Consider the following 56,273-nt stretch of genomic DNA (forward strand, 5'->3'; position numbering starts at 1 on the left):
GCACCGCGGCGGCCTGCGCCGCCTCGTCGCGCTGCAACTCAAGGACGCGCTGAAGTACCTCGAGAAGAACATCCCCGACCTGCAGAAGATGGCGGTGGCCTACATGCCGCTGGGCACCGCCGAGGAACTGCGCGCGCAGGTCGTCGACCTGGCGCTGGAGCGTGCCTTCCTGGCCGAGCCGCTGCCGCACGATGCGGCGAGCTTCGCGAAGCGGCTGGAGGAAGGCCGCGGGCGCCTGAACCTGATCGCGCAGGAGATCGCCCGTGCCGCGGGCGTGGTGCTGGCCGAGTGGGCCGCCGCCAGCCGGAAGCTCAAGGACAGCCGGCCGGCGAAGGAGACGGCCGACGACATCGCGGCCCAGCTCGCGCGTCTGGTGCCCAAGCGCTTCGTCGCGAGCACGTCCTGGGCCGCGCTCGGCCACCTGCCGCGCTACCTGAAGGGCGTGCAGATGCGGCTGGACAAGTTCCGCGCCGACCCGGTGCGCGACGCGCAGCGCCTGGCCGAGCTGCGCCCGCTCGAGCAGCGCTTCGCGCGGGCGCTGGCCGAGCGCAAGGGGGTGCCCGACGCCCGGCTGGAGGAGTTCCGCTGGCTGCTGGAGGAACTGCGGGTGAGCCTGTTCGCGCAGGAACTGCGCACGCCCCAGCCGGTCAGTGTCAAGCGGCTCGAAAAAGCGTGGGAGCAGCTCCAGCGCTAGAGTCGCGCCTCAGGAGGCAGTGCATGGCCGAATCCGCGCAAGCGACCGAGTGGGAACTGGTGCCCGACAGCGACAGCCGCATCGAGGACGTGGCACGGGCGTGCCGGCGCCTGGTCACCAAGCGCGCACTGCTCGGGGCCGGCGTCGCGCTTATTCCCGTGCCGGGCGTGGACTGGGTGACCGACGTCGGCATCCTGATGAAGCTGATCCCCGACATCAACCGCGCCTTCGGCCTCACCGAGGAACAGATCGAGCGGCTGGCGCCGGACCGCAAGGTGGTCGTCTACAAGGCCATCTCGGCCGGCGGCAGCATGCTGATCGGCCGGCTGGTGACGCGCGAGCTCGTGATGACCATGCTGCGCCTGGTCGGCGTGCGCCTCACCGCCCAGCAGGCGGCCAAGGTGGTGCCGATCGCCGGCCAGGCCATCTCGGCCGCGCTGACCTACTCGGCGCTGAAGTACGTCTGCGAGCAGCACATCCGCCAGTGCATGGCGGTGGCGCGCCTGATCGCCCTGCCGGCACCCGCCACGGCATAATCAGCGCCCTCGGGGTGTAGCGCAGCCTGGTAGCGCAACTGCTTTGGGAGCAGTGGGTCGGATGTTCGAATCATCTCACCCCGACCAGTATTCACGTGGCTTCCAGTGCGGGCCGGCGGCCGGGCAGCGCGATGTGCTGCAGCCAGGCCGACGTGTTCTCGTCGCGACCCATGGCCGGCGAGTGGGGCAGTTCGAAGAACGCCAGGATGTTGCCGCCGCCGGCGTCGAGGAACAGGGGCATGCACGGGGCCAGCGCCTGCGTGCCGGGCCCCCGCTCCTCGGCAAATCTTCGATGAAGCTCTTCCGATTCGTGCCCGACCTGCGATGGACCTGCAGACCTTCCTGCCCTACCGCCTTGCCGTCCTCAGCGAGCAGGTCAGCCAGTGCATCGCGCTCGTGTACCGGGAGCGCTTCGGGCTGAGCCGTGACGAGTGGCGCGTGCTCGCCGCCCTGGCCGGCCGCGGCACGGTCCGGACGGCCGAGGTGATCGAGGCAACGACGCTCGAGAAGATGCAGGTCAGCCGCGCCGTCTCGAACCTGCAGGAGCGCGGCTGCGTGGAGCGCCTGCCCGACCCGCAGGACGGTCGCGGCTGGCTGATACGGGTGACGCCGGCGGGGCGCTCGCTCTTCCAGAAGATCGCGCCGATGGTTCGCGCCCGCGAGGCGTTCCTGCTCGAGGCCCTGAGCCCGCAGGAGCGCGAGGTGCTGAATGCGGCGATCGATCGCCTCGCCGAGCAGGCGAGGCTGCTCGGCCGCCAGGGCTGAGGGATCTCGGTCTGCGGCTTGGGGACGCTGAGCAGGACCGCGAGACACTCGCCCGACACCGCCCACAACGGCTGCGCACCGCGCTCCGGCGCAGCGTCCATCGCCGGCGCGCGGTTCACCCGGCACCCTAGAATCCGCCCCCTTTCGCCGCTGCCGCACCATGTTCAAGAACGCGCTTGTCTACCACATCGACCAGTGGGAGCCGCCCACGCAGAGCGACATCGAACGCCGCCTCGACGGCGCCCGGTTCACCGCGTGTCGCCCGAGCCAGCCCGAATCGGCCGGATGGGTGGAGCCGCGCGGGCAACGGCATGGCGCGCTGATCGAGAGTGTCGCGGGGCAGCTCGTCCTGAAGCTGTGCAGCGAGACCAAGCCCGTGCCCGGCAGCGTGGTCAAGGAACAGCTCGAAGCGCAGCTCGACAAGATCGAGGCGGAGACCGGCCGCCGGCCCAAGGGCAAGGCGGCCCGCGAGATCCGCGAGCAGATCGTGCACGAGCTGCTGCCGCGCGCGTTTCCCAAGCGATCGACGACGCTGGTCTGGATCGACCTGAAGGCGCGCCGCGTGCTCATCGGCGCGGCCAGCCCGAAGAAGGCCGACGCGGTGGCCACGCAGCTGGTCGACCTGTTCGGCGGTCTGCGCCTGGTGCCGCTGCAGACGCAGCTGTCGCCGGCCACCGCGATGGCGGCCTGGCTCAGCGACAAGCAGGCGCCGGCCGGCTTCAGCATCGATCGCGACTGCGAGCTCAAGCGGCCCGACAGCGAGAAGGCCCTGGTGCGCTACGCACGCCACACGCTGGAGATCGACGAACTCGGGGAGCACATCAGGCAGGGCAAGCTGCCCACGAAGCTGGCGATGACCTGGAACGGCCGCGTCTCGTTCGTTCTCACCGACACGCTGGCGCTGAAGAAGATCGAGCTGCTCGACGCGGTGCTGGACAAGGGCGGTGCGGCCGACCCGGCGGACGACGGCTTCGATGCCGACGTCGCGATCACCACCGGCGAGCTGCAGCGCTTGCTGCCCGATCTGGTCGAGGCCCTCGGCGGGCCGCTGGCCACGGCGGCCGGGGCGCCGCAGCCCGGCGCCTCGTCGAGCGGCGTCGATGTGGCGCCTTGGGATGCGGTCGCCGCCTGAACCGCGAGCCGCCCGGGGGCCTCGCGTACCATTGCCGGCCCAGCCCTGGTGATCGGCGGGCCGCGCCGACCCGCACCACACACTGCCCGTAGCTCAACTGGATAGAGCAGCTGCCTTCTAAGCAGCAGGTCGGGGGTTCGAGTCCCTCCGGGCAGGCCAGCCCTCTTCAGTCGTCGTCGCGGTCGTGCAGCCAGTGGCCGCGTGCCGTGCAGATCCAGCGCGAGGCGCTCTCGACGTCGCCCGTGCCCTTGTAGCGCGCCACCGAGGGGTAGGGGCACAGGGGCCGCGTGCGTGCCGGCGACCAGCTCGCCGGCACCTCGGGGTTGACGCCGCCCGGGTTGCCCGTGCCGCGCGCCGTGGCGGTGATCGCGCCCGGCGCACGGCCGCCCTCGACCCAGGCGAGCAGCGGGGTGATGAAGTCGGCCTGGTCGGTGGCCGGGCCGCCGCTGCAGTGGCCCATGCCGGGCACGCGGTACAGGCGCGCGAACTCGTCGGCGCGGCCGCCGCTGCTGCGGTCGATGCCGCGGTACCAGCGCTCGGTGTCGGCCACCGAGAAGATCGGGTCGCTGACGCCGTGGTAGACCATGATCTTGGCGCCGCGGCGACGCAGGTCGTTCATGTCCAGCGCGTCCGGCGGCGTCATGAACTCCAGCGCCGATTCGGTGTAGGTCGCATCGGTGGCCGACAGCTCGGCGAGCGTGAGGTCGATGTCCAGGCCGAGGCTGAAGGCCGGGCCATTGGTCAGCGCCGCGGTCGAGGGCGGCACCTTGAAGATCGTGCCCACCGCGCCGGAGTCGAGCGCCAGCGGTGCGGTGAATTCCCAGAACGGGATGCCGCCGCCGGCGATGCCGCTGTCGAACGGGAAGGGCACGTAGAAGGGCGTGCCGTTGCGCGTGGTCGCGCCGGCGAAGATCGGCCCGATCGCCAGCTTCTGGGCGGCCGACAGGCAGGTGCCGTCGCGCGCGGCGCTGCAGGTCGGCACATCGCGCCGGAAGTCGAACACGCGCTGGCAGCGCGCGGTGTCCTGCACCAGGCCGTCGGCGGCGCCATCCAGCGCATCGCAGCGCGCCAGCACCGCGTCGGCCACCACGCGGCGCTCGGCGGCCGTGAAGGCGGTCTCCAGGCCCGGGGGCGTGTTCGGGTCGCCGGTGGCCACGCTCGCATAGCGCTGGGCGCCCCAGATGTTGGCCAGCGCCGCCAGCGGCAGCCGGTAGCCGGGGGCGCCGGCGAGGTAGCCGTCGTACTCCTGCGTGTAGCGCGCCGCGGCCACCAGCGTGTGGCGCCCGCCGTTCGAACAGCCGCCGAAGTAGGAACGGTCCGGCCCGCGCCCGTAGGCGGCCGAGACGATCGCCTTGGCGATCGGCGTCAGCGTGCCCACCGCCTGGTAGCCGTAGTCGCGGCGGGCCTGCGGGTCCAGCCCGAAGGCCGGGCCGCCCTGCGCGAGCGTGTGGCCGGCGTCGGAGCTGAGCACGGCAAAGCCCTGGGCCAGCGCGCCGGTCAGCGGCCCGCCGCCGAGCGCGCCGACGGCCGGCACGACGTTGCCGTCGATGCCGCCGTTGCCCTGGTGCCAGAAGCGCCCGTTCCAGGCCAGCGGCAGGCGCATCTCGAAGCCGATCGCGTAGGTCTTGCCGTCGACCGGGCTGACATGCTCGGCGCTGCGCCCGGTCACCCGGCAATGGGCGGCGATCGGCGTGCCGCCCTGCAGCAGCGTGCCTGCGGCCACCGTGCTCGAACCGGTGATGGTGGTGCCCGGCAGGCCGGCCAGGCGTGCCGCGAGTTCCTCGCAGCTGCCCAGCAGGCTGCCCGGGCGGGCCGGGCTCAGGCGCGGCAGGTCGCGGCCGTGCCGATCGTGCCGGTCGTGCGCCGGGGCGGCGCCCGACGCCGCCGCGAGGGCGAGGCCGCAGAGCAGGGCAGGCAGGCGGGGCTGGGGCATGGTGGTTCTCCGGGTCGTTCGTGGCGGCAGATAGTTATGTTACTTATCTACTTTTCGAACCCTGAACCGGGAATTCACGGATGGAAGATCGCCGAATCTAGATAAGGCGCTGATCTTGTTGGGCTGGGTTCAGGTGTCGCGGACGACCAGCTGCACCGGCATGACCGGCGCCTCCAGGCCGTCCAGCGCCACCTGCACGCAGCGCTGTCCCTTGAGGAAATGGTCCTGGCGGATCGTCGTCAGGCCGGCGTCGGCCGCCGCCGGGATGTCGTCGAAGCCGACGATCGCCACCACCTTCACGCCGCGCCAGGACTTGACGGTCTTCCGAGCGGCCAGCGCCAGCCGGTCGCTCATCGCCACGATCGCGAGCCGCGTGCCGCTGGGCAGCCGGCCGCGCAGTTCGGCGATGCGTTCGCCGGCGGTCTCGGGCCATTGGTCGTCGACCTCGACCCACAGGATGTTGTCCAACCCGAAGCCGGCCTCGCGTGCCGCCTGTGCGTAGCCGGCCACGCGCTCGGTGCCGACGAAGCCCGAGCGCGCCGGTCGTCGCTGCGCCAGCACGCGCCGCCGCTCGGCCTCGGTGACCAGGAAACACAGCACCACCACCACGTCGGGCCGTGCCTGCAGCGCGTGCCGCATGGCCAGCGCGGCGCCGACGCGGTCGTCGGTGCACACCGAGGCGATGTCCGGCACGTAGCAGTCGACCAGCACCACCGGCTTGCGCGCGGCGCGCAGCTCGGGCACGAACTCGGGCCCGATCTCGGCGTGCACGATCAGCACGTCGGCGGTGGTCTGGAAGGCCGCTTCGAGCATCAGCTGGCGGCCCATCTTCGGGATCAGCTGCAGCGTCAGGCGACGCTCGTCGAGCTCGCGGGCCACGCCGCGCAGGAACTCGATGCTCGACGGGTCGCTGAGCGCGTAGCCGAGGTCGTGGTGGAACACCACGCCGACCTCGCGCAGTTCGCGCCGGCGCAGCGCGCGCGCCGTGGTGTCGGGGCCGAAGTAGCCGAGCGCGCGGGCCGTCTCGAGCACATGCTCGCGCAGCGCCGCGGAGAGTTGCCCGGGGCGGTTGAAGGCATTGGAGGCCGTGGTGCGGCTGACCCGGGCCGCCTCGGCCACGTCGGCCAGCGTGAGGCGGCGCGGATTGGGCGGCGCGGCGCCGATCGTCGGCGACTTGGGCGGGGCGGAGCTGCGCATCACGGGGCGATCGACGGGTCCGCCAGTCTACGGGCGGCCCTGGCGCGAGCCGCTGCAGCGCCGCCCGGGGCATCCGGCACGAGGGGCATGGCTTGACATCGCCCCCGCGCGACCCAGAATCCAGCACCCGCTTCTGAACCGATTCAGATGCGGGCCCGACGCCGAGAAGGTGTGAGAGAACCCAGCATGCCCGCGTTGCCCCCGAGATCGCGCCCCATCGAGGCGCAAAGCACAGACGTGTCGGGTGACACGTCGAGCATTTGCAACGACGAGGGGGCGCGATCCCGGGGGCAACCCGCAGGGCCGGGGCATCCATGGGCCCTGGGCCGCGTTGCGTCACTGGCCCAGACGGCCAGTCTGGGCGGCGTGCCGCGCCTTGCCCAGGGCCCTTGGCCACCCCGGCGCGGGCATGCTGGGTTCTCTCACACCTTCTGAGGATTTCTGATGCGATTCCCGCGCTCCAGCGGCATCCTGCTGCACCCGACCTCGCTGCCCGGCCCGCACGGCTCGGGCGACTTCGGCCCCGGTGCCTACCACTTCGTCGACTGGCTGGTCGCCGCCGGTCAGCGCCTGTGGCAGATCCTGCCGCTCGCACCGCTGGGCCCGGGCAACTCGCCCTACATGAGCAGCTCGGCCTTTGCCGGCAACGTGCTGCTGATCGATCTGGCCGAGCTGCAGCAGCGCGGCTGGCTCGAGCCGGCCGATCTCGAGCCGGTGGCGGGCCTGGACGACCAGGCCGTGAACTGGGCCGCGGTGTACCCGTTCCGCATGGAGCGCCTGGCGCGCGCGGCGCAGCGCTTCGCCACCGCGGCGAACGACGCCGACCGCGCGGAGCTGGCCGCCTTCTGCGCGGCCCACGCGAGCTGGCTGCCCGACTACGCACTCTTCATGGCGCTGGCCGAGCACCACGACTGGCGCGACTGGTGCGACTGGCCCGACGGCCTGGCCGGGCGCCAGAGCGCCGCGCTGGCGCAGGCGCGCGAGCGGCATGCGCCGCGCATCGCCTTCTGGACCTTCTGCCAGTGGTCCTTCTTCCGCCAGTGGGCTCGGCTGCGCGCGTACGCCAACGAGCGCGGCGTCAAGGTGGTGGGCGACGCGCCGATCTTCATCGCGCACCAGAGCGCCGAGGTGTGGGTGCGGCCGGAGCTGTTCGAGCTCGACGCGCACGGCCGTCCCACCGTGGTGGCCGGCGTGCCGCCGGACCTGTTCAGCGCCACCGGCCAGCGCTGGGGCAATCCGCTGTACCGCTGGGCTGCCCACGCGCAGGAAGGCTACGCCTGGTGGATCGAACGCGTGCGGCGCACGCTGGAGCTGGTCGACATCGTGCGCATCGACCATTTCCGCGGCTTCGCCGGCTACTGGGAGATCCCGGCCAGCGAGCCGACGGCGATGCACGGCCGCTGGGTCGAGGGCCCGGGCCAGGCGCTGTTCGACGCACTCGCGGCCGCGCTCGGTCCGGTGCCCGTGATCGCCGAGGATCTGGGCGTGATCACGCCCGAGGTCGACGCACTGCGCAAGGGCGCCGGGCTGCCGGGCATGCGCATCCTGCAGTTCGCCTGGGGCGAGGGCGAGGGTGCCGAGCGGCGCTTCCTGCCGCACAACCACGAACCCGACTCGGTGGTCTACACCGGGAGCCACGACAACGACACCACGGTGGGCTGGTGGGCCACGGCCGGCGAGGGCGCACGCCACCACCTGCGCGAGTACCTCGCCAGCGACGGGCGCGCGGTGCACTGGGACCTGATCCGCGCCGCCTGCGCGAGCGTGGCCGACAGCGCGGTCTACCCGATGCAGGACGTGCTCGGCCTGGACGGCCGCCACCGCATGAACTTCCCCGGCAAGGGCGAGGGCAACTGGGCCTGGCGATTCGCCTGGGAGCAGGTGCCGGGCGACACGGCGCAGCGCCTGCGCCGCATGGCCCAGCTGTACGAGCGGCTGTGAGTCCGGTTGGCCACCACCGCGACGCGCAGGGCCGCTCGGCCTTCCGCGTGTTCGCACCGACGAAACAGCAGCTCGCGGTGCTGCTGCCGCAGGCCGGCACGCGCCTGGCGATGCAGCGCGACGCGCTCGGCTGGTGGCACGCCACCACCGAGGCCCTGCCGCCGGGCACGCTGTACTGGCTGGAGGTGGACGGGCAGCGCCTGCCCGACCCGGCCTCGCGCTGCCAGCCGCAGGGCGTGCACGGCCCGTCGATGGTGGTCGAGGTCGAGCGCGCGCGCACCCCGGGCTGGACCGGCGTGCGCATGGCCGACGCGATCATCTACGAGCTGCACGTCGGCACCTTCACGCCCGAAGGCACGCTGGCCGCGGCCTGTTCGCGCCTGCCGCACCTGCGCGACCTGGGCGTCAACGTGGTCGAGCTGCTGCCGCTGGCGGCCTTCCCGGGCGAACGCAACTGGGGCTACGACGGCACCTTCCTGTTCGCGCTGCACGCGGCCTACGGGAGTTACGCCGAGCTGCGCGCCTTCATCGAGGCGGCGCATGCCCATGGCATCGCGGTGCTGCTGGACGTGGTCTACAACCACTTCGGCCCGGAGGGCAACTACAGCGGAGCCTTCGCGCCCTACACCAAGGCCGCGGCGACGCCCTGGGGCGCGGCGATCAACTTCGACGGCGAGCACAACCACGGCGTGCGCGCGTTCTTCCTCGAGAACCTGCGCTTCTGGCTGGAGGACGTGGGCTTCGACGGCGTGCGCATGGACGCGGTGTCGCTGATCTTCGACCAGATGCCGGTCCACATCCTGCGCGAGTTCACCGAGCTGGCGCGCACCATCGGCCGGCGCGAGCGGCGCGAGGTGCTGACGATCGCCGAGCACCTGCGCAACAACCGCCACGTCACCGCCGACAGCGGCTTCGGCTACCACTCGCAGTGGAACGACGACCTGAACCACGCCGTGTACGCCTGCCTGACCGGCGAGACCTGGCGCCACTACCTCAACTTCGGTCCCTTCGAGGACGTGGTCAAGGCCCTGCGCGACGGTTTCGTGCTCGACGGCACGCGCCTGGACCGCCACTACCACTACCTGCTGGGCACCGACGGCAGCGGCACGCATGGCAGCGAGCATGTGGTGCACATCCAGAACCACGACCAGGTCGGCAACCGGCCCGCGGGCGACCGCATGATCGCCAGCCACGGTGCGCCGCGTGCGCTGCTGGGCATCACCGCGGTGATGGCCAGCCCGTTCGTGCCGATGCTGTTCATGGGCGAGGAATACGGCGAGACGGCGCCGTTCCTGTTCTTCGAGGACTTCGGCGACCCGGCGCTGGTCGAGGCCGTGCGCCGGGGCCGCCAGGCCGACTACGCCTTCGGCGGCGCCGAGCCGCCCGACCCGCATGCGCGCAGCAGCTTCGAGGCCTCCAAGCTGCGCTGGGAGCGTGCCGGCTCGCCGCAGGGCCGCGCCATCCTCGACTACTACCGGCGCCTGATCGCGCTCAAGCGCAGCGGCGAGCTCGGCCCGCGCGAGCGCCAGCGGGTGCGCGTCGACGGCGATGCCGCCACCCGGGTGATCCGCGTCGAGACGCCGCACACGCTGACCGTGATGAACTTCGCCGACCGCCCGCTGGCCTGGCAGCCGCCCGCCGGTTGGGCGCTGCACGCGCTGTCGGTGCCCGAGGCGCCGGCCGGCACGCTGGCGGCCTACGGCGCGGCGGTGCTGCGGCGCGCCTGACTTCCTGCGAGGAGTGCCCATGACCCTGGCCGTCTGGAACCAGCCGCACCACGACGGCTCGCCGCTCTACGTGCCCGAGCCCACGCCGCGGCTCGGCGGCCGGGTCGCGGTGCGGCTGCGCGTGCCGCGCGGCAGCGACACCACCCGGGCCTGGGTGCGGGTGATCAACGACGGCGAGCCCGAGCTGGTGCGCGCCGAGCTCGAGCGCCAGGACGCGAACGACACCTGGCTGCGCGCCGTGCTGCCGGTGGTCAACCCGGTGGTCAGCTACCGCTGGCTGCTCGACGGCGGCGCGCAGGGCTACCAGTGGCTCAACGGCATGGGCCTGCACGAGCACGACGTGCCCGATGCGGGCGACTTCCGCCTGAGCGTGTTCACGCCGCCGCCGCGCTGGGCCACCGGCACGATGTACCAGATCTTCCCGGACCGCTTCGCGAAGTCGCAGCACCGGCCAGCGCCGCCCTGGGCGCTGCCGGCCGCCTGGGACGACCCGGTCATCGGCGAGGGTCCGGACACGCCGCGCCAGCTCTACGGCGGCGACCTGGACGGCATCGCCGCGCACCTGGACCACATCGCCTCGCTGGGCGTCGGCACGCTCTACCTGACGCCGTTCTTCCCGGCCGACTCCAACCACCGCTACAACGCCTCGACCTTCGATCGGGTCGATCCGCTGCTGGGCGGCGACGCAGCGCTGGCGCGCCTGGCGCAGGCCGCCCATGCACGCGGCATGAAGCTGATGGGCGACCTCACCACCAACCACTGCGGCGACACGCACGAGTGGTTCCGCGCCGCGCTGGCCGACCCGTCCGCGCCGGAAGCCCGGTTCTTCTTCTTCGAGCAGCACCCCGAGCGCTACGCCGGCTGGTGGGGCATGCGCGAGATGCCGATCTTCGACCACCGCAGCGAGGAACTGCGGCGCCGGCTCTACGACGGGCGCGGGTCGGTGGTGGCGAAATGGCTCGGCCCGCACGCACTCGACGCCTGGCGCATCGACGTGGCCAACATGACCGGCATTCGCGGCGACGTCAACCTGAGCCATCTCGTGGCCACCACCATCCGGCGCACCATGGCGCAGGTGACGGACGAGTCGTTCCTGCAGGCCGAGTCGAACCACGACGCCAGCCGCGACCTGCTCGGCGACGGCTACCAGGGCACGATGAACTACGCCGCGTTCACCCGGCCGCTGTGGCAGTGGCTGGTGCCCGCGCCACCTCGGCCCTACGAGCACGGCAAGTACCCGACGCTGCCGCGCCTGCCGGGCCGCGCCGTGGTGGCGGCGATGCGTGCGTTCGCCGGTGTCACGCCCTGGCAGGCCACGCTGCACGCGATGAACCTGATCGGCTCGCACGACACCCACCGGGTGGCCTCGCTGCTGGGCGACCCGCGCCTGGTCGACGTGGCCTTCGGCCTGCTGGCCGCCTACCCCGGCGTGCCGATGATCTACGCCGGCGACGAGATCGGCCTGGCCGCGCTCGGCCCCGAGCAGGCCCGCATCCCCATGCCCTGGGCCCACCCGGAGCGCTGGGATCGGACCCGCCTGGCGCACACACGCGCGCTGTTCGGGGCCCGCGCGGCCAGCCAGGCACTGCAGCGCGGCGGGCTGCGCTGGCTGGCGATCGGCGACGACGCCATCTGCTTCCTGCGCGAGGCGCCGGGCGAGCGCGTGCTGGTGCATGCCGCGCGTGCCGGGCATGCGCCGCTGCGCATCCCCGCGGCGGTGCTCGGGCACGAACTCGCCGGCCTGGCCGGCAGCCCCGACCTGCGCGCCGACGCGGACGGCCTGGTCACGCTGCCGGCGCACGGGCCGGCGTTCGGGATGTGGCGTCTGGCGGAGGGCTGAACCGCACGGGCGCCGGCGGCGCTCTGGCAAGATGCGGCGCCCGGTCACTCCTGCGCCTTCGCGATGTCCGCCGCCTACCGCCTGCTGCAGCCCGGTGACCCCGCCCCCTGGTTCCGCCAGCGCAACACCAGCAACCCCGACTACGCCTTCGATTCGGTGGCCGGGCGCTACATCCTGCTGTGTTTCCTCGGCTCGGCCGGCCAGTCCGGCGGGGCACAGCGCCTGGCCTTCGCCGAGGCGCAGCGCGCGCTGTTCGACGACGACCGGCTCGCCTTCTTCGGCGTCAGCGCCGACCCGCAGGACGAGGCGCAGGGCCGCCTGCAAGAGCGCCTGCCCGGCATGCGCCACTTCTGGGACTTCGACCGTCGTGTCAGCCGGCTCTACGGCGCGCTGCCGTTGCAGCCGCAGCCGGCGGCCGAGGAGGTGTACCGGCCGTTCTGGCTGCTGCTCAACCCGAACCTGCAGGTGCGCGCGCTGCTGCCCTTCGCCAACGACGATTCCGACCTGCCGGCGCTGCTCGAACTGCTCGGCACGCTGCCGCCGGTGGCCGGGTTCGCCGGCACCGACCTGCACGCGCCGGTGATCCAGATCCCGGCCATCTTCGAACCCGCGTTCTGCGAGCAGCTGATCGGCGAGTACCGGCGCCATGGCGGCGAGGTGTCGGGCTTCATGCAGGAGGTGGACGGCCGCACCGTCGGCCGCCACGACCCGCGCCACAAGGTGCGCTCCGACCACCTCGTGGAGGACGAGGCGCTCAAGCGCGAGATCCAGCAGCGCATCCGCCGGCGCGTGGCGAGCGTGATCCGCCAGGTGCATTGCTTCGAGGCCACGCGCATGGAGCGCTACCTGGTGGCCTGCTACGACGCCGCGGACGGCGGCCACTTCCGCGCCCACCGCGACAACACCACGCGCGGCACGGCGCACCGGCGCTTCGCGCTGTCGATCAACCTGAACGACGACTTCGAGGGCGGCGAGCTGCACTTCCCCGAGTACGGCCCGCGCCGCTACAAGCCGCCGGCCGGCAGCGGTGTGGTGTTCTCGTGCTCGCTGCTGCACGCGGTGGATCCGGTGCGGCGCGGCCAGCGCTTCGCCTTCCTGCCCTTCCTCTACGACGATGCGGCGGCCGCGCTGCGCGAGGCCAACCAGGCCTTCCTGGCCGAGAAGGACGCGGGCTACCGCGCGGGCGGCTGAGGGCGCGGTCGGTTCGAGCCGAACGCCTCGCGTGCCTTGCACGCAGTCGGCCGAGACCACGAAAAGCACCGCCTTTGCCCGACTTGTCCGCGCTTCGTTTGACGCAGGTCGACTAATCTCGAATCACATCGAAGAAGGAACTCCAGGGAGCCTGACCGGTCCGGGACCTTGCCCGCTGCACCTGCGTGTGCCCGCGGCTGCGTCACCGGCCTCGTTCGCCCTGGAGACACTCGATGAACTCGCTGAAGATATCCACCCGCATCGCCGTCCTGGTCGGCGTGCTGTCGCTGCTGCTGGTCGGCATCGGAGCCCTCGGGCTGTTCGGCATCGCGCAGTCCAACGCGGCGCTGCTGTCGCTCTACGAGCACCGCACGGTGCCGATGGGGCAGGTGGCGGAGATCGAGGCGCGGCTGCTGCGCAACCGGCTGGCCATCGCCGTCTCGCTCGTCACGCCGACACCCGAGGTGATCGCCGCGAACACCAAGGAGGTCGAGTCCAACATCGCGGAGATCACGCGGGTGTGGGAGAGCTACCGGGCCAGCGCCTTGTCGCCGGACGAGGAAGCGCTGGCGCGCAGCGTTGCCGAGCACCGGCGCAAGTTCGTCGTCGACGCGCTGCAGCCCACCGTGGCGGCCCTGCGTTCCAACCACATCGAGGAGGCGCAACGGCTGGTGCTGGAAAGGGTCCGGCCGCTCTATGAGCCGGTGCACCAGGGCATCGATGCGTTGCAGAAGTACCAGCTCGACGAGGGCCGGCGCTCCTACGAGGAGGCCGTGGCCCGCTACGCCACCATCCGCCTGTCGTCGGTGCTGGCCATCGGGGCCGGTCTGCTGTTCGCCCTGGTGTTCGGCTTCCTGCTGGTGCGCGGCATCTCGCACTCGCTCGAGCATGCCGTCCAGGCCTCCAATGCGGTGGCGCAGGGCGACCTGACCGTGCCCATCCGCATCGAGGGCGAAGACGAGGTCGCGAAGCTGCTGCAGGCCCTGGCGGCGATGAAGGACAACCTGGCGCGTGTCGTCTCCGGCGTGCGCAGCAACTCCGAGGGCGTGGCCACCGCCTCCGTGCAGATCGCCCAGGGCAACAACGACCTCAGCTCGCGCACCGAGGAGCAGGCGAGCGCGCTCGAGCAGACTGCGGCGTCGATGGAGCAGCTCTCGAGCGCCGTCAGGCAGAACGCCGACAACGCGCGGCAGGCGAACCAGCTGGCGCTCAGCGCTTCCACCGTGGCGGCCAGCGGCGGCGACGTGGTGAGCCGCGTCGTGGACACCATGAAGGGCATCAACGACAGCTCCAGGAAGATCGCCGACATCATCGGCGTGATCGACGGCATTGCGTTCCAGACCAACATCCTGGCACTGAACGCGGCGGTGGAGGCCGCGCGGGCAGGCGAGCAGGGGCGCGGCTTCGCCGTCGTCGCCTCCGAGGTGCGCAGCCTGGCGCAGCGCAGCGCGGAAGCGGCCAAGGAGATCAAGGCGCTGATCTCCGACAGCGTCGAGCGTGTCGGCCAGGGCACTTCCCTGGTCGACCAGGCCGGCGCCACCATGCAGGAGGTGGTGACCTCGATCCGGCGCGTCACCGACATCATGGGCGAGATCAGCGCCGCCAGCACGCAGCAGAGCGCGGGGGTGACGCAGGTCGGCGAAGCCGTGGGGCAGATGGACCAGGTGACGCAGCAGAACGCGGCCCTGGTCGAAGAGTCGGCGGCGGCGGCGGAGAGCCTGAAGGCCCAGGCCCAGCAGCTGGTGAATGCGGTGGCGGTGTTCAGGCTCGGGTAAGCGCGGGTGCGCTACGCCCGTGCGCCCGCAGGCCTCGACGACGCTGCCGCGCTCGCACTCGAATCCGGCGGCGCGCCCGGGGTAATGGGCGTGGGCAGCCAGCGCGCCAGTGCAGCCAGCAGCGTGTCGAGCCTGACCGGCTTGGCGATGTGGTCGCTCATGCCTGCCGCGAGCGCCTTGTCGCGGTCTCCCACCATCGCGTTGGCGGTCAGCGCGATGACCGGCAGGTCGCGCAGCTCGGGGCGCTGGCGCAGTGCCCGGGTCGCGGCATAGCCGTCCATCACCGGCATCAGGCAGTCCATCAGCACCGCATCGAAGCGCTGCCGCTCGAGCATCTCGAGGGCCTCGCGGCCGTCGCCGGCGACGCTGACGACGACGCCGGCGGCCTGCAGCAGTTCGACCACCAGTTCCCGGTTGATGGCGTTGTCCTCGACGAGCAGCACGTGTGCGCCGCGCACGACGGTGCGCGGGTCGGGCCGGACCTCGGGGCCCTGCCCGGGCGCGGCGAGATGCGGCACCTCGACGCCGTTGGTCGGGCCGCCGGCCGGCGCACCGGCGGGCCGTGCGCGCGCCGCTGCGGGCGGCGCCGGCGCCTCGATCTCGAATGAGAAGACGCTGCCGCGGCCCTCGCGGCTGCGCGCCTGGATGTCGCCGCCCATCAGGCGCACCAGCTGCCGGCTGATGGACAGCCCGAGCCCGGCGCCGCCTTCGCGTCGTTTCTGCTCGGCCACCTGCGCGAAGGGCTGGAACAGCCGGGCCAGCTGCGCCTCGTTCATGCCGATGCCCTCGTCCTCGACCTCGAAGCGCAGGCCGCCGGCGCTGCGGCCTGCCGCGGGCGCGACCGGCCACGCACGCAGGGTCACCCGTCCGGCGTCGCCGAACTTGATGGCATTGGACAACAGGTTGAGCAGCACCTGGCGCAGCCGCTTGTCGTCGACGACGACCACCGCCGGCAGGTCGGGGGCCGGCTCGTAGACGAAGTCCAGGCGCTTCTCCTGCGCCCGGATGCGGACGATCTCGCACACCGCCTGCAGGAAACCCGGCAGCTCGACGTCGACCGGGTGCAGCTCGAGCCGGCCCTTCTCGATGCGGGCCAGGTCGAGGATGTCGTCGATGAGCATCAGCAGGTGCTGCCCGCATTCCTCGATGATCTTCAGCCCCCTGGCCTGCCGTTCGTTCAGCGACTCGCCGCGTCGCAGCATCTGCGCGAAGCCGAGGATGCCGTTCAGCGGCGTGCGCAGTTCGTGGCTGATGTTCGCCAGGAAGACGGCCTGCGTCTCGCGGGCCGCCTCGGCGGCGTCGCGCGCCGCGATGAGGTGGCGTTCGGCCTGCCGGCGCAGCGTCGCGTCGCGGATCACGAGCACCAGCAGGTGGCCGGCACCCGAGCTCACCGGGTTCAGCGAGACCTCGACCGGGATGGTCGATCCGTCGCGGCAGCGTGCCAGGGCGTCGCGCGCCGTGCCGGGCACGGCGCCGGGTGTCCAGTCGAAGTCGGCCAGCAAGCTGTCGCCGGGCAGCCCGGCGGCCTGCGGGTTGGGCAGGCCGAACATGCGTTCGGCGGCGCGGTTCAGCTGCAGCACCCGCCCGCCCTGCAGCACGACGATGCTGTCCGCGGTGTTGTCGATGATCGCGCTCAGGCGCTGCTGCTCGGCCTCGAGCAGCGTGCGGGTCGTCGCCAGCTGGCGGCGGTCGGACAGGAAACGTTCCACCGCGCGCGCCATGGCGCCGATCTCGTCGTCGCCCTGCACGTCCACCTGCGGCGGGGCATCGCCGGGGGCGTCCGCGGACAGCAGGCTGCGGCTGACCTGCTGCAGCCGCGCGATGATGCGCCGGCCGAGAAAGACCCGCGCGATGAGCCAGGCCATCAGCAGGCTGAAGGCCAGCCAGGCGACCACCCAGTAGGCGCTCGCCTGCGAGGCGTCGACGACACGCAGCACGGCGGCCTGGTGGGCGCGCGCGAGCCGGTCCGACTGCTCGCGCGCGGCCTGCGCCAGGGCCTGCGCATGGGTCTGCATCTCCTCGCGGTAGCTCCTCAGCGCGCCGCTCGTCGACGCACTCGCGGGCCCCGGGCCTTCCGCGGCATCGCGCAGCCGGGCCAGCACATGGGCCGAACTCCGGAACAGCTGGCTGGACTGGTGCAGATCGAGCACCGACATGTCCTCGCTGACCGCCAGCTGGGCGGTCAGTTCGTCGAGCGCGTCGAGTTCGCCCAGGATCCGGGCGTAGGTCTGGTGCGCCTGCTCCCGGGAGTCGGCCGAGATCATGCGTTCGGCCAGCCGTTCGATCTGCAGCGTCTGCTGCTGCAGGGACTGGGTGTGGCGCGCGCGCGCGAGCTGCTCCTCCGAGAACCGGCGCGCCGCGTCGCCGGTGGCGAACAGGGCGAGGAAGGCCGTGGCGCCGCCGGCGACGATCAGGGCGGCCATGGCGGACAGCGCGACCGCGAACTGCGCTCCGAGCGAGCGCGGCCGGAGCCGGTTCAGCCAGGCGGCCCGGTGCTGCGACGAGAAGATCCGCATGGCAAGCAAGCCCCGCCCCGGTCAGCGCTTCTTCCAGATCCGCAGGTACACGTCCCGGTAGCCGTTCTCCGGGTCGTAGACGAACCGGGAGCCGCCATCCGAGGCGACGTTCTGGCCGGACACGAGACGCACGGGCGCGACGAAGCCGCTCACCGGCTGTCCGGCGAAGAGCCGGTTCAGCTCGTCGATCACCTGCCAGCCCTGCATGTTCAGCGGTTCGGCGACCGTGCCGGTCTGGTAGGTCCCGGCGCGGATGCGCATGAACGCCGACGCGCTGCCGTCGCCTGCCGACAGCAGGCTGATCGCGCCGTTGGGCAGCGCCGCCTCGATCAGCACCGGCACCGCATAGTCGAAGTAGATGTCGTTGATCGCCAGCGCGTGCGTCCAGCGCGGACCGTGGGCGGCCAGCAGCTCCCGGGTCACCGCCGGCATGCGCGCCGCGGCGTCCGAGATGGCCACGTCCCGCAGCTCGAGCAGCGTGCAGCCGCCGCACTGGCGGATGACGTCGGCCATGGCCTGCGCCTTGGCGGTCGCGATGGCGAAGCGGGAATCGTTGAACACGACGACCCCGGCCCGGCCGCCCGACTGCGCGACGGCCGCCAGCGCCGTCGTGCGCGCGACCGCGATCGGATCGGTGCTCACGTTCATTGCGACGGAGGTCCCGGCGATGGGCCCGGGGTGGGGGCCCGCGTGCCAGCCGACCACCGGCGGCAGCCGGGGGCCCGCCGCCCGCAGGACGGGTTCGAGTTCGTGTGCGTCCGAGCCGCAGATCACGAGGCCGTCCGGGCGCGCCGCCAGCGCGTCGCTCACGGCCCGGCGGCGACCGGCGGCCGTCCCGCCCGCATCGACGACGCGCACCTTCCAGCCGATCGCGCGCGCCGCCTCGCGGATGCCCTGCGCGACGCCGAGGACGCCGCCGTTGCGCAGGTCCTCGGCCAGCACCACGACGGTCTTGCCGGGTGCGGCCGCCGGCCCGGAGGTCGGCCCGGTCCACGCCGGCACGCGGCCCGACGCGCTGTCGACGGCCTGGCGCGCCGCCTCCACCGGGTCGGCGGCGGCCGGGTCAGGCAGCAGCAGGCACGACGCGAGGGCGCAGAGCGCCAAGCGGATGGCGCGCCCGCGGGCGCTCGCCACGCAACGTTCCATCGGCACGCCGTTGCTCCTTCCGCGACCACAGGCCGGCCGCCTGCGCTGTGCCGGCCGAGGCATCGCCGGCAAGCCCCATTGTGCGCCGCCCTGGCGCTCCGAGGGCGTCAACCGCGCTCCGCCACCGCCGCCTCGCGCAGTCCGGCCAGCGCGGGTGCGAGCTGGCCCCTGACCCGCTCGAGCTGCGCGTCGAGCGCCGGCGCCGGCGCCTGCTCCGCGCAGGCCTGCTCGAGGCCCGCCGCGGCCTCGGCCAGGGCGGTGGCACCGAGCGTCGCAGCCACGCTCTTGAGGTCGTGCGCCAGGCGCAGCATGCCCGCGGTGTCGGCCGCCGCGCGCGCGGCGGCGAAACGCTCGGCGAAGCGCGTCTCGCGCTCGACGAACATGCGCGCGATCCGGTCGTAGAGCCGCGCATCGCCGCCGAGCGTCGCGCGTGCCGCCGGCGCGTCCGGGGCCGCGGCGGCGCTGCGCTCGCGGGGCGGCCGGGCGATCCAGCGCGCCAGCGTGGCAAACAGCTCGTCCACCCGGATCGGCTTGGCGATGTGGTCGTTCATGCCCGCGGCGAGCACCTTCTCGCGGTCGCCGACCATCGCGTTGGCGGTCATCGCGATCACCGGCAGGTCGCGCCACTGCGGCTGCCGGCGCAGCAACTGCGTGGCGGTGTAGCCGTCCATCACCGGCATCTGGCAGTCCATCAGCACCAGGTCGAAGGGCTCGCGCGCGAGGGCGGCCAGGGCCTGCTCGCCGTTGTCGGCCGTGCTCAGCGTCACGCCGGCGCGGCTGAGCAGGTCGCGCGCCAGCTCCTGGTTGATCGGGTTGTCCTCGACGAGCAGGATGCGCGCGCCGGCCAGGCTGGCGCGGTGGGCGCCGAGCGCCTCGTCGCGGCGCTCGGCGCGCCGCGTGTGCTGCCCCGGCAGGTGCAGCACGCCGAGGCAGGTGTCCAGCAGCGTCGACGGCGTCACCGGCTTGCTCAGCGTCGCGGCCGCGGCAATCTGCCCGGCAGACAGGCGGCGCACCACCTCGTCGCGGCTGAACGCGGTCAGCATGAGCACCACGGGCGGCGGGTGGCGCAGGGTCATCTGTGCCAGGCGGGCCATGCACTCCAGGCCGTCCAGCGCGGGCATCTTCCAGTCCAGCAGCATCAGCTGGAAGGGCTGGTCGCGCTCGTCGGCCTGCGCGATCGCCTCCAGGCCGGCCGCGCCGTCGCCCACCGCCGTCGGCTGCATGTCGAAGCCGCGGGTCATCTGCACGAGCAGTTCGCGCGCGATCTCGTGGTCGTCGGCGATCAGCACGCGCAGCCCGCGCAGGCGCGCGACCCGGCCGGCCTCGTCGTCGGCGGGCGGCGGCGTGCGCAGGCCGAAGCGGGCCGTGAAGTGGAAGCGGCTGCCGTGGCCGGGGCGGCTGTCGACACCGATGTCCCCGCCCATCATCTGCACCAGGTGGCGGCTGATCGCCAGGCCCAGTCCGGTGCCGCCGTAGCGGCGGCTGGTCGAGCTGTCGGCCTGCGAGAAGGGCTGGAACAGCCGGCGCTGCTGCTCGGCGTCGATGCCGATGCCGCTGTCGCACACCTCGAAGCGCAGCAGCACCTGCGCGGCATCGCGCTCGAGCTGCTCGACCTTGACGACGATCTCCCCGCGCTCGGTGAACTTGACGGCGTTGTTGCCCAGGTTCAGCAGCACCTGCCCGAGCCGCATCGGGTCGCCCTCGAGGGCCGACGGCAGGCCCGGCGCGAGCTCGAAGACCAGCTCGATGTTCTTCTCGTCGGCCTTCATGCCGACATGGGTGGCCAGGTCGTCGAGCACGTCGCCGAGTTCGAAGGGCACCCGCTCCATGTCGAGGTGGCCGGCCTCGATCTTGGAGAAGTCGAGGATGTCGTTGATGATGCCCAGCAGCGACTCGGCCGCCCGGTGCACCTTGCGCACGTAGTTGGCCTGCTGCGCGTCCAGCCCGCTCTGCAGCGCGAGGTGCGACATGCCCAGGATCGCGTTCATCGGGGTGCGGATCTCGTGGCTCATGTTGGCCAGGAAGTCGCTCTTGGCGCGGTTGGCCACCTCGGCGGCGTCGCGCGCGCGGCGCGCCTCGTCGATCGCCGCCTCGAGGCGCGCGATGGTGTCCGAGAGGCGCTGCGTCATCGTGTCGATGCTGGTGCCCAACACGCCGATCTCGTCCTGCGAGACCGGCTCGGCGCGCGCCGCCAGGTCGCCGCCGGCCACGCGCTCGGCCACGCGCGTGAGCCGGCGCACCGGCGCGACGATGCTGCGGCGCACGCCCCAGGCCAGGGCCACGGCCGCCAGCAGCGCCAGCAGCCCGCCCGCCGCGGCCGCCCAGCGTGCCCGGGTGATGCTGGCGAGGGCGCCGTCGAGCGCGCCGCCGAGCCGGCCCTGCTGCACCTCGGCCAGGCTGGCCAGGTGGTCCAGCATCGCCGCCGCCTGCGGCGCCACCTGGGTGCGGTAGAGGTACAGGTCCTCGAAGGCCCGCTCGCCGTTGATCACGCCGATGATCCGCAGCGCGAGCTGCGCGATCTCGTTGCGCAGGCGGGCGATGTCGTCGAGCAGGGCACGCTGTTCGGCGTCCAGCAGCGCGCGGCGGCCGGACACGGCGGTCCACGCCGCGGCGTTGGTGGACAGCTGCGGCCCGTAGGCCAGCTGGAAGTTCAGCTCGCCCGAGGAGCCGTAGGCGATCAGGTTGGTGACCATGGCGTCGAACGAGGCCTGGAAGTGCAGCAGGTCCGACAGCAGCTCGCGGTGCGGCGCGGCCGCGGTGCGCTCCTTCTGGCGCTCGATCAGGCGGCTGAGCGCGTCCAGCACCTGCACGCGGCGTGGCTGGACCTCCAGGCGCGAGAGCCGCAACGCGAGCCGGTTCTTCAGCGGGTCGTCGTGCAGGTCGAAGAGCTGCTGCGGCAGGCGTGCCCAGCGCTGGTAGTCGCTCGTCAGCTCCTGCACCGCACGGGCCGCATCGCCTTCCGGCCAGCGGGCCGACATGGCCTGCAGGGCGGCGAGGCTGCTCTCGAAGCTGCGGCGTGCCGCGTGGTAGTGCGTCACGTCCTGCGGGTCGCTCAGCACCAGGTAGCCGCGCACGTGCAGCTGCATCTTCAGCAGGCTCGCCTGCGCCTGCGTGGACGCCAGCACCGCGGGCAGGCGCAGGTCTTCGGCGAGCGCGATGTCGTGGGCCAGCCGCTGGCCGCCGGCCAGCGCCAGCGCGACCACCAGCAAGGTGACACCGGCCAGCGCGCCGAAGCCGAGCGTCAGCTTGTCGCCGACGCCCAGCCGCTGGAAGCGCTCGCGCCAGTTCACGGCCTGCTCCTCGGCACCCTAGAACCCGAGCGACGCCCGGTACGACCGCCGCTGCCGCTCGCGCCCGAGGCGGATCGTGATGTCCTCGAAGTCGACTGCCGCGGCCCTCAGCGCCGCTTCGGGGCTGAGTTGCCCGGACGCCGCCTCCACCAGGTGCAGGTCCAGCGCCAGCCAGTAGCTGTACGCACCCGGGATGCGCAGGTAGGGCAGCTGCAGCGGATTGCTGTAGTTGTCGTGATAGGCCTGCAGGAAGTCGGCGATGTCGGCCTTGTCCCATCCCGCGGCCGTGTAGTTCTCGATCCGGCCCGTGCCGCGCGGGGGCAGGAAGTGGTAGCGCCGCCCCGGGTCGATGCCGTCCCAGCCGCGCGCGGCGTAGATCTCCGACTTCGGCTGCGAGGCCATCAGCGCGAGCAGGTAGTAGGTGGCCTCCGGGGCCTTGGAGAAGCGCGAGATCACGCCGGCCCAGGAGCCGCCGGTGGTGTTGCCGACGCGGTTGAGCGGCTGCGCGCGAACCCATCGTTGCTCGCGGATGCTGTAGTACTCGCGCGAGCCCGGCAGCTGCGACGAGCCGACCCGGCCGCGCACCCGGCTGCCCTCCTGCTGGGCCAGGGCGCCCAGGTCGCCCCAGGTGAGCGCCAGTGCCGCGCGGCCGCCGAGGAAGTGGTCCCAGCCCTTGCCGAGGTCCCACTGCAGCATCTCCTTCGGACCGGACTTCACCAGCTCGGTGAGCACGGCCAGCGCGCGCACATGGCCGGGGCTGTCGATCAGCGGTTTCATCGTGCGCGGGTCGAACCAGTACAGGTGCGGGTTGGACGGGCCGATCACGAACGAGGCGGACAGCGACATGAACTGGAACATGCCCTGCGCGCCGGTCAGCAGCGGCAGCACGACGCCGTGGTCCGGCTGGCCGTCGCCGTTCAGGTCCTTGCCGTTGAAATACTCGGCCAGGTCGCGGAACTGCTCCCAGGTGGCCGGCACGCCCAGCGCGTAGCCGTAGGCCTTCTGGAACGCGGCGCGGTGCGCCGGATCGGCCAGCAGGTCGCGCCGGTAGTACATCACCTGGCCGTCGTGGTCGTTGGGCACCATGTACAGGTGCCTGCCGTAGGCGAGCAGGCGGCGCGGTGCCGGCAGCACCTGGTCGAGCGCCAGGGCCGGGAAGCGCGCATCCTTGCGGTACGCGTCGTAGGGCCGCAGGTACTCGCCTTCGACCAGTTCGCCCAGCCACCAGGCACCGGCGATGCAGGCGTCGTAGCGGCCCGTGCCGGCGGTCAGGTCCGCCGTCAGGGTGCTGAAGAGTTCACCGAAGGGACGCCGTACGACCTCCAGCGTCGCGCCGGTGGCGGCCTCGTATTCCGCCTTGAGTTCCTGCAGCGGCGAACTGATCGCCAGGTCGTCGACCGTCAGCACGGTCACGCGCTGGCCCGCGAATGCGCAACGCCCCGGCGCGCACGGCGCCGCCACACGCGGCGGTGCCAGGGCCCCGGGCTTGAGGAGGGTGGAATCGGAGCCCTTGGGCTTCGGGGTGGGCTGCGCACCATGGGCCGCGCATGCAATGCACAGTCCCGCGGCCAGCGACCGCAGGCACCTGGACAACCACGGGCGGTCGAGCACGGGTGACCTCCTGCCCTGGCCGGGCTGCTGTCGCCGGCCGGCCTCGGCGCGCAGCGATCTTGCACCCGCGACCCACAAATGCAAGCCCGGGCTAGCCCGGCGGTGGCCCGCCCTCCATTGCCTCGCGGGCCACCGCCTCGAGTTCGGCGCGCAGCCAGCGGTGCAGCGGGTCGTCCTGGCGGCGTCGGTGCCACACCAGGTACATCGGCATCGGCGGCGTCGCGAAGGGCAGCTCGGTGGCCGCCAGGCCGCGCAGCGCGCCGCGGCCGAGCAGCGAGGGCAGGGTGGCCAGCCAGGGGCCGCCGCGCAGCAGTGCCGCGATGCCGGCGAAGCCCGGCACGGTGGCGACGATCTCGCGCTCGATGCGCTGTTCGGCCAGCCAGGCGTCGATGTCGAGCCCGCGCCGGTCTTCGTGGCGCACGGTGACATGTTCGGCCGCGAGGTAGTCGGCGCGCCTGGCCGGTGCCTTGCGTGCCGCGGCGTCGAACCAGACCACGTAGCGGTCCTCGAACAGCCGCTTCTGCAGCAGGTCGGCGGCCTCTGGCGGGCGCGGCGTGATCACCAGGTCGCAGCCCTGCTCGCGCAGCAGTGCCGGCTGCGGCGCGCCGGACGGGATGACGCACAGCCGCGCGCCGGCGCTGGCGGCACGCAGGCGGCGCAGCAGCGCGGGCAGCAGCAGGTCGCGCTGCAGGTCGTTGGCGGCGATGGTGAGCGTCCCGCGCCAGCGTGCCGGGTCGAAGCCGGCCGCCTGGCCGAAGGCGCGCAGCTCGTCGAGCAGCACGCGGGCGCGCGCGGCCAGCGCCTCGGCCTGCACGGTGGCGACGATGCCGCGGCCCGAACGCACGAACAGGGCATCGCCGGCGATCGCGCGCAGCTTGTCAAGCCCGTGGCTGACGGCCGACTGCGTCACGCCCAGGCGCTGCGCCGCGCGTGTGACCGACCCTTCCTCGTGCACCGCGAGCAGCAGTTCCAGCGCGTGGCCGTCGAGGTCGAGATGATCGAATCGGCTCATGGGTGGAATGAACGACCCCGGCTTTATCTCATGCATGGGTTTGCCGACACTGACCGCCATCAACAACCCCGGCGGGAGACGCGCATGAGCTTCGACATTCCCGGCACCACGCTGTTCGACGGCGCCCAGGCCCGCAAGGGCTACGCGCTGAACAAGATGTGCTTCTCGTTCAACGACGCGGCCAACCGCGCCGCCTTCCTGGCCGACCCGGAGGGCTACTGCACGCGCTACGGCCTGACCGACGAGCAGCGCGCCGCGGTGCGCGCGAAGAACGTGCTGCAGCTGATCGCTGCCGGAGGCAACGTCTACTACCTCGCCAAGTTCGCCGGCATCTACGGGCTGGACGTGCAGGACATCGGCGCGCAGCAGACCGGCATGAGCAAGGACGCGTTCAAGGCCAAGCTGGCCGCCTACGCGCAGCACTGAACAACAGGGAGACGAACACCATGGCCCACCTCGTCGGCGCCGTCACCACCTCGCATGTCCCGGCCATCGGCCGCGCGATCGCGAAGAACCTGCAGGACGATCCCTACTGGAAGCCGTTCTTCGCCGGCTGGCCGCCCGTGCACCGCTGGCTCGAGCGGGCCAGGCCGGATGTCGCGGTCGTGTTCTACAACGACCACGGGCTGAACTTCTTCCTCGACAAGATGCCGACCTTCGCGGTTGGCGCCGCGCCCGAGTACCGCAACGCCGACGAGGGCTGGGGCATCCCGCAGGTGCCGGCCTTCCGCGGCGAGCAGGACCTCTCCTGGCACCTGATCGAAGCGCTCGTGCAGGCCGAGTTCGACGTCACGAGCTGCCAGGAGATGACGGTCGACCACGCCTTCACGCTGCCGATGGCGCTGCTCTACCCGAGCCAGGCCTGGCCGGTGAAGGTGGTGCCGGTGTGCATCAACACCGTGCAGTTCCCGCTGCCCTCGGCGAAGCGCTGCTACGCGCTCGGCGAGGCGGTGGGCGAGGCGGTGCGCGCCTGGAAGAGCGACGCGCGCGTGCTGGTGCTGGGCACCGGCGGGCTTTCGCACCAGCTCGACGGCGAGCGCGCCGGCTTCATCAACAAGGACTTCGACCTCGCCTTCATGGAGAGCCTGCTGCACGACCCGCGCTGGGCCACGCAGTTCGACACCGGCCAGCTGGTGGAGAAGGCCGGCACGCAGGGCGTGGAGCTGCTGATGTGGCTGGCGGCGCGCGCCGCGCTCGGCGAGCGTGTCGCCGGGGTGCACCAGAACTACCACATCCCGATCTCGAACACCGCCTCGGGCCTGATGGTGATGGAGCCCGCCGCCTGAACGCCGCAGCGGCCGGCCCGGGCACGCGCATGGCGTGACGCCGATCAACGCCGGCGCCGCCGCGACCCGCCCCGGGCGCGCCGACGGCGCCATGATCGGCCCGTCATGGATGCCCCCGCGTGCGCTCCGCCGGGCGAGGCCGGCTTCGGCGAGGCCGACCTGTGCGAGCTCGTCGCCGCCACCGCGCGCGAGCTGCAGCGCGGCCTGCCGCTGCAGGCCGGCGTGACGCCGGCCACCACCCTGGACCGCGACCTGGGCCTGGACAGCCTGGGCCGGGTCGAGTTGCTGCTGCGGGTCGAGCGCGCCGCCGGCGTGGCCTTGCCGGAGGACACGCTGCAGAGCGCGGAAACCGTGGCCGATCTCTGGCGCTCGGTGCAGCGCGGTCGCCCGCTGGCGGCGGCCGGCGCGCCGCCGGCGGTGCGTGCCGGCCTCGAGGCGCCGCCGCCGGCGCCCGCCGCGCCGTCCGGCAACCCGGCGCAGGCGGCGCAGACCCTGCTGCAGGTGCTCGACGCCCACCTGCGCGCGCAGCCCGATCGCACCCACATCGTCTGCCTGGCCGACGGGGGCGAGACGCACATCGACCATCGCCGGCTGGCCGACGCCTCGGCCGCGCTGGCCGCGGGGCTGCAGCGCGCCGGGCTGCGTCCGCGCGAGACGGTGGCGATCATGCTGCCGACCGCGCCCGAGTACTTCTTCACCTACTTCGGGATCCTGCGCGCCGGCGGCATCCCGGTGCCGATCTACCCCCCGGCGCGTGCGTCGCAGCTCGAGGAGCATGTGCGGCGCCACACCGGCATCCTGGCCAATGCGCAGGCGGTGTTCCTCGTCAGCGGGCCCGAGGTCATGCGCGTCGCGCGGCTGCTGCAGGCGCGTGTGGGCACCCTGCGCGCGGTGCTGACGCCGCAGCAGCTCGCCGCCGGCGGCGGCATGCCGCGGGCGGTGCCCGTGCGCGGCGACGACGTCGCGTTCATCCAGTACACCTCGGGCAGCACCGGCGCCCCCAAGGGCGTGGCGCTGACCCACGCCAACCTGCTGGCCAACATCCGCGCCATGGCCGCGACGATCGCCGCGCGGCCCGAGGACGTGTTCGTCAGCTGGCTGCCGCTGTACCACGACATGGGGCTGATCGGCGCCTGGCTCGGCAGCCTCTACGTCGGCATGCCGCTGGTGGTGATGTCGCCGCTGGCCTTCCTGGCACGGCCGCAGCGCTGGCTGGAGGCGATCTCGCGCTGGCGCGGCACGCTCTCGGCCGGGCCGAACTTCGCCTACGAGCTGTGCCTGGCGCGCATCGATGCCGCCACGCTGGCCACGCTCGACCTGTCGAGCTGGCGGCTCGCCTTCAACGGCGCCGAGGCGGTCAGCCCCGACACCGTGCTGCGCTTCCAGCAGCGCATGGCAGCCTGCGGGCTGAGGCCCGAGGCGGTGGCGCCCGTCTACGGACTGGCCGAGGCGTCGGTCGGGCTGCTGTTCCCGCCGCCGGGCCGCGGGCCGCGCATCGACCGCATCGTGCGCGACGCCTTCGTGCGCGAACAGCAGGCGCGTCCCGCCGCGGCCGACGACGCCACTGCGTTGCGCTTCGTCGCCAGCGGCCGGCCCCTGCCCGGGCACGAGGTGCGCATCGTCGATGCCGAAGGGCGGGAGCTGCCCGAGCGCGTCGAGGGCCAGCTCGAGTTCCGCGGCCCTTCGGCCACGCAGGGCTACTGGCGCAACCCGGAGCAGACTGCGCGCCTGTTCGACCGGGGCTGGCTCGACAGCGGCGACCGCGCCTACGCGGCCGACGGCGATATCTACGTCACCGGTCGCGTCAAGGACATCGTGATCCGCGCCGGGCGCAACCTGTACCCGCAGGAGATCGAGGACGCGGTCGGCGCGGTCGAGGGCATCCGCAAGGGCGGCGTCGCGGTGTTCGGCCGTGCCGATGCAGGCAGCGGCACCGAACGCCTCGTCGTGCTGGCCGAGCAGGACCCGCGCCGCGGGCGCGGTGCCGCCGGGCTGCGCGAGGCGGTGGCCCACGCGGTGCTCGACACGATCGGCGAACCGGCCGACGAGATCGTGCTGGCGCCGCCGCACACCGTGCTCAAGACCTCCAGCGGCAAGGTGCGGCGCTCGGCCTGCCGCGAGCTGGTCGAGCAGGGGCGGGTCGGCGCTGCGACGCCCGGTGCCGCATGGCAGTGGCTGCGCCTGGCGCTGGGGGCCGTGGTGCCGTGGTCGAAGGCGGCCGCGCAGACGGGGATGGACGCGCTGTTCGGCCTGCGTGCCTCACTGCTGTTCTGGCTGTTCGCCCCGCCGGTGTGGCTGCTGACCCAGTTCATGCCCAGCCCCGCGGCCGCGTGGGCGTGGTGCCGCCGTGCTGCGCGCGCGCTGCTGCGCCTGGCCGGCACGCCGGTCGCGCTGCAGGGGCTGGAGCACTGGCCCGCCGATCGCCCCTGCGTGCTGGTGTGCAACCACGGCAGCTACCTCGACGGCGTGGCGCTGGTGGCCGCCTTGCCGCGCCCCTGCGTCTTCGTGGCCAAGCGCGAACTGGCCACGCAGTTCGTGGCCGGGCGCTTCCTGCGCCGCCTGGGTGCGGCGTTCGTGGAACGCTTCGACGCGATGCGCAGCACGGCCGATGCCCGGCGCCTGGCCGAGGCGGCACGCGGCGAACGCTCGCTGCTGGTGTTCCCGGAGGGCAGCTTCCGCGCCGACGTCGAGATGCTGCCCTTCCATCTGGGCGCCTTCGTCGCCGCGGTGCAGGCCGGGGCGGCGGTGCTGCCCCTGACCCTGACCGGCACACGCGCGCTGCTGCCCGACGGCCGCTGGTGGCCGCGCCGCGCCGCGCTCACCCTGCACATCGACGCGCCGATCGAGGCGGCCGCGGGCGAGGAGCCGTTCGCCGCGGCGGTGCGGCTGCGCGACGCGGCGCAGTCGGCCATTGCGCGGCGTCTGGCCGACGCGGCCGAGGCCTGAGCGTCGGCAAGGCGAACACCCCGGCCGCGCCGGCAGCGACCGCCCGCGATGCCTCAGGCCGTCTGCAGCAGCCGGATCAGCAGGTCGATCACGTCGCTGCCGTCGGGCGAGCGCAGCCGGTGCTGGCGCAGCGAGCGCAGCAGGTCGGTGCCGGCAAGCTGGCGGTAGTCGGCCCGCACCAGGATGTTGGCGATGGCGCGCTGCGCCTCGAGCGAACGTGCCTTGGGGAACAGCTGCGCGATCTCGCGCAGGCTCTGCGCGTCGGCCAGGCGCTGCTTGGCCAGCGCCTCGAGCGCACGCAGCTGGGCCGCGGGCGTGTTCATGCGCGCGATGCCGGCGGCCACGCTGCGCAGCTCCTCGACGCGGGTCATCGGCCGGTGGCGCAGGTAGACCTGGGCGATCTCGACCTCGTCCTCGCGCGGGCTGGTCAGCGCGCGCAGCGTGCGCTCGTGCGCGGCAGGGCTGCCCAGACAGGCCAGCACCGCGGCGTCCGCCACCACCTCGGCGCGCGGCGCACCGGTGGCCTGCAGCCGCTCGGCCAGGCCGGCACCGCGGCCGGCCGGCGTGTCGCACACCAGGTCCACCTCGTGGCGGCCGAGCTCGTTGCGCGCCATGCGGCGGGCGATCATCGCGACGAACTCGTCCTGCTCCTGGGCCGGCGTGAGCCAGCCGAGCGAGCGCGCCACGGCCGTCATGCGCGTGGTGGTGGACGCGCGGTCGGCGTCGCGGGCGAGCGCCAGGAAGCGTTCGCGCGCCGGCTGGTCCGCGGCGATGCGTGCCAGGCCCTCGGCCACCTCGGGCTGCGTGCGCCGCGCCGGGCCGAGGCCGGCCAGGTAGCGCTCCACATGCTCGAGCAGCATGCGCGCGTCGCTCGCCTCGCGCTGCAGCAGCCTGTGCAGGAACTCGAGCTTCTGCGCCTCGGGCCGGTCGTCGGCCAGGCTGCACATCTCGGCGCGGAAGCCGGCGTGCGGGTCGGCCTCGGTCAGCCCGGCCACGCTGATCATCGAGCTGGGTCCGAACAGCTTCAGCAGCGTGGCGCTGGGCCGGCCGCTGCCCACCTCGCCGGCCGGCGCCGTCTCGAAGTAGCGCTCCATCAGCGGGCCGGCGTAGCGGCCCAGCGGCGCCTTGGACGAGAAGCCGTACAGCACCGGCACGTCCTTGAACACATGGCGCAGGCGTTCCCGGTTGCTCTGGCCGTAACGCTCGGACAGCCAGGCGGCCCGGCGCTCGGCCTCGGCGCGTGACGCGCCGGCGCGCTGCAGGCTGCGCAGCACCTCGCCGGAAGCGGCATACCGCGGCTCCGACTTCAGCGTGTTGCAGCCGAACAGGTAGACCTCCTTCAGGTGCGCGAACAGGCCGTCGGGACGGCAGGACTCGTGCTCCATCTCGTGCACGGTGAGGAATTCGCGGAAGTCGGGGCGGTCGGTGTAGAACTCGCTGCCGTCGTCGAAATGGCCGGAGATGACCAGCACGTCGCAGCTCACGCCGCGCTGGCGCGCCGAGGCCAGCCAGTCGGGCTGGCCGCGCTGCACCAGCTCGACGAAGCGGTAGTCGCCCGCCGGCAGGTGGCGCTGGAAGCTTTCCTTCTCGTCGGACGAGTTGATCGTGACGGTGCAGACGGTCTTCGGCGCTGCCGTGGCCACGCCGGCACCCAGGCCGAGCAGGGCGACCAGCGGCAGCCGCCGCAGCAGGCGCAGGGGGGTACGAACGAGGCGCATGGGGTCAGTCTTCCACAAGCAGCTTGCGCGCGGATTGAGCTGACGCGAACGGCGCGGCAACCGGGTGTGACACAGGTCTCACGGCGTGGGCAGGCGTTCGATCAGCGCCTCGACCAGGCTGTCGCCGCCGCCGGGTGCGGGCCGGCGGTGCTCGCGCAGCAGGCGCGCCAGGTCGGTGTCGGCCACGCCGGAGCGGTCGGCCCGGATCAGGATCCCGGCGATCGCGTTCTGCACCGCGGGCGAGGGCGTCTCGGCGTACAGCCGGGTCAGCCGGTCCAGCACCGCGCGGTCGGCCACGTAGTGGCGGCCGAGCGTCTCCAGCGCGCGCACCTGCGCCTCGCCGGCGGGCATCGCCGCGATCGAGTCGGCCACGCGGCGCAGCTCGGCGGCATCCTCGATCGGGCGCTGGCGCAGGTAGGCCTGGGCGACGCGCACCTCCGCCTCGCTGCGGCCGACCAGGGCCTCGAGCACGCGCGCACGCGCCTCCGAGCTGCCGAGGCAGGCGCGCACCGCGGCATGTGCCGCATCGTCGCCGCCGACGGTGGCGGCGCCGCGCCGGCCGAAGGCGCCGTCCAGGTCGCCCTCCTCGTTCAGGCTGCAGGCGAGGCCGACCTCGGGCACGTCCAGCCGCGATCGCTCCAGCAGCTCGCCGAGCATCAGCGCCAGCTCCTGCCAGCGCTGGTCGGCATCCAGCCAGCCCAGCGCATGTGCCAGGTTCACCAGGCGCACGCGCACCGGCGGCTCGTCGGCGCCGCGCGTGTAGGCGAGGAAGCGGTCGCGCGCGGCCCGGTCCTGGGCGATCGTGGCCAGCGCCCGGGCCACCGCCGGGGTCCGGCGGGCCTCGGCGTCGAGGCCGGCCATCAGGCGCTGGATGCGCTCGAGCTGCAGCCGCACCTCGCCGACATGGCGCTGCAGCAGCTCGTGCACGAAGCCCAGGCGCGCCGCGTCGCTGCGTCGTTCGTCGGCGAACTGGCACATGTCGCGGCGCGCGGCGATGGCCGGGTCCTGCTCGGTCATGCCGGAGGCGGCCGTCATCGCGAAGGGTGCGAAGTAGCCCAGCAGGCGTCCGCTCGGGTGGCCGCGCGCGACGTCGGCCGCGCCGCCGGAGCGCAGGTAGCGCTCCAGCGTCGCGCCGGCGATCGGGCCGACCGGTGCGGCCGACGAGAAGCCGTAGATCACCGGCACGCCCTTGAAGATCTGGCGCATGCGCTCGCGGCTGCTTTCGCCCTGGGCCGCGTTGAGCGCCTGCAGCTGGCGGCGCGCTTCCTTGGGCGAGTGGCCTTCGCGCACCAGGCTGCGCACCACCTCGGCCGAGGCGCTGCTCTGCGGCGACGGGTTCAGCGTGTTGCAGCCGAACAGGTAGACCTCCTTGAGCCGCTCGAACAGGCCCGGGCAGGAGGCGCTGCACGACACCCGCTCGAGCTCGGTGACGGGCAGGTACTCCTGGGTCTCGAGCCGGTCGGAGAAGAACTCGTTGGCGCCGTCGTAGTGGCCGGAGATGACCAGCACGTCGCAGCGCACGCCCGCACGGCAGGCCGAGGCCAGCCAGTCGGGCCGGCCGCGCTCGACCAGCTCGACGAAACGCCAGCGCGATTCGCTCAGGTGGCGCCGCAGGCTGTCCTTCTCGTCGGCGGAGTTGACGGTGATCGTGCAGACGGTCTGCGGCGCGGCGGGCGGGGCGGCCGGGGCGGGCAGCGCGAGCAGCAGGGCCAGCGCCCCCAGGGCGGCACGGCCAGGAGCGAACCAGGGCATGGACAAATGCTAACAAGCCCCCCGACGTCCCCGCTTGCGCCGGCGCAGCGCTCCGATGCGCGGTGCCGGAGTGAGGAGACTCTGATCCAGGTCAGAACTTCGTGCACTGAACTGCACAATGATGCATCTCGCGCCAACCGTGAAGTGAAGCAAACTGCATACAAGGAGTGAGCATGAGCGAGACCATCGAGACCCTGACCGAAGTGCCCGAGGCGATCCGCAGCGACCGGTTCGTCGAGGTGCGGACCGACGATTCGATCCCCAACAACGTCGACCTGGCGTCGGACAAGCAGCTGCAGCGCGCGCTGGAGAGCTGGCACCCGAACTACCTCGACTGGTGGCAGGACATGGGGCCCGACGGCTTCCAGGACGCCGAGGTCTACCTGCGCACGGCGGTGGGCGTGGACCCGGCCGGATGGGCCAAGTTCGGCTACGTGAAGATGCCGCAGTACCGCTGGGGCATCCTGCTCGCGCCCAAGGTCGAGGGCCGCACGATTCCCTGCGGCCGCCACAAGGGCGAGCCGGCCTGGCAGGAGGTGCCGGGCGAGTACCGCTCGCTGCTGCGCCGGCTGATCGTGATCCAGGCCGATACCGAGCCGGCCTCGGTGGAGCAGCAGCGCTACCTCGGCAAGACGGCGCCCAGCCTGTACGACATGCGCAACCTGTTCCAGGTGAACGTCGAGGAGGGTCGCCACCTGTGGGCGATGGTCTACCTGCTGGTGAAGTACTTCGGCAAGGACGGCCGCGAGGAGGCCCAGGCGCTGCTCGAGCGCCGCAGCGGCCAGCAGGACAACCCGCGCATCCTCGGTGCCTTCAACGAGCGCACGCCGGACTGGCTCTCCTTCTTCATGTTCACCTACTTCACCGACCGCGACGGGAAGATGCAGCTGGCCGCGCTGGCCGAAAGCGGCTTCGATCCGCTCTCGCGTTCGTGCCGCTTCATGCTCACCGAGGAGGCGCACCACCTGTTCGTCGGCGAGACGGGCGTGGGGCGCACGATCGAGGCCACCTGCGCGGCGATGAAGAAGGCCGGCATCACCGACCCGTACGACACCGAGCGCATCCGTGCGCTCGGTGTGGTCGACCTGCCGCTGCTGCAGCGCAAGGCCAACTTCCACATGAGCGTGACGCGCGACCTGTTCGGCTCCGAGATCTCGAGCAACGCGGCCGATGCCTTCAGCGCCGGGCTGAAGGGGCGCTTCAACGAGGCGCAGCTGACGGATGACCACCAGCTGCAGGACGCGACCTACAGCGTGACCCGCGTGATCGACGGGAAGCTCGTCGACGAGGCCGTGCCGGCGCTGCGCGCGATCAACTGCCGGCTGCTGGACGACTACATCGCCGACTGCCAGGGCGGCATCGACCGCTGGAACAAGGTGATCGAGAAGGCCGGCATCGACTTCCGCATCACGCAGCCGCACAAGGGCTTCAACCGCCGCATCGGCGAATTTGCCGGGCACCGCATCAGCCCGGCGGGCGAGTTGCTGAGCGAGGCGCAGTGGGCTCGGGAGCAGGGCGGCTGGCTGCCCAACGACAGCGACAACCAGTTCATCCATTCGCTGATGAAGCCCTGCACGAAGGCGGGCGAGTACGCCAGCTGGATCGCGCCGCCGCGCATGGGCATCAACGGGCAGCCGGGCGAGTACGAGTACGTCAGGATCGCCTGAGCGCGTCGCGCCGGCGCGCCAGCATCCGGGCGTCGGCCGGGTGCGGCGCGACCGCGATCGCCTGCGCGAGCCGGTCGAGCGCACCCGCGGTGTCGCCGAGCCGCTCGCAGGCACACGACAGCGCGGCGAAGAGGTGCGCGTGCAGCGCCGCCGGCACCTCGGCGCGCATGACCTCGAGGCGGCGCAGCGCCTCGCCCGGCTCGCCGGCCTCGGCCAGCGCGATGGCGTGGCCCAGGCGCGGCGCGCACGACGGGTCGAGCGCGAGCAGCGCATCGTAGTAACGCACGATGGCGCCCCAGTCGGTGCGTTCATGGTCGGGCGCGATCGCGTGCTCGGCCGCGATGCCGGCCAGCAGGTGCCAGCGCGAGGGCGGCTGCGCGCGCTGCGACGCGCGCAGGTGCGCGAAGCCCATGCGGATCATCCCGGCGTCCCAGCGATCGCGCGGCTGGCCGGGCAGCGGCACCATGTCACCCGCGTCGTCGACCTGGCCGGTCAGGCGGGCGCCGTGCAGCAGCAGCAGCGCGGCCAGTGCGTCGGCGTCGCCATGCGCGGTGGCCGGGTGGGCCGCCAGGGCGCGCGCGAGGCGGATCGCCTCCCAGCAGGGCGCCATCGCCGCGCAGGCCGGCTCCGCACCGCCGGCGCGGCCGGCGGCGCGCATGCCGAGATGAAACATCAGCGCCAGCGTCGTCGCGACGGCCTCGCGGCGTGCCGCCAGCTCGTGCCCGGCCGGCACGCGCAGCGCCTGGCCGGCCAGTGCCTCGCGCGCGCGCGCCAGGCGCTGCGCCAGGGCGGCCTCGGTGGTGAACACCAGCGGGGCGATGGCCTTGAGCTCGAGGCCGGCGAGCACCCGCAGGGCCAGCGCCACCTGCGTGGCCGGCGGCAGCAGCGGGTGGCAGGCGGTGAAGACGAGGGCCAGTTCGTCGTCGTCCAGCTCGCCGGCGAAGCGGGCCTCGGGGGGCGGCGCGGCGGGCAACTCGGCCAGGCCCGCATCGTCGTCGGGCAGCGGCTGGTGGCGCCCGTCGTGGCGCAAGGCATCGATCGCCGCATGGCGCGCCACGCGGTACAGCCACCCTGCCGGACGGTCGGGCACGCCGTCCACCGGCCAGCGCTCGAGGGCCCGGAGGGTCGCCGTCTGCACGGCGTCCTCGGCCAGCGCGAGCCGGGCGCTGCCCAGCGTGCGCGCCAGGTGCGCCACCACGCGCCGCCGCTCGCGTGCCAGCAGCGCCGCCAGCGGCGCGTTCACTGCATCTCGTCCACTTTGCGCAGCTCGATCCAGCGCCCGCCGCCGCGGTGCGGGCATTCGAGCGCCAGGGCCTCGGCCTCGGCCAGGCTGGCGGCACGCACCAGGTAGAAGCCGCCGATCACCTCGTGCGTCTCGGCGTAGGGGCCGTCGGTAATCACGGGGCGGCCGTCGCGGCTGCGGATGTGGCGGCCGCCGTCGTCGCTGAGCTTCTCGCCGCCGGCCAGCAGGCCGCGCTCGGCCAGCCGCACGGCATAGGCGCGGTGGGCGGCGACGATCTCCTGCATCGCGGCCGGGGTGAGGAGGGCGAAGTCGGCGGGGGTCTCGTGCAGCAGCAGCAGGTAGGTGCTCATGGTCGGGCTCCGGTTCGCGCCACGGGATTGTGGTCGCTCCCGGACAAGACGAACGGACCGGCCGCCGCATGACGGTGGCGTGCGACGGCATGCTTCCTGCAACCGGAATTCGTTGTGTAGTAATCTACATAACAATCCGCCGACCCCGTGTCGGGAACTCGACAAAGGCTCTCCCGCATGAAACAGCTGCTTGGCGCGCTCATGCTGGCCGCGGCGGCCGCGGCCCGTGCCGGCGAGGTGCAGGTGGCCGTGGCCGCCAACTTCGCCGGCCCGCTGGCCCGGATCGGCGAGGCCTTCGCCGCCGCCACCGGGCACCAGCTCAAGGTCTCTTCCGGGGCGACGGGCAAGTTCTACACGCAGATCGTCAGCGGTGCGCCCTTCGAGGTGCTGATCGCCGCCGACGACGAGACGCCGCGCCGGCTGGTCACCGAGGGTCACGCGGTGGCCGGCACGAACTTCACCTACGCGACGGGCCGGCTGGTGCTGTGGAGCGCACAGCCCGGCCTCGTCGACGGCGATGGGGCGGTGCTGGCCTCGGCCCAGGTGAAGCATGTCGCGATCGCCAATCCGAAGGTGGCGCCCTACGGTGCCGCGGCGCTGGAGGTGATCAGGGCGCGCGGGCTAACCGCGGCGGTCACGCCCAAGCTCGTCACGGCCGAGAGCATCGCGCAGGCCTACCAGTTCGCCTTCACCGGCAACGCGGAACTCGGCTTCGTCGCGCTCTCGCAGGTGGTCGTGCCGGGCAAGCCGTCGACGGGTTCGTACTGGCTGGTGCCGCCGACGCTGCACCGCGAGATCCGGCAGGACGCGGTGCTGCTCAGGACCGGCGCGAAGAACCCGGCGGCCGCGGCGCTGCTCGCCTACCTGAAGAGCGACGCGGCCCGGGCCGTGATCAAGGACTTCGGCTACGCACCCTGACGCATGTTCAGCCCCGCCGACTGGAGCGCCATCCGCATCACTGCCGAACTGGCCGCGGTGACGACCGTGCTGCTGCTGCTCGTCGGCACGCCCCTCGCGTGGTGGCTGGCCCGGACGCGTTCGCGCCTCAAGCCGGTCTGGTCGGCCCTGGTCGCGATGCCGCTGGTGTTGCCGCCGACGGTGCTGGGCTTCTACCTGCTGCTCGCGATGGGGCCGCGCGGACCCGTCGGCCAGCTGACCGAGGCACTCGGCCTGGGGCGGCTGCCGTTCAGCTTCGCCGGCCTGGTGGTGGCCTCGGTCTTCTACTCGCTGCCCTTCGTCGTGCAGCCGCTGCAGCAGGCCTTCGAGTCGATCCCGGAGCGCACGCTGGAGGCGGCGGCCACCTTGCGCGCCGGCCCGCTGGACCGCTTCTTCAGCGTCGTGCTGCCGCTCGCGCGGCCGGGCTTCGTGACCGCCGGCGTGCTCGGTTTCGCCCACACCGTGGGCGAGTTCGGCGTGGTGCTGATGATCGGCGGCAACATCCCGGACAAGACACGCGTGCTGTCGGTGGCGATCTACGACCATGTCGAGGCCACCGAGTTCGCCGACGCGCATCGCCTGGCCGCCGGCATGGTGGTGTTCGCGCTCGTCGTGCTGGTGACGCTGTATGTGGTCAACCGCCCGCCGCGCGAGCGACCGGGAGAGGCGGCGTGATCGAGGCGCGACTGCAGCTGCCGCGGCGCGGCTTCAGGCTCGACGTGGCACTGGTCCTGCCGGCGCGCGGGGTCACGGCGCTGTTCGGCCCGTCGGGCTGCGGCAAGACCACCGTGCTGCGCGCGCTCGCCGGGCTCGAGCGCGCCGCCGGCCGCGTGGCCTTCGGCACCGAGGTCTGGCAGGACGACGCCGCGGGCCGCTTCGTGCCGACGCACCGCCGCGCGATCGGCTACGTGATCCAGGAGGCGGCGCTGTTCCCGCACCTGGACGTGCGCCGCAACCTGGCCTACGGGCTCGATCGTGTGCCGGCTGCCGCGCGCCGCATCGCGCTGGACCAGGCGGTCGACCTGCTCGGCCTGGGTGCGCTGATGAACCGGCGCCCCGAGACGCTGTCGGGCGGCGAGCGCCAGCGCGTGGCGATCGCGCGGGCGCTGGCCACCAGCCCGCAGCTGCTGCTGATGGACGAGCCGCTCGCCGCGCTGGATGCGCGCCGCAAGTCCGAGCTGCTGCCCTACCTCGACCAGCTGCATGCCCGGCTGCAGTTGCCGGTGATCTACGTGAGCCACTCGATCGACGAAGTGGCGCGCCTGGCCGACCACTTGGTGCTGATGGAGGCCGGCCGCGTGCTCGCCGACGGGCCGCTGGCCGACATGCTGGCCCGCCTGGACCTGCCCGTGGCCTTCGGCGACGACGCCGGCGTGGTGCTCGACGCCGTGGTCGCGGAGCGCGACGCGCACTGGCAGCTCGCCCGGCTGGACGTCGCGCCGGGCTGCGCCATCTGGGCGCGCGACCATGGCCTGCCGATCGGGCGCCGCGTGCGGCTGCGCGTGCTGGCGCGCGACGTGAGCCTGGCGTGCACGGCGCAGACCGGCACCAGCATCGGCAACCAGTTGCACGGCACGGTGGAGGCGATCGCCGACGACGCGCATCCGGCACTGGCCCTGGTGCGGGTGCGGGTCGGCACGGCGGGTGTCGTCGCGCGCCTCACCCGGCGCTCGGCACATGCGCTGGCGCTGGCGCCCGGGCAGCCGGTGTGGGCCCAGGTCAAGACCGTGGCGTTGATGGAATGAAGCCCGCCGGCGCCGGCAACCTGATCACCGCCGAGCTCAGGCTCGCCGGCCGGCTCGATGCGCGCTTCTTCGCGCTGCTCGAGGCGCTGGCGGCCACCGGCTCGATCAACAAGGCCGCGCGCACCGCGGGCCTCAGCTACAAGGGGGCCTGGCTGATGCTCGAGTCGGCCTGCAACCTGGCCAACGAGCCCTTGCTCGAGACGGCCACCGGCGGCAGCGGCGGCGGCGGTACGCGGCTGACGCCGGCCGCGCTGGGTCTGCTCGAGGCCTGGCACGGCCTGCAACGAGAGCAACGCGAGTTCCTGCGCACGCAGGAGGCGCGGCTGGCCCAACTTCCGGCGCTGGCCGGGCTGCTCCGGAGGATGTCGATGAAGACCACCGCACGCAACCAGTTCGCCGGCACCGTGTCGGCCGTCGAGCTCGGGCCGGTCTCGGCCTCGGTGAGCATCGCGCTCAAGGGCGGCGAGCAGATCACCGCGACGATGACGGCTGCCGCCGCCAAGCGGCTGAAGCTGAAGAAGGGGCAGGAGGCGATCGCGCTGATCAAGGCCTCGGCCGTGGTGCTGGTGACCGATTTCGCCGGCTGGCAGCTGTCGGCCCGCAACCAGCTCGCCGGCACGGTGTCGCGCATCGAGCGCGGCGCGGTGTCGTCGCTGGTGGTGCTGACGCTGCCCGGCGGCCCGACGCTCAGCGCCACCGTCACCAACGAAGGCGTGGAGACCCTCGGCCTGGCGGTGGGCCAGCCGGCCACCGCGGTGTTCAAGGCCTATTCGGTGATGGTGGCGACGCAGCCCTGAGGCTGCGCCGCGCTCACGCTGCCGCCGAGTGGCGGATCAGGTGGTCGAAGGCCGAGAGTGCCGCCTTCGCGCCGTCGCCGGCGGCGATGATGATCTGCTTGTACGGGACGGTCGTCGCGTCGCCGGCGGCGAACACGCCCGGCAGGCTGGTGGCGCCCTTGGCGTCGACGATGATCTCGCCGTGCTTCGAGAGCTCGAGCGTGCCCTTGAGCCACTCGGTGTTGGGCACCAGGCCGATCTGCACGAACACGCCGGCAAGTTCCACCAGCTGCTCGGTGCCGCTCGTGCGGTCCTTCCAGCGCAGCCCGGTGACCTTCTGCCCGTCGCCGACGATCTCGGTGGTCTGTGCGTTCAGGATCAGCGTGACGTTGGGCAGGCTCCTGACCTTCTCGACCAGCACCGCGTCGGCCTTGAGCTGCGGCGCGAACTCGATCAGCGTGACGTGCTCGACGATGCCGGCCAGGTCGATCGCCGCCTCCACGCCCGAGTTGCCACCGCCGATCACCGCGGTGCGCTTGCCCTTGTAGAGCGGGCCGTCGCAATGCGGGCAGTAGGCCACCCCCTTGTTCCTGTACTCGGCCTCGCCGGGCACGCCGACGTTGCGCCAGCGCGCGCCGGTGGCCAGGATGACGGTCCTGCCCTGCAGCACGGCGCCGTTGTCGAGTCTCACGCGGACCGGGCCCGACGCGGGGGCGTCGAGCTGCGCGACGCGCTGGCCGTTCATCAGGTCCACGCCGTAGGCCCGCGCATGCGCCTCGAGCGCCGCGGCGAACTTCGGGCCCTGCGTCTCGAGCACGGAGATGTAGTTCTCGATGCCCAGCGTGTCCAGCGTCTGGCCACCCATGCGCTCGCCGACGATGCCGGTCCGGATGCCCTTGCGCGCGGCGTACACCGCTGCGGCCGCGCCAGCCGGGCCGCCGCCGACGATCAGCACGTCGAACACCGGCTTCGTCGCGAGCTTGGCGGCGTCGCGCGCGGCAGCGCCGGTGTCGATCTTGGCCAGGATCTCGTGCACCTCCATGCGGCCCGAGCCGAAGGGCTGGCCGTTGAGGAAGACCATCGGCACGGCCATGATCCGTCGCTGCTCGACCTCGTCCTGGAACAGGCCGCCGTCGATCGCCACGTGGCGGATGCGCGGGTTCAACACCGACATCAGGTTCAGTGCCTGCACCACGTCCGGGCAGTTGTGGCAAGTCAGCGACATGTAGGTCTCGAAGGCGAAGTCGCCTTCGAGCGAGCGGATCTGCTCGATGACTTCCGCCTCGAGCTTGGGCGGGTGCCCGCCGGCCTGCAGCAGCGCCAGCACCAGCGAGGTGAACTCGTGGCCCATCGGGATCGCCGCGAAGCGAACGCCCATGTCGGCGCCGGCGCGGCTGATCGAGAACGACGGGCGGCGCCGGTCCAGCCCGTCGAAGCGGGCCGTGATCAGCGGACTCAGCTCCGCGATCTCCGACAGCAGCTCCCGCATCTCGGCCGAGGCCTCGCGCTCGTCGAGCGAGGCCACGAGTTCGACCGGCTGCGTCACGCGCTGCAGGTAGGCGGCGAGTTGGGTCTTGAGGCTGTCGTCAAGCACGGTGATGCTCCAGTGATATCAAGTGGCCGCGGCGGATCCGGCTCCGCCGGTCCGCCCGCGGCGCCCCCTCGAGGGGGAGCGCCATAAGGCGCTCCGGGGGTGGGACGTCAGATCTTTCCGACGAGGTCGAGCGACGGCGTCAGCGTCTTCGCGCCCGCCTGCCACTTGGCCGGGCAGACCTGGCCCGGGTTCTTGGCGACGTATTGCGCCGCGGCAACCTTGCGCAGCGTCTCCTTGACGTCACGCGCGATCGCGTTGTCGTGCACCTCGGCGGTCTTGATGATGCCCTCGGGGTTGATCACGAAGGTGCCGCGCAGCGCCAGGCCCTCTTCCTCGATGTGCACGCCGAAGGCACGGGTCAGCTTGTGGGTCGGGTCGCCGACCAGCGGGAACTTGGCCTTGCCGACGGCCGGGCTGGTCTCGTGCCACACCTTGTGCGAGAAGTGCGTGTCGGTCGTGACGATGTAGACCTCGGCGCCGATCTCCTGGAACTTGGCGTAGTTGTCGGCCGCGTCCTCGACTTCGGTCGGGCAGTTGAAGGTGAACGCCGCCGGCATGAAGATCAGCACGGACCACTGGCCCTTCAGGCTCTGCTCGGTCACCTCGACGAACTTGCCGTTGTGGAAGGCGGTGGTCTTGAACGGCTGGACGGGGGTGTTGATCTGCGACATGGATTGTCCTTTGATAGATGGAGTCAAACGGAAGCGAACGATCGATATTGTGATTGCACTGCAGCATTCCGCCGCTTGATTGAGGAAATCGCATCGATTGACAATGGCTATCGAAGGGGCCGAGCCGCTGCGGCCCGCGCAGCGCCGGCGGGCTGGCACAGGGGCGGGGCGGCTCAGTGCCGCTGGTACTGGGTGGCGCCGAACAAGGTCTCGCGCGCCTTGTCGTCCACCAGTGGCTTGCGCCGGTCGGCCAGCACCTCGACGCCGCGCATCACCGCGGGACGGTGGCCGATCTCGTCGAACCAGCCCTTCAGGTGCGGGTAGTCGTTCCAGTCGATGCCCTGGTTCTTCCACGAGCGAAGCCAGGGAAACACGGCGATGTCGGCGATCGAGTACTCCGGCCCGCCGAGGTACTTGCTCTTCGCGAGGCGCTTGTCCATCACGCCGTACAGGCGCCTGGCCTCGTTGCTGTAGCGCTCGATCGCGTACTCGATCTTCTGCGGCGCGTAGATGCGGAAGTGGTGCGCCTGGCCCAGCATCGGGCCCACGCCGCCCATCTGGAACATCAGCCACTGCAGCACCTCGTACTTGCCGCGCGTGCTCGCCGGCAGGAAGCGCCCGGTCTTGCCGGCCAGATAGAGAAGGATGGCGCCCGACTCGAACAGCGAGATCGGCTGGCCGTCCGGGCCCTCCGGATCGACGATCGCCGGGATCTTGTTGTTCGGGCTGATCGCCAGGAACTCCGGTGCGAACTGGTCGCCGGCGCCGATGTCCACCGGGTGCACGCGGTACGGCAGGCCGCACTCCTCGAGCATGATGTGGACCTTGTGGCCGTTGGGCGTGGCCCACGAATACACTTCGATCATCGTGTCGGTCTCCGGCTTCAGTTCGAGCGCGATTGCGCCGACACTCTAGTGCAAACCATGCTCGAGTCGTTCAAGCGCTTCTTCTCCCCGCAGCCCGCCGGCCCGGACTGGCGCGACGTGGCGGACTGGGCGCGCGAGCGCGGCCTGGCCTTCAAGCGTGCGCGCGAGGACGAAGGCTTCGTCATCGAGGGCGATCTCGGCGGCCGTCCGGTGCGCATCGAATGGGGGCCGCCGCAGCGCAGCTACATCGAGGGCCGCGAGCTGCGCATCCGCATGGAGCTCAAGCTGCCGGCCGACCTGCAGATGCTGCTGCTGTCTCGTCCGCTGATGGAACTGCTCGAGAAGCAGACCTTCGAGCGCTTCACCGAGGGCACGCAGACGCAGATCGACACCAGCTCGCCGGAAGAGATCCGCTGGCTGGTGATGTTCGGCAAGGTCGACCTGTCGTCCTACCGCGTGCTGCGCAGCCATTTCGCCGCGGTGGCCAGCCTGCCGGCGGCCGGCATGGCCTGGATCGGCGGTGCGCTCGCGGCGCAGCTCGAGCGCGCGCTGGGCGGCCTGCTGGCCAACGACCCGCCCTTCGTGCTGATGACGCTGCGCGGCCGCAGCTACCTGCGCGCCCGGCTGATCGACCCCGACCCGATGTCGCTGACCAGCGCGGTGGCGATCTTCGAGGCCGCCGTGGCCCGCGCGCTGGAGGTGGCGGCGCACCACGGCGAGAGCGCTCAGGAATGGGCGCCCTCGGGCTCCACCGCCTGGCAGGCGCTGGGCACCGACGAGCCGCCCAAGCGCAGCGGATGAGCCGGCCCGAGCGCGTCGCCAACGAGCCGCCCCTGCGAGCGGCCGCAGTGCTGGACGACGGGTCGGCCGACGTCGATGCGCTGCTGGCCGATTGCGCTGCCCGCCAGCGCCGCGCCGGCCGCCGGGTGCGCGGACTCGTGATGACGTGGCCCGACGGCGACCGGGAGGCCTGTGGTGCGATGGTGCTGGTCGACCTCGACACCCGCGAGGAGTACCTCGTCTCCCAGGCGCTGGGGCGCGCGTCGGCCGCCTGCCGGGCCGATCCGCAGGGCTTCGCGCGCGCCAGCGAGGTGCTGCGCCGCGCCGGCGGCGAGGCGCCCGACCTGGTCGTGTGCAACCGCTTCGGCGGCATGGAGGCGCACGGCGAGGGCTTCAGCGCCGAACTGCTCGATCTGATGTCGGCCGACATCCCGCTGCTGACGGTCGTCTCGCCGCGCTGGGCGCCGGCCTGGACCGAGTTCACCGGCGGCGCGCCGCTGCTGCCGGCGCGGCCGGAGGCCATCGAGGGCTGGATCGAGGCGACGCTGGGCAGCCCGGCCCCCGCCTGAGCGTCGTAGGCGCGGCCGCTCAGGCGTGCCGGCCGAGTTCCAGCTTGGCGATCGCGTTGCGGTGCACCTCGTCCGGTCCGTCGGCGTAGCGCAGCGTGCGGGCGCAGGTGTAGAAGTAGGCGAGCGGGAAGTCCTGGCTCATGCCGGCGCCGCCGTGCACCTGCATGGCCCAGTCGATCACCTGGCAGGCCATGCTCGGCGCCACCACCTTGATCATCGCGATCTCGCCCTGCGCGCTCTTGTTGCCCGCCACGTCCATCATCCAGGCGGCCTTGAGCGTGAGCAGGCGCGCCTGCTCGATCAGGCAGCGTGCCTGCGCGATGCGCTCGCGCGTCACGCCCTGCTCGGCGATGGTGCGGCCGAAGGCGACGCGCTTGGAGGCCCGCCGGCACATCAGCTCGAGCGCGCGCTCGGCCAGCCCGATCAGGCGCATGCAGTGGTGGATGCGGCCCGGGCCGAGCCGGCCCTGGGCGATCTCGAAGCCGCGGCCCTCGCCGAGCAGGATGTTCGAGGCCGGCACGCGCACGTTCTCGAACAGCACCTCCATGTGGCCGTGCGGTGCGTCGTCGTAGCCGAACACCTGAAGCGGGCGCAGCACCGTCACGCCCGGCGTGTCGGCCGGCACCAGCACCATCGACTGCTGCGAGTGCCTGGGCGCCGAGGGGTCGGTCTTGCCCATGAAGATGTAGATGCGGCAGCGCGGGTCGCCGGCGCCGGAGGTCCACCACTTGCGCCCGTTGATGACGACCTCGTCGCCGACACGTTCGATGCGCGACTCGATGTTGGTGGCGTCCGACGAGGCCACCGCCGGCTCGGTCATCGCGAAGGCGCTGCGGATCTCACCGGCCAGCAGCGGCTCGAGCCAGCGCTGCTTGTGCTCGGGGCTGCCGTAGCGCACCAGCGTCTCCATGTTGCCGGTGTCCGGCGCCGAGCAGTTGAACACCTCGCTGGCCCAGGGCACCCGGCCCATGATCTCCGCCAGCGGCGCGTATTCCTGGTTCGACAGGCCCTGGCCGTAGTCGCCCGAGGTGTTCCGCTGCCCGTCGGCCGAGGGCGGCAGGAACAGGTTCCACAGCCCGCGCTCGCGTGCCTTGGGCTTGAGCTGCTCGATCACCTCGAGCGGTGTCCAGCGCCGGCCCGCGGCGGTGTTGGCCTCGATCTCGGCCCACCAGGCCGCCTCGGCCGGGTAGACGAACTCGTCCATGAAGCGGTTGAGCTGGGCCTGCAGTTGCTGCGTGCGTGCCGAGTAGCTGAAATCCATCGGGGATCCTCGGGTGAAGGGTCAGGAGGCCTGCTGTGCGATGCGCCAGCCCATCTCGGCCAGCGGGCGGGCACCGGCCGCGGCCTGGCGGGCCTGGGCGCTGGCGGCGGTGCCTTCGACCACCCGCTTGGCGATGCCCTGCAGGATGCCGGCCATGCGGAACAGGTTGTAGGCCATGTAGAAGTTCCAGTCGGCCATCACGGCGTCGGGGTCGCTGCGCCCGGTGCGTTCGCAGTAGCGGCGCACGTAGGCCTTCTCGTCGGGAATGCCGAGGCTGCCCAGGTCCGCGTCGCCGATGCCGCGGAACAGGCCGCCCGGGATGTGCCAGGACATGCAGTGGTAGCTGAAGTCGGCCAGCGGGTGGCCGAGCGTCGAGAGCTCCCAGTCGAGCACCGCCAGGATGCGCGGCTCCTCGGGGTGGAACACCAGGTTGTCGAGCCGGTAGTCGCCGTGCACCACGGCGCGTTCGCGTTCGTCGCGGGCGCCCGGGGGGATGTGCGCGGGCAGCCAGTCCATCAGCCGGTCCATCGCCTCGATCGGCTCGGTGATCGAGGCGACGTACTGCTTGCTCCAGCGCCCGATCTGGCGCTCGAAGTAGTTGCCCGGCTTGCCGTAGTCGGCCAGCGCGCCGCTGGTGTCGACCCGGTGCAGCGCGGCGATCACGCGGTTCATCTCGTCGTAGATCGCGGCGCGCTGGGCGGGTGTCATGCCGGGCAGGGTCTGGTCCCAGAGCACCCGGCCGGCGACGAACTCCATCAGGTAGAAGGCGCGGCCGATCACCGATTCGTCCTCGCACAGCAGCAGCATGCGCGGCACCGGCACGCCGGTGCCGTGCAGCGCACTCATCACGCGGTACTCGCGCTCGATCGCGTGCGCCGAGGGCAGCAGCTTCGCCACCGGGCCGGGCTTGCTGCGCATGACGTAGGTGCGGCCGGGCGTGACGAGCTTGAAGGTCGGGTTGGACTGGCCGCCCTTGAACTGCTCGACCGCGAGCGGCCCCTCGAAGCCCGGCAGGTGCTGCGCGAGGTAGCTCGCCAGCGCGCCGGCATCGAAGGCGTGCTGCTCGGAGACGGGCTTGGTGCCGGAATTGTGGTCCATCGTCGTCAGCGTTCAGCGATCGAGAGCAGCTTGTCCTTGGACAGCACCACCAGCCGGGTCGGCTCGACGCGCACCGCGCCCTCGCGCTCGAAGCCCTTGAGCTCCTGGTTGACGCGCTGGCGCGAGGCACCGAGCAGCTGGGCCAGATCCTCCTGGGCGAGCTGCAGGCCGATGCGGATCTCCTCGTCGCCCTGCGGAATGCCGTAGGCACGCGCCAGCAGCAGCACCTGCTTGGCCAGCCGTGCGGCGAGCGGGCGGGTGTTCAGGTCCTCGATCTGGTCGAACATCAGGCGCAGGCGGCGGCAGTTCAGGCGCAGCAGCGCGTCGTACAGCTCGACATGGGCCGCCAGCAGGGCCTTGAAGTCGGCGCGCGAGACGACCAGCAAGGTGGTCTCGCCATGGGCCGTGGCGTCGTGCGTGCGCGGCAGGCCGTCGAACAGCGCGATGTCGCCGAACCAGGTGCCGGGCTCGACATAGGTCAGCGTGACCTGCTTGCCCGAGAGCGACACCGAGCCGACCCGCACGGCGCCCTTGGCGACGCCGCACCAGGCTTCGGCCGGCGTGCCGCGCGAGGACAGCGTGGCGCCGTCCGGGTAGCGCCGCACGCTGGCGCGTTCGAGGATGTCGTGGCGCAGCGGCAGCGAGAGTTTCGAGAACCACGTGCCCGAGTCGATGTTGGATCGTTCGTCGATGGTAAGAACGGGCTGCATCGTGTTCAGTCACCGGCGCGACAGGGGCGCCGGCGCGGCAAGGGCGTGTGCAGAAGGGACCGCCCGCGCCCACCCGGGCGTGACGGACTGCACAGGAGGCGAAGTGTGAAGGATTGTGTCACGTGCATGGTCCACACTGTCCCCCGCTGCGGGGGCGTGCACAAAGACCGCCATGCTAGAGTGCCTTCGGAACCTCACGTGACGAATGCGAACTCCCTCCAGACCCGCCCCGATCGTGTTCATCGGGTGCGCACTGCTGTGTGCGGCCGGCTCGGTGCAGGCGCTCGGGTTCGGCCGGGTGATCAACGTCTCGTCGCTCGGCCAGCCGCTGAACTTTGCCGCTGCCGTCCGGCTCGAGCCTGACGAATCCCTGCCGCGCGAGTGTGTCTCGGCCGAAGTGCTGGCCGGTGACGTCCGCGTGCCGCCGGGTGCCGTGCGCCTGACCGTGGAGCCGGGCAACGACGCGGGCGAACGCCTGTTGCGCATCACGACCACCACAGCGATCGAGGAACCGGTGGTCACCGTCACCCTGAGCGCCGGATGCAACGGGCGCCTGACACGCAGCTTCGTCACGCTGGTCGATCCGCCGGGCGTGAACCTGGCCCAGTCGGGCGGTGTCGCGCCACTGAGCCTGCCGCCACAGCGCGTGGAGTCGCAGGTCGCGCCGGTGGTCGGTGTCGTCGAGGCGGCCAGCGCGGCCTCCGCACCGCCAGCGGCCGCGCCGGCCACGACGCCGCCACCGCGCGCCGTGGCGGCACGCCCGCCGCGCGTGCGTGTGGCCGAGGGCAGGCCGGACGCCGGCGAGGCCGCCACGCGCCGTGCCGACGCGCCGGCCCGCCCGCGTCCGCAGCCTCCGGCCGCCACCGTGGCCCGCCGCAGCGGCCCGCGCCTGCAACTCGATCCCGCCGCCGCGCCGGCCGACCCGCGCCCGGTGCCGCCGGTGCAGACCGCGGCCGTGGTGGCCGACGCTGCCTCGGCGGTGCTCGCCAGCGTCGGGGCGGTCCAGGCCGCGCAGGCCGCCGCGGCGGCCAGTGCCGCGGAGGCGGCGCAGCGCCGACTGGTGGCGATGGAGCAGGACCTGGCGCGCCTGCGCGCCGAGTCGCAGGCCACGCAGAAGGCCCTGGCCACGCTGCAGGCCAGCCTCGATCAGGCGCAGTCGGCGCGCTACACCAATCCGCTGGTCTATGCGCTCGCGGCACTGTCGGCCTTGCTGGCCGCGGTGGTGGGCCTGCTGTGGTGGCGACAGTCGCGCAGCCGGCCGGCCTCGCAATGGTGGCTGGCTCCTGCCGGGGGCACTGCGCCGGCGCCGCGCCGTGCCGAGCGGGCCCCGAGCCCGGCCCCGGACGTCGGCCGCGTCGAGACCCGCCCCGCCGTGATGGACGACGGTGCGGTGCTGCGCGAGCTGGAGAACCCGGCGACGATGCCGCACCCGACGCTGGTGCCGCCCACGGTGCTGCCGCCAGTGGCGCCGCCGCCGGCGCCGGTGGCCCTGGCCGACCCGCCGACGCTGCGCCGCGAGCTGTCGGTCGAGGAACTGATCGACCTGGAGCAGCAGGCCGACTTCTTCGTCGTGCTGGGTCAGGACGATGCGGCCATCGACCTGCTGATGGGCCATGTGCGCAGCAGCGGCGGCGCGAGCCCGCTGCCCTACCTGAAGCTGCTGGAGATCTACCGCCGGCGCGGCGACCGCGAGGCCTACGAGCGCATCCGCGACCGCTTCAACAACCGCTTCAACACCTACGCCCCCGACTGGGAGCACGACTTGGCACAAGGCAAGTCGCTGGAGGACTACCCCGAGGCCATGGCCCAGCTGCAGCGCCTGTGGAGCGACCCGGCCCGCGTGACGCTCTCGCTGGACGCCGCGCTGCTGCGCGAGGACGAGAACCCGGACACCTTCGACCTGCCGGCCTACCGCGAGCTGCTGTTCCTCTACTCGATCGCCCGCGACCTGGCCGAGCACCCGGGCGTGGCCGGTGCCGTGGACCTGCTGCTGCCGCTCGACGGCGAGGAGCCCGAGAAGCCGATCGAGAAGCTGACCGCCAGCCGGCTGCTCGGTTTTGCCGCGACCGACCAGCTGAACCCCGCGGTCGACCTGGACGTGACGATCGCGCTGCCCGGCGTGGCACCGGCGCGCGACGAGCGCCTGCTCGGCCTGGTCAACGTGCGCCCGAAGGACGAGGGCGGCGGCGGATCGGCCTGCTGAGCGCCCCCAGGGCCGGGCGCTCAGAGCCGCGCCAGGCGATCCAGCGCGAGCACGAGCGTCTCGTCCTTCTTGGCGAAGCAGAAGCGCACGATGCGCTGCTCGAAGCCGCCGGCATAGAACGCCGACAGCGGGATCGCCGCGACGCCGAGCTCGGTGGTCAGGCGGCGGCAGAAGGCCTCCTCGGGCTCGTCGCTGATCGCCCCGTAGTCCACGCACTGGAAGTAGCTGCCCTGGCTGGGCAGCAGCTTGAAGCGGCTGCCCGCCAGCCCGGCGCGGAACAGGTCGCGCTTGCGCTGGTAGAACGCCGGCAGGTTCAGGTGGTGCGAGGGGTCGGCCATGAAGGCCGCCAGGCCGTGCTGCATCGGCGTGTTGACCGTGAACACGTTGAACTGGTGCACCTTGCGGAACTCGGCCGTCAACGCCGCAGGCGCTGCGACATAGCCGATCTTCCAGCCGGTCACGTGGTAGGTCTTGCCGAAGCTCGAGACGATGAAGGCGCGCTGCGCCAGCTCCGGGTGGCGCGCCACGCTCTCGTGACGCGCGCCGTCGTAGACCATGTGCTCGTACACCTCGTCGGCGATCAGCAGCACGTCGGTGGGCCGCAGCAGCGCGGCCAGGCGCTGCATGTCCTCGGCCGACCAGACCGTCGCGCTCGGGTTGTGCGGCGTGTTGACGATGATCGCCCGCGTGCGCGGGTTCAGCGCCGCGGCGATGCGCGCGAAGTCGGGCCGGAACGTGCCCGGCGTCAGCGGCACGTGCACCGCGCGGCCGCCGGCCAGCTCGATGTTGGGCTCGTAGCTGTCGTAGCAGGGGTCGAGCACGATCACCTCGTCGCCCGGGTGCACCACGGCGAGGATGGCGGTGATGATCGCCTGCGTCGCCCCGGCCGTGACGGTGATCTCGCTGCCCGGGTCGTAGCGGCGCCCGTACAGCGCCTCGATCTTGGCGGCGATCGCCTCGCGCAGCACCGGCACGCCGGCCATCGGCGGGTACTGGTTCAGGCCGGCGCGCATGGCGTCGTTCACCGCGTCGAGCAGGCGCGGGTCGCAGTCGAAGTCGGGGAAGCCCTGGCCGAGGTTGACGGCGCCGTGCTGCTGCGCGAGCGCGGACATCACCGTGAAGATGGTCGTCCCGACGCGCGGCAGGCGACTCACGATGGCGGGGGTGCGGACGGCGGTGTCGCTCATCATGGTCAGAGGGAGTAGTCGGTGGTCTTGGGCCCGGTCATCGCCTGCACCACGAGCGCCCGGCTGAGCCGCTCGGACAGCATCTCGGCGAAGGCGTACACGAAGCTGCGCAGGTAGGCGCCGCGCTTGAAGGCGATGCGCGTGACGTTGCGCCCGAACAGGTGGCCGACCGGGCGGGAGACGAGTTCGCCGCCGGGCGGATCGTCGCGCACCGCGATCTCGGCGACGATGCCCACGCCGAGCCCGAGGCGCACGTAGGTCTTGATCACGTCGGCATCGATCGCCTCGAGCACGATGTTGGGCTTGAGCCGGCGCGCCGCGAACGCCTGGTCGACCCGCGTGCGGCCGCTGAACGACGGGTGGTAGGAAACCAGCGGCTGCAGCGCCAGGTCCTCGAGCTCCACCCGTTCGAGCTGCGCCAGCGGGTGCCCGGCCGGCATCACCAGCGCGTGCTGCCATTCGTAGCACGGCAGCGTGACCAGCTCCTCGTGCGCATCCAGCGCCTCGGTGGCCAGGCCGACGTCGGCCACCTCCTCGAGCACCCAGCGCGCCACCTGCTCGGGCGAGCCCTGGTGCAGGCTCACGCTGACCTTGGGGAAGCGCCGCCGCAGCTGCGCGATCGGCTCGGGCAGGAAGTAGCGCGCCTGGCTGTGCGTGGTGGCGATCGAGAGCGTGCCGGCGTCCTGCTTGGAGAACTCCTCGCCGATGCGCTTGAGGTTGCCGACCTCGCGCATGATCAGCTCGATCGACTTGAGCACCTGCTGGCCCGGCTCGGTGACGCGCCGCAGCCGCTTGCCGTGGCGCGCGAAGATGTCCACGCCCAGTTCGTCCTCGAGCTCGAGGATGGCCTTCGAGATGCCCGGCTGCGAGGTGTAGAGCACCTTGGCGGTCTCGGTCAGGTTCAGGTTCTGCCGGACGGCCTCTTGCACGAAGCGGAACTGATGCAGGTTCATATGTCCGTGCGTTCTTTGGAACGCCCGGATTATTCCACCTCAGTCTGGATTCCCCAGCGCGGCGCGGGCCATCGCGTCGATCACGCTGTCGACCTCGCCGATCGCCGGGCGCAGAAGCCAGGTGCTGCCGGGGTGTGCCTGGCGCAGCCGGGCGAGCAGTTCGGGCAGGTCCTTGCGCACATGGCCGCCGGCGCCGAGGAACAGCGGCACCACCTCGATCTCGTCGCAGCCCTGCGCGACCAGCGCATCGCCGGCCTCGGGCAGGGTGGGCGCCATGAACTCGAGGAACGCGAGCCGCACCGGGAGGCCGGGCGCGCGCGCGGCGATGCGCTGCACGATGGCCTCGAAGGGCAGGGCCCAGCGCGGGTCGCGCGCGCCGTGGGCGAAGAGCAGCAGGCCACGCTTCATCGGTACCTCACCAGCCAGGAGAACGCCGCCAGCGAGAGCAGCAGGAACAGCGCGCTGGGCGCCGCGGCAACGATCCAGGGCGTCCAGTTGCGCAGCAGGCCGAGGTGGCTGGCCATGTTGTTCAGCAGCACGAAGGAGATGCCGATCATGATGCCGCCGAACACCTTCAGGCTCACGCCGCCGGCGCGTGCGTGCAGGTAGGCGAAGGGCAGGGCCAGCGCCACCATCACCAGGCAGGCGAACGGGTAGAGCGCGCGCTTCCAGAACTGGATCTCGTACTGCTGCGCGGCCTGTTCGTTGTCGGCCAGGTGACCGATGTAGCGGAACAGCTCGACCGTCGACATGGTCTTCAGCGGCAGCACCGCCGCGGCGACCACGCCGGCCGACAGCGAGCTCGGCCAGTCGAGCGAGGGCAGGCGCTGCTCGCTGGCGAAGGCCGGCGCGGCGGCGTCGCCCGCGCTCCAGCGCGTGACCAGCACGTCCTCGAGCCGCCAGTGTCCCTGGTCGACCTTGGCGCGTGCCGCGGCCACGCGGCGCAGCAGCCGGCCGTCGGCATCGAACTCGAAGATGCGCACGTCCTGCAGCGTGGCGTCGGCGCGGGTGGCGCCGACGTTGACCGAGTAGCTGCGCTCGCCCTCGGGCGTGCTGGCATGGTCCTTGAGCCAGGCGCTGCTGCGCCCGACCACCTGGGCCCCTTTGGCACCGGCCTGCAGCCGTGCCGCCTCGCGCTCGCTGACCGGCGCGAGGTAGTCGCCCACCAGGTAGGTCAGCAGCGCGAAGCCGAGCCCCAGGCTGGCGAGCAGGCGCAGCGCGCGCCCCGGGCCGAGCCCGCCGGTGCGCAGGATGGTGTACTCGGAGGACTGCGCCAGCCGCGCCAGCGCGTAGATGGTGCCGATCAGCACCGCGATCGGCGCCAGCTCGTACAGGTGGCCCGGCACCAGCAGCAGCGAGTAGGCGAAGGCGTGCAGCAGCGTGTAGCCGCGCGGGCGCACGTCGCCGAGCTCGTCGACGAAGTCGATGAAGAAGAACAGCGACAGGAAGGCGACGGCGACGAACACCACCGCGCCGACGATGTCGCGCTGGAACAGGCGGCGGACCGTCTTCATGCCTTGGCCGCCGGGGTTGCCCGCACCGGCCGGCTCCAGCCGAAGCGCCGCGCTCCCTGCTCGCGCCACCACAGCAGGCCCAGCGCGAGCACGAACGCGCCGCCGTGGAACAGCAGCAGCGCGCTGCCCAGCGTCAGCTTGCCGGCCGCCACCCAGGCCTGCGACAGGTTGATGAGGTTGTAGTAGACAACGAAGGCCAGCAGCGCGATCAGCAGGTTCCAGTTGCTGGCGCGGCGCGGGTTGGAGGCCGACAGCGGGATCGCCAGCAGCACCAGGTTCGTGCCGCCGAACAGCAGGCCGAGGCGCCACACCAGCTCGCCCTGGTTCTTGGGCGCCGGGTCGAACAGCAGTTCGATGCTGCGCTTGGCGCGTGGCGGCAGTTCCTCGATGCTGGACAGGGCGCGCTCGCCGACCAGCACGCGGTAGTTCTCGAAGCGCGAGAGCGTCTTCGCGCCGCTGGCCGCGTCGCGCTCGTTGCGCTGGCCGCGGTCGAGCACCAGGAAGCGGTCGTCGCCGTCGAGCTCGATGCGGCCGCTGCGCGCCGAGGTGACCGACTCGACGCTGCCCGAACTGGTCAGGATGAACACGTTGCGCCCGGTGCGGCCGTCGCCGGCGTCGCGCTCGATGAAGAACACGCGCTTGCCGTCGCTCGAGCTCTGGAACTGGCCGGGCACGACGCGCGAGAGGTCGGAGCGGCGCTCGAAGCGCTCCTTCAGCTCGGCCACGCGCTGGTTCATCCAGGGCCAGACGAACAGCGCCAGCAGCCCGATCACCAGCAGCACCGGCCAGGTGGTGCGCAGCACCGGCCGAACGAAGCGCGACAGGCCCACGCCGCTGGCGAACCAGATCGTCATCTCGCTGTCGCGGTACATGCGCCCGAGCGTGGCCACCACGGCCACGAACAGCGACAGCGCCAGCATGGTGGGCAGGTGGGCCAGCGCGGTGTAGCCCAGCAGCAGCACCACGTCCTGCGGGGCGATGCGGCCACCGGCGGCCAGGCCGAGGGTGCGGATCAGCATCATCGTCAGCACGATGGTGAGGATCACGACCAGCGTCGCCCCGAAGCTGCGCGCCAGGTCGGCCCGCAGGGAGGAATCGAATAACATCCGTCGATTATCCCGACTGACGACGCCGATGGAATTCCGCCACCAGATCGCCCCGCTCGACACCCTGGCCAACGTGGGCTGCGATGCGCTGCTCGTGATCGTCGCCGGCGAGCAGGCCGATGCCGCGCTGGACGCGCCGCTCGCCGCGGCGCTGGCCGATGCGCTCGCGCAGGGCGACTTCGAGCTGAAGGCCGGCAAGACGGTCTACCTGCACCGGCCCGCCGGCGTGAAGGCGGCCAGGGTGGTGTTCGCGGCGGCCGGGGCGGCCTCGGCCAAGGCGATCAAGGCGGCGCTCGCGGCCGGCCTGGGCCTGGTGAAGGCCGGTGGTGCCAAGCACCTCGCGGTGGCCTTCAGCGGTGCGGGCGCGCTCGACGCCGCGCCGGCCGAGGCGCTGGTCGCGGCGGTGCACGATGCGGTCTATGTCTACCGCCACACCAAGCCGAGCGCACCCAAGGCGCCGGCGCTGGCCAAGGTCAGCCTGCTGTGCGGCAAGGCCGAGGCCAAGGCGGTGGCGCAGGGCCTGGCGCGCGGCGAGGCGATCGCCGCGGGCGTGGCGCTGGCGCGCGAGTGCGCCAACCGGCCCGGCAACCACTGCACGCCCACCTGGCTGGGCGAGCAGGCCAAGAAGCTCGGCAAGGAGTTCGGACTGAAGGTCGAGGTGCTGGACCGCAAGGCGATCGAGAAGCTCGGCATGGGCTCGTTCCTGGCCGTCGCGCAGGGCTCGGACGAGCCGCCGCGTTTCATCGTGGCGCAGTACCACGGCGCGCCGAAGACGCAGGCCCCGGTGGTGCTGGTCGGCAAGGGCATCACCTTCGACACCGGCGGCATCTCGATCAAGCCGGCCGCCGAGATGGACGAGATGAAGTTCGACATGGGCGGCGCCGCCGGCGTGCTGGGCACGCTGCGCGCGATCGCGCAGCTCAAGCCGAAGCTCAACCTCGTCGTGCTGGTGCCGACCTGCGAGAACATGCCCGGCGGCCGGGCCGTCAAGCCGGGTGACGTGGTCACCAGCCTGTCGGGCCAGACCATCGAGATCCTGAACACCGATGCCGAGGGCCGCCTGATCCTGTGCGACGCGCTGACCTACGCCGAGCGCTTCAAGCCGGCCGCGGTGGTCGACGTCGCCACGCTGACCGGCGCCTGCGTGATTGCGCTCGGCCACCACCACAGCGGGCTGTTCAGCGCCGACGACGGCCTGGCCGAACAGCTGCTGGCCGCCGGCCGCAGCGCACTCGACCCATGCTGGCGCATGCCGCTGGACGACGAGTACGACGAAGCGCTGAAGAGCAACTTCGCCGACATGGCCAACGTGGGCAACCGGGCCGGCGGCGCCATCACCGCGGCCAAGTTCCTGCACCGCTTCGCGCGCAAGTACCCCTGGGCGCACCTGGACATCGCCGGCACGGCCTGGAAGAGCGGCGCGGCCAAGGGCGCCACCGGGCGCCCCGTGCCGCTGCTGACCCACTTCGTGCTCGCGCACGCGGGATGACCCGGATCAGCTTCCACTTCAACGTGCCGCACCGGCTCGGCTACGCCTGCCGGCTGCTGCGCAAGGCCACGCGCCAGGGCGCGCGCATCACCGCCACCGGCCCGGCGCCGCTGCTGGCGGAGCTGGACCGGCTGCTCTGGACCTTCGACCCGATCGAGTTCGTGCCGCACCTGCGCCGCGACGGCCCGGCGCCGCTGCCCGAACGCCTGCAGGGCACGCCGGTGTGCCTGGTGGCCGACACGGCGCACGCGCTGCACCACGAGGTGCTGGTCAACCTGGGCAGCGAGTTGCCGGCCGGCTTCGAGAGCTTCGAGCGTCTGGTCGAGATCGTCTCCACGGACGAGGACGACCGCGCTGCCGCGCGGCTGCGCTGGAAGCACTACAGCGCGCGCGGCTACCCGATCGAGAAGCACGAGGTCGAGGCGTGAACACGAGGCAGGTGCCGCCCACGCGCGTGCCCACGCTGACCGAGGTGGTGCGCCTGCGCGAGGCCGAGGCGGCGGCGGCCGCGGCCCCGGAGCCGCCGCCGGATCCGCCGGCCATCGCGCGGCCGCCGGCCAGCCCGCCGTTCGTCGAGCGACGCGCCGGCTGGCCCAAGATCGACGAGGACGCGTTGGTGGAGAAGGTGCTCGCCGACCTGCAGCGCCAGATCGACCTGATGCTCGAGGTGAAGCTGCGCGAAGTGCTGACACCGGCGCTGACACGGGCCACCGACGCGCTGCTGCGCGAGGCGCGGGCCGAGCTGGCATCGACCTTGCGAGACGTCGTGGCTCGGGCCGTGGCTCAGGAATTGTCCCGTCATCGCGGGCGCTGAGCCGCGCGTTGTGGCCCGAGGCCGCAGCCGATGCACCCAGGTTTCCCTGGGCGGAACGCCCGTTTTTTTGGGGTATCGTCTCGGCCGTTGAGAAAAACCCTCACCGACACTCTCTCTCAACATCCCATCCGGAGGCTATTGCATGCAAGTCAAACTGAACCTGGTGGCTGTGGCTGCGCTGATCGCGGCAGGTACGGCGTCCGCCCAAGAAGTGGTCGTCAAGATCGGCCACGTCGGGCCCACCAGCGGTGCGATCGCGCACCTCGGCAAGGACAACGAGAACGGCGCGCGCATGGCGATCGACGAACTCAACGCCAAGGGCGTGATGATCGGCGGCAAGAAGGCCAAGTTCGAGCTGCTCGCCGAGGACGACGGCGCCGATCCGAAGCAGGGCACGGCGGCCGCGCAGAAGCTGGTCGACTCCAAGGTCAACGGCGTGATCGGCCACCTGAACTCCGGCACCACCATCCCGGCCTCGAAGATCTACTTCGACGCGGGCATCCCGCAGATCTCGCCGTCGGCGACCAACCCGAAGTACACCCGCCAGGGCTACAAGACGGCCTTCCGCGTGGTGGCCGACGACACGCAGCTCGGCGGCACGCTGGGCCGCTATGCCGTCAAGGAGCTCAAGGGCAAGACCTTCGCGGTGATCGATGACCGCACCGCCTACGGCCAGGGCGTGGCCGAGGAGTTCGCCAAGGCCGTCAAGGCCAGCGGCGGCAGCATCGCCGAG

46 protein-coding genes, 2 tRNA genes and 1 pseudogene (2 of these 49 cut by a window edge) are annotated in these 56,273 nt (G+C 72.3%); 26 read left to right on the forward strand and 23 right to left on the reverse strand.

Features of this window, described 5'->3' with window-relative positions:
• The 3 genes from hrpA to D9C15_RS26240 all read left to right on the forward strand — a co-directional run.
• Window positions 1-694: the 3' portion of an ATP-dependent RNA helicase HrpA gene (gene hrpA / locus D9C15_RS26230; protein WP_240668605.1), read on the forward strand. It extends 3,131 nt beyond the left edge of the window; only the last 694 of its 3,825 coding nucleotides appear in the window; its start codon lies beyond the left edge, outside the window; the stop codon is at window positions 692-694.
• A gap of 23 nt (window positions 695-717) precedes the next feature.
• Window positions 718-1,230 carry a hypothetical protein gene (locus tag D9C15_RS26235; protein WP_128001698.1) on the forward strand — a complete coding sequence of 171 codons (513 nt, stop codon included), beginning with the start codon at window positions 718-720 and terminating at the stop codon, window positions 1,228-1,230.
• 10 nt (window positions 1,231-1,240) lie between these two features.
• Window positions 1,241-1,317, forward strand: a tRNA-Pro gene (locus D9C15_RS26240).
• A 40-nt stretch (window positions 1,318-1,357) separates the two neighbouring features.
• Here D9C15_RS26240 and D9C15_RS33530 read toward each other — a convergent pair.
• Window positions 1,358-1,513 (reverse strand): annotated as a pseudogene (locus D9C15_RS33530) (VOC family protein); the annotation flags it as partial.
• A 41-nt stretch (window positions 1,514-1,554) separates the two neighbouring features.
• Here D9C15_RS33530 and D9C15_RS26245 point away from each other — a divergent pair.
• The 3 genes from D9C15_RS26245 to D9C15_RS26255 all read left to right on the forward strand — a co-directional run bounded on the left by D9C15_RS26245 (window position 1,555) and on the right by D9C15_RS26255 (window position 3,286).
• Window positions 1,555-1,995 (forward strand): MarR family winged helix-turn-helix transcriptional regulator, encoded by a 441-nt coding sequence (locus D9C15_RS26245; RefSeq protein ID WP_128001700.1) that lies wholly within the window; start codon window positions 1,555-1,557, stop codon window positions 1,993-1,995.
• A 160-nt stretch (window positions 1,996-2,155) separates the two neighbouring features.
• Window positions 2,156-3,127, forward strand: coding sequence for a recombination-associated protein RdgC (locus D9C15_RS26250; protein ID WP_128001702.1), 972 nt, complete (start codon window positions 2,156-2,158; stop codon window positions 3,125-3,127).
• An 82-nt stretch (window positions 3,128-3,209) separates the two neighbouring features.
• Window positions 3,210-3,286: transfer RNA gene (locus D9C15_RS26255), tRNA-Arg, on the forward strand.
• A gap of 7 nt (window positions 3,287-3,293) precedes the next feature.
• Here the strand turns inward: D9C15_RS26255 and D9C15_RS26260 are convergent.
• Both D9C15_RS26260 and D9C15_RS26265 read right to left on the reverse strand, forming a co-directional pair.
• The gene (locus D9C15_RS26260; protein WP_128001704.1) at window positions 3,294-5,060 is read right to left on the reverse strand and encodes a tannase/feruloyl esterase family alpha/beta hydrolase; all 1,767 of its coding nucleotides are present in this window, start codon (window positions 5,058-5,060) and stop codon (window positions 3,294-3,296) included.
• Window positions 5,061-5,189: 129 nt separating this feature from the next.
• Window positions 5,190-6,257: a LacI family DNA-binding transcriptional regulator gene (locus tag D9C15_RS26265; RefSeq protein ID WP_128001706.1), complete on the reverse strand. Its 1,068-nt coding sequence runs from the start codon at window positions 6,255-6,257 to the stop codon at window positions 5,190-5,192.
• 444 nt (window positions 6,258-6,701) lie between these two features.
• Here D9C15_RS26265 and malQ point away from each other — a divergent pair, with 444 nt between their 5' ends.
• The 5 genes from malQ to D9C15_RS34520 all read left to right on the forward strand — a co-directional run bounded on the left by malQ (window position 6,702) and on the right by D9C15_RS34520 (window position 14,731).
• Entirely contained in the window at window positions 6,702-8,198 is a 1,497-nt protein-coding gene (gene malQ, locus D9C15_RS26270) for a 4-alpha-glucanotransferase (protein ID WP_128001708.1), read from the forward strand.
• A complete protein-coding gene (gene treZ / locus D9C15_RS26275) occupies window positions 8,195-9,925 on the forward strand; it encodes a malto-oligosyltrehalose trehalohydrolase (RefSeq protein WP_128001709.1) in 1,731 nt (576 codons plus the stop codon). Before malQ ends, treZ begins: the two co-directional genes overlap by 4 nt.
• A 19-nt stretch (window positions 9,926-9,944) precedes the next feature.
• Window positions 9,945-11,765 carry an alpha-amylase family glycosyl hydrolase gene (locus D9C15_RS26280; protein WP_128001711.1) on the forward strand — a complete coding sequence of 607 codons (1,821 nt, stop codon included), beginning with the start codon at window positions 9,945-9,947 and terminating at the stop codon, window positions 11,763-11,765.
• A 63-nt stretch (window positions 11,766-11,828) separates the two neighbouring features.
• Window positions 11,829-12,956 carry a 2OG-Fe(II) oxygenase gene (locus D9C15_RS26285; RefSeq protein ID WP_128001713.1) on the forward strand — a complete coding sequence of 376 codons (1,128 nt, stop codon included), beginning with the start codon at window positions 11,829-11,831 and terminating at the stop codon, window positions 12,954-12,956.
• Window positions 12,957-13,189: 233 nt separating this feature from the next.
• On the forward strand, window positions 13,190-14,731 hold the full coding sequence (locus tag D9C15_RS34520) for a methyl-accepting chemotaxis protein (RefSeq protein ID WP_128001715.1): 1,542 nt from the start codon (window positions 13,190-13,192) through the stop codon (window positions 14,729-14,731).
• 11 nt (window positions 14,732-14,742) lie between these two features.
• Here the strand turns inward: D9C15_RS34520 and D9C15_RS26295 are convergent, their stop codons facing one another.
• The 5 genes from D9C15_RS26295 to D9C15_RS26315 all read right to left on the reverse strand — a co-directional run bounded on the left by D9C15_RS26295 (window position 14,743) and on the right by D9C15_RS26315 (window position 24,306).
• Window positions 14,743-17,247 carry an ATP-binding protein gene (locus D9C15_RS26295; RefSeq protein WP_128001717.1) on the reverse strand — a complete coding sequence of 835 codons (2,505 nt, stop codon included), beginning with the start codon at window positions 17,245-17,247 and terminating at the stop codon, window positions 14,743-14,745.
• A gap of 21 nt (window positions 17,248-17,268) precedes the next feature.
• A complete protein-coding gene (locus tag D9C15_RS26300) occupies window positions 17,269-18,393 on the reverse strand; it encodes a substrate-binding domain-containing protein (protein ID WP_128001798.1) in 1,125 nt (374 codons plus the stop codon).
• A 107-nt stretch (window positions 18,394-18,500) separates the two neighbouring features.
• Window positions 18,501-21,683, reverse strand: a complete 3,183-nt coding sequence (locus tag D9C15_RS26305) for a response regulator (protein ID WP_128001719.1) — start codon at window positions 21,681-21,683, stop codon at window positions 18,501-18,503.
• Window positions 21,684-21,701: 18 nt separating this feature from the next.
• The gene (locus D9C15_RS26310) at window positions 21,702-23,096 is read right to left on the reverse strand and encodes an ABC transporter substrate-binding protein (RefSeq protein ID WP_205854909.1); all 1,395 of its coding nucleotides are present in this window, start codon (window positions 23,094-23,096) and stop codon (window positions 21,702-21,704) included.
• Between the two features lie 289 nt (window positions 23,097-23,385).
• Window positions 23,386-24,306, reverse strand: a complete 921-nt coding sequence (locus D9C15_RS26315; protein WP_128001721.1) for a LysR family transcriptional regulator — start codon at window positions 24,304-24,306, stop codon at window positions 23,386-23,388.
• An 84-nt stretch (window positions 24,307-24,390) separates the two neighbouring features.
• Here D9C15_RS26315 and D9C15_RS26320 point away from each other — a divergent pair, with 84 nt between their 5' ends.
• From D9C15_RS26320 to D9C15_RS26330, 3 genes are all read left to right on the forward strand, one after another.
• Entirely contained in the window at window positions 24,391-24,732 is a 342-nt protein-coding gene (locus tag D9C15_RS26320; RefSeq protein ID WP_128001723.1) for a protocatechuate 4,5-dioxygenase subunit alpha, read from the forward strand.
• Between the two features lie 20 nt (window positions 24,733-24,752).
• A complete protein-coding gene (locus D9C15_RS26325; RefSeq protein WP_128001724.1) occupies window positions 24,753-25,592 on the forward strand; it encodes a class III extradiol dioxygenase family protein in 840 nt (279 codons plus the stop codon).
• Window positions 25,593-25,697: 105 nt separating this feature from the next.
• Entirely contained in the window at window positions 25,698-28,538 is a 2,841-nt protein-coding gene (locus D9C15_RS26330) for an AMP-binding protein (protein ID WP_128001726.1), read from the forward strand.
• Between the two features lie 53 nt (window positions 28,539-28,591).
• On the opposite strand, the gene D9C15_RS26335 is transcribed toward D9C15_RS26330, so the two are convergent.
• Together D9C15_RS26335 and D9C15_RS26340 are read right to left on the reverse strand one after the other, a co-directional pair.
• Window positions 28,592-30,256: a hypothetical protein gene (locus D9C15_RS26335; RefSeq protein WP_128001728.1), complete on the reverse strand. Its 1,665-nt coding sequence runs from the start codon at window positions 30,254-30,256 to the stop codon at window positions 28,592-28,594.
• 78 nt (window positions 30,257-30,334) lie between these two features.
• On the reverse strand, window positions 30,335-32,008 hold the full coding sequence (locus tag D9C15_RS26340; protein ID WP_128001730.1) for a hypothetical protein: 1,674 nt from the start codon (window positions 32,006-32,008) through the stop codon (window positions 30,335-30,337).
• Between the two features lie 173 nt (window positions 32,009-32,181).
• Here D9C15_RS26340 and boxB point away from each other — a divergent pair, with 173 nt between their 5' ends.
• Window positions 32,182-33,675 carry a benzoyl-CoA 2,3-epoxidase subunit BoxB gene (gene boxB / locus D9C15_RS26345; protein WP_128001732.1) on the forward strand — a complete coding sequence of 498 codons (1,494 nt, stop codon included), beginning with the start codon at window positions 32,182-32,184 and terminating at the stop codon, window positions 33,673-33,675.
• On the opposite strand, the gene D9C15_RS26350 is transcribed toward boxB, so the two are convergent.
• The gene (locus D9C15_RS26350) at window positions 33,662-34,918 is read right to left on the reverse strand and encodes a sigma-70 family RNA polymerase sigma factor (protein ID WP_164886860.1); all 1,257 of its coding nucleotides are present in this window, start codon (window positions 34,916-34,918) and stop codon (window positions 33,662-33,664) included. The genes boxB and D9C15_RS26350 overlap by 14 nt on opposite strands.
• Window positions 34,915-35,268: a YciI family protein gene (locus D9C15_RS26355; protein ID WP_128001736.1), complete on the reverse strand. Its 354-nt coding sequence runs from the start codon at window positions 35,266-35,268 to the stop codon at window positions 34,915-34,917. Before D9C15_RS26355 ends, D9C15_RS26350 begins: the two co-directional genes overlap by 4 nt.
• 177 nt (window positions 35,269-35,445) lie before the next feature.
• Between D9C15_RS26355 and modA the strand changes: the two genes are divergently transcribed.
• From modA to D9C15_RS26375, 4 genes are read left to right on the forward strand one after another with little or no spacing between them, the layout of a single operon-like run.
• Window positions 35,446-36,186 carry a molybdate ABC transporter substrate-binding protein gene (gene modA, locus D9C15_RS26360; protein ID WP_128001738.1) on the forward strand — a complete coding sequence of 247 codons (741 nt, stop codon included), beginning with the start codon at window positions 35,446-35,448 and terminating at the stop codon, window positions 36,184-36,186.
• Between the two features lie 3 nt (window positions 36,187-36,189).
• Window positions 36,190-36,879, forward strand: a complete 690-nt coding sequence (gene modB, locus D9C15_RS26365; protein ID WP_128001740.1) for a molybdate ABC transporter permease subunit — start codon at window positions 36,190-36,192, stop codon at window positions 36,877-36,879.
• A complete protein-coding gene (gene modC / locus D9C15_RS26370) occupies window positions 36,876-37,949 on the forward strand; it encodes a molybdenum ABC transporter ATP-binding protein (RefSeq protein ID WP_128001742.1) in 1,074 nt (357 codons plus the stop codon). The genes modB and modC overlap by 4 nt, the downstream gene beginning before the upstream one ends.
• Entirely contained in the window at window positions 37,946-38,746 is an 801-nt protein-coding gene (locus D9C15_RS26375; RefSeq protein ID WP_128001744.1) for a TOBE domain-containing protein, read from the forward strand. Before modC ends, D9C15_RS26375 begins: the two co-directional genes overlap by 4 nt.
• Before the next feature lie 13 nt (window positions 38,747-38,759).
• Here the strand turns inward: D9C15_RS26375 and ahpF are convergent, their stop codons facing one another.
• The 3 genes from ahpF to D9C15_RS26390 form a co-directional block, all read right to left on the reverse strand.
• Window positions 38,760-40,319 (reverse strand): alkyl hydroperoxide reductase subunit F, encoded by a 1,560-nt coding sequence (ahpF, locus tag D9C15_RS26380; protein ID WP_128001746.1) that lies wholly within the window; start codon window positions 40,317-40,319, stop codon window positions 38,760-38,762.
• Window positions 40,320-40,426: 107 nt separating this feature from the next.
• Window positions 40,427-40,990 (reverse strand): alkyl hydroperoxide reductase subunit C, encoded by a 564-nt coding sequence (gene ahpC, locus D9C15_RS26385; RefSeq protein WP_128001748.1) that lies wholly within the window; start codon window positions 40,988-40,990, stop codon window positions 40,427-40,429.
• A 173-nt stretch (window positions 40,991-41,163) separates the two neighbouring features.
• Window positions 41,164-41,856 carry a glutathione S-transferase N-terminal domain-containing protein gene (locus tag D9C15_RS26390; protein WP_128001750.1) on the reverse strand — a complete coding sequence of 231 codons (693 nt, stop codon included), beginning with the start codon at window positions 41,854-41,856 and terminating at the stop codon, window positions 41,164-41,166.
• A gap of 57 nt (window positions 41,857-41,913) precedes the next feature.
• Between D9C15_RS26390 and D9C15_RS33535 the strand changes: the two genes are divergently transcribed.
• Both D9C15_RS33535 and D9C15_RS33540 read left to right on the forward strand, forming a co-directional pair.
• On the forward strand, window positions 41,914-42,657 hold the full coding sequence (locus D9C15_RS33535) for a type III secretion system chaperone family protein (protein ID WP_164886861.1): 744 nt from the start codon (window positions 41,914-41,916) through the stop codon (window positions 42,655-42,657).
• Entirely contained in the window at window positions 42,654-43,205 is a 552-nt protein-coding gene (locus tag D9C15_RS33540; RefSeq protein WP_164886862.1) for a DUF2478 domain-containing protein, read from the forward strand. The genes D9C15_RS33535 and D9C15_RS33540 overlap by 4 nt, the downstream gene beginning before the upstream one ends.
• A 19-nt stretch (window positions 43,206-43,224) precedes the next feature.
• Here the strand turns inward: D9C15_RS33540 and D9C15_RS26400 are convergent, their stop codons facing one another.
• Genes D9C15_RS26400 through D9C15_RS26410 form a run of 3 tightly spaced genes read right to left on the reverse strand, consistent with a single transcriptional unit; the run spans window position 43,225 to window position 46,274 of the window.
• Complete coding sequence (locus tag D9C15_RS26400; RefSeq protein ID WP_128001752.1) at window positions 43,225-44,466, reverse strand: acyl-CoA dehydrogenase family protein; 1,242 nt, start codon at window positions 44,464-44,466, stop codon at window positions 43,225-43,227.
• Window positions 44,467-44,487: 21 nt separating this feature from the next.
• Window positions 44,488-45,564 (reverse strand): phosphotransferase family protein, encoded by a 1,077-nt coding sequence (locus D9C15_RS26405; protein ID WP_375138823.1) that lies wholly within the window; start codon window positions 45,562-45,564, stop codon window positions 44,488-44,490.
• A gap of 5 nt (window positions 45,565-45,569) precedes the next feature.
• Window positions 45,570-46,274, reverse strand: a complete 705-nt coding sequence (locus tag D9C15_RS26410; RefSeq protein WP_128001756.1) for a Crp/Fnr family transcriptional regulator — start codon at window positions 46,272-46,274, stop codon at window positions 45,570-45,572.
• 235 nt (window positions 46,275-46,509) lie between these two features.
• Here D9C15_RS26410 and D9C15_RS26415 point away from each other — a divergent pair, with 235 nt between their 5' ends.
• Window positions 46,510-48,477 carry a type IV pilus assembly protein FimV gene (locus D9C15_RS26415; protein WP_128001758.1) on the forward strand — a complete coding sequence of 656 codons (1,968 nt, stop codon included), beginning with the start codon at window positions 46,510-46,512 and terminating at the stop codon, window positions 48,475-48,477.
• A gap of 20 nt (window positions 48,478-48,497) precedes the next feature.
• Here the strand turns inward: D9C15_RS26415 and D9C15_RS26420 are convergent, their stop codons facing one another.
• From D9C15_RS26420 to lptF, 5 genes are read right to left on the reverse strand one after another with little or no spacing between them, the layout of a single operon-like run.
• Window positions 48,498-49,667, reverse strand: a complete 1,170-nt coding sequence (locus D9C15_RS26420) for a pyridoxal phosphate-dependent aminotransferase (RefSeq protein WP_128001760.1) — start codon at window positions 49,665-49,667, stop codon at window positions 48,498-48,500.
• A 2-nt stretch (window positions 49,668-49,669) separates the two neighbouring features.
• A complete protein-coding gene (locus D9C15_RS26425; RefSeq protein WP_128001762.1) occupies window positions 49,670-50,617 on the reverse strand; it encodes a CysB family HTH-type transcriptional regulator in 948 nt (315 codons plus the stop codon).
• Window positions 50,618-50,656: 39 nt separating this feature from the next.
• A complete protein-coding gene (locus tag D9C15_RS26430) occupies window positions 50,657-51,025 on the reverse strand; it encodes a sirohydrochlorin chelatase (protein WP_128001763.1) in 369 nt (122 codons plus the stop codon).
• Window positions 51,022-52,131 (reverse strand): LPS export ABC transporter permease LptG, encoded by a 1,110-nt coding sequence (gene lptG, locus D9C15_RS26435; RefSeq protein ID WP_128001765.1) that lies wholly within the window; start codon window positions 52,129-52,131, stop codon window positions 51,022-51,024. Before lptG ends, D9C15_RS26430 begins: the two co-directional genes overlap by 4 nt.
• Window positions 52,128-53,237: an LPS export ABC transporter permease LptF gene (lptF, locus tag D9C15_RS26440; protein WP_128001767.1), complete on the reverse strand. Its 1,110-nt coding sequence runs from the start codon at window positions 53,235-53,237 to the stop codon at window positions 52,128-52,130. The genes lptG and lptF overlap by 4 nt, the downstream gene beginning before the upstream one ends.
• A 28-nt stretch (window positions 53,238-53,265) precedes the next feature.
• Between lptF and D9C15_RS26445 the strand changes: the two genes are divergently transcribed.
• From D9C15_RS26445 to D9C15_RS26460, 4 genes are all read left to right on the forward strand, one after another.
• Window positions 53,266-54,726 carry a leucyl aminopeptidase gene (locus D9C15_RS26445; protein ID WP_128001769.1) on the forward strand — a complete coding sequence of 487 codons (1,461 nt, stop codon included), beginning with the start codon at window positions 53,266-53,268 and terminating at the stop codon, window positions 54,724-54,726.
• Complete coding sequence (locus D9C15_RS26450; RefSeq protein ID WP_128001771.1) at window positions 54,723-55,154, forward strand: DNA polymerase III subunit chi; 432 nt, start codon at window positions 54,723-54,725, stop codon at window positions 55,152-55,154. Before D9C15_RS26445 ends, D9C15_RS26450 begins: the two co-directional genes overlap by 4 nt.
• Window positions 55,151-55,540, forward strand: coding sequence for a hypothetical protein (locus D9C15_RS26455; RefSeq protein ID WP_128001773.1), 390 nt, complete (start codon window positions 55,151-55,153; stop codon window positions 55,538-55,540). The genes D9C15_RS26450 and D9C15_RS26455 overlap by 4 nt, the downstream gene beginning before the upstream one ends.
• Before the next feature lie 142 nt (window positions 55,541-55,682).
• A protein-coding gene (locus D9C15_RS26460; protein ID WP_128001775.1) for a branched-chain amino acid ABC transporter substrate-binding protein crosses the window boundary here: on the forward strand, window positions 55,683-56,273 show its 5' portion. The gene runs 546 nt beyond the window's last position; the window shows 591 of its 1,137 coding nt (coding positions 1-591); it begins with the start codon at window positions 55,683-55,685; its stop codon lies beyond the right edge, outside the window.

The organism is Piscinibacter defluvii, assembly GCF_004011805.1.
GTDB classification, from domain to species: domain Bacteria; phylum Pseudomonadota; class Gammaproteobacteria; order Burkholderiales; family Burkholderiaceae_C; genus Piscinibacter; species Piscinibacter defluvii.

Excerpts from the sequence above, each read along its gene's own strand:
- D9C15_RS26235 (WP_128001698.1), top strand. The coding sequence starts at position 718 with ATGGCCGAATCCGCGCAAGCGACCGAGTGGGAACTGGTGCCCGACAGC.
- D9C15_RS26245 (WP_128001700.1), top strand. The coding sequence starts at position 1,555 with ATGGACCTGCAGACCTTCCTGCCCTACCGCCTTGCCGTCCTCAGCGAG.
- D9C15_RS26250 (WP_128001702.1), top strand. The coding sequence starts at position 2,156 with ATGTTCAAGAACGCGCTTGTCTACCACATCGACCAGTGGGAGCCGCCC.
- D9C15_RS26260 (WP_128001704.1), bottom strand. The coding sequence starts at position 5,060 with ATGCCCCAGCCCCGCCTGCCTGCCCTGCTCTGCGGCCTCGCCCTCGCG.
- D9C15_RS26265 (WP_128001706.1), bottom strand. The coding sequence starts at position 6,257 with ATGCGCAGCTCCGCCCCGCCCAAGTCGCCGACGATCGGCGCCGCGCCG.
- malQ (WP_128001708.1), top strand. The coding sequence starts at position 6,702 with ATGCGATTCCCGCGCTCCAGCGGCATCCTGCTGCACCCGACCTCGCTG.
- D9C15_RS26280 (WP_128001711.1), top strand. The coding sequence starts at position 9,945 with ATGACCCTGGCCGTCTGGAACCAGCCGCACCACGACGGCTCGCCGCTC.
- D9C15_RS26285 (WP_128001713.1), top strand. The coding sequence starts at position 11,829 with ATGTCCGCCGCCTACCGCCTGCTGCAGCCCGGTGACCCCGCCCCCTGG.
- D9C15_RS34520 (WP_128001715.1), top strand. The coding sequence starts at position 13,190 with ATGAACTCGCTGAAGATATCCACCCGCATCGCCGTCCTGGTCGGCGTG.
- D9C15_RS26295 (WP_128001717.1), bottom strand. The coding sequence starts at position 17,247 with ATGCGGATCTTCTCGTCGCAGCACCGGGCCGCCTGGCTGAACCGGCTC.
- D9C15_RS26300 (WP_128001798.1), bottom strand. The coding sequence starts at position 18,393 with ATGGAACGTTGCGTGGCGAGCGCCCGCGGGCGCGCCATCCGCTTGGCG.
- D9C15_RS26315 (WP_128001721.1), bottom strand. The coding sequence starts at position 24,306 with ATGAGCCGATTCGATCATCTCGACCTCGACGGCCACGCGCTGGAACTG.
- D9C15_RS26320 (WP_128001723.1), top strand. The coding sequence starts at position 24,391 with ATGAGCTTCGACATTCCCGGCACCACGCTGTTCGACGGCGCCCAGGCC.
- D9C15_RS26325 (WP_128001724.1), top strand. The coding sequence starts at position 24,753 with ATGGCCCACCTCGTCGGCGCCGTCACCACCTCGCATGTCCCGGCCATC.
- D9C15_RS26330 (WP_128001726.1), top strand. The coding sequence starts at position 25,698 with ATGGATGCCCCCGCGTGCGCTCCGCCGGGCGAGGCCGGCTTCGGCGAG.
- D9C15_RS26335 (WP_128001728.1), bottom strand. The coding sequence starts at position 30,256 with ATGCGCCTCGTTCGTACCCCCCTGCGCCTGCTGCGGCGGCTGCCGCTG.
- D9C15_RS26340 (WP_128001730.1), bottom strand. The coding sequence starts at position 32,008 with ATGCCCTGGTTCGCTCCTGGCCGTGCCGCCCTGGGGGCGCTGGCCCTG.
- boxB (WP_128001732.1), top strand. The coding sequence starts at position 32,182 with ATGAGCGAGACCATCGAGACCCTGACCGAAGTGCCCGAGGCGATCCGC.
- D9C15_RS26355 (WP_128001736.1), bottom strand. The coding sequence starts at position 35,268 with ATGAGCACCTACCTGCTGCTGCTGCACGAGACCCCCGCCGACTTCGCC.
- modA (WP_128001738.1), top strand. The coding sequence starts at position 35,446 with ATGAAACAGCTGCTTGGCGCGCTCATGCTGGCCGCGGCGGCCGCGGCC.
- modB (WP_128001740.1), top strand. The coding sequence starts at position 36,190 with ATGTTCAGCCCCGCCGACTGGAGCGCCATCCGCATCACTGCCGAACTG.
- D9C15_RS26375 (WP_128001744.1), top strand. The coding sequence starts at position 37,946 with ATGAAGCCCGCCGGCGCCGGCAACCTGATCACCGCCGAGCTCAGGCTC.
- ahpC (WP_128001748.1), bottom strand. The coding sequence starts at position 40,990 with ATGTCGCAGATCAACACCCCCGTCCAGCCGTTCAAGACCACCGCCTTC.
- D9C15_RS26390 (WP_128001750.1), bottom strand. The coding sequence starts at position 41,856 with ATGATCGAAGTGTATTCGTGGGCCACGCCCAACGGCCACAAGGTCCAC.
- D9C15_RS33535 (WP_164886861.1), top strand. The coding sequence starts at position 41,914 with ATGCTCGAGTCGTTCAAGCGCTTCTTCTCCCCGCAGCCCGCCGGCCCG.
- D9C15_RS33540 (WP_164886862.1), top strand. The coding sequence starts at position 42,654 with ATGAGCCGGCCCGAGCGCGTCGCCAACGAGCCGCCCCTGCGAGCGGCC.
- D9C15_RS26400 (WP_128001752.1), bottom strand. The coding sequence starts at position 44,466 with ATGGATTTCAGCTACTCGGCACGCACGCAGCAACTGCAGGCCCAGCTC.
- D9C15_RS26405 (WP_375138823.1), bottom strand. The coding sequence starts at position 45,564 with ATGGACCACAATTCCGGCACCAAGCCCGTCTCCGAGCAGCACGCCTTC.
- D9C15_RS26410 (WP_128001756.1), bottom strand. The coding sequence starts at position 46,274 with ATGCAGCCCGTTCTTACCATCGACGAACGATCCAACATCGACTCGGGC.
- D9C15_RS26420 (WP_128001760.1), bottom strand. The coding sequence starts at position 49,667 with ATGATGAGCGACACCGCCGTCCGCACCCCCGCCATCGTGAGTCGCCTG.
- D9C15_RS26425 (WP_128001762.1), bottom strand. The coding sequence starts at position 50,617 with ATGAACCTGCATCAGTTCCGCTTCGTGCAAGAGGCCGTCCGGCAGAAC.
- D9C15_RS26430 (WP_128001763.1), bottom strand. The coding sequence starts at position 51,025 with ATGAAGCGTGGCCTGCTGCTCTTCGCCCACGGCGCGCGCGACCCGCGC.
- lptG (WP_128001765.1), bottom strand. The coding sequence starts at position 52,131 with ATGAAGACGGTCCGCCGCCTGTTCCAGCGCGACATCGTCGGCGCGGTG.
- lptF (WP_128001767.1), bottom strand. The coding sequence starts at position 53,237 with ATGTTATTCGATTCCTCCCTGCGGGCCGACCTGGCGCGCAGCTTCGGG.
- D9C15_RS26445 (WP_128001769.1), top strand. The coding sequence starts at position 53,266 with ATGGAATTCCGCCACCAGATCGCCCCGCTCGACACCCTGGCCAACGTG.
- D9C15_RS26450 (WP_128001771.1), top strand. The coding sequence starts at position 54,723 with ATGACCCGGATCAGCTTCCACTTCAACGTGCCGCACCGGCTCGGCTAC.